The following is a 40,948-nucleotide window of genomic DNA, read 5'->3' as shown; positions in this document are numbered from 1 at the left end:
AGAGCCCACTCAACCACTGCGTCTTGCTCGACAATCCAAAAATAATTGAGAGGCTAGGACTTTTGTCCCAGCCTCCTTTATTTCCTCCGCTCTGCATAGTCGACAAAATGAAACTTGTCTAATTTGTGCCGGCTTTCGGTGAACTGGAATTGCCGTCCGTCTGCTAAGTGAACTTGGGAGCGGACCGTTACCACGTGTTGGTCTTTTCCAAGATCCAGTAAGATTTTGTCGCGATTATCGATTGGTGAAATCAAAATTTCTTTTTTGGCATAGCCAATCTGCAATTTCAAGTCTTCTTCTATATATTGGTAGATAGAGTGCTGGGCAATTTCCTTAGTTAGGCCTGGGATCAGCTCTCTGTCTAGGTAATCAATATCTAAGACAGAAGCGACGCCATCCACTACCCGTTGCCGGGTTACTTTCCAAACCAAACGGTGAAGGGGAAAACCTGTCTTTTTAGCTCCTTTTTCATCGATACTGATTTTTTCAAATCGAATGACACTGGTTTCTGAGCGAAGACCAGAAGCTTTGACGATTTCTTGGTAGCTGGTTAATTGGGAAACGGGGAAGTCAAAGTGCGCTTGTCTAGAAACTTGCGACCCCATTCCTTGAACAGTCTCGATAAAGCCTTCTTCCTGCAAGAGCTTGAGCGATTTACGAATGGTATCTCGACTGACCTGGTAGTGCTCTTTTAAGTCGTTCTCACTAGGCGCAATCCCAATGTCCGCAAGGAGTTGTTTAAGGTGGTCAATTTCTGGCGGGACAAGGGCGTCAAAGGCTTCCGTTTCGATGTGATCAATTTGATTGGGAAAGATGAAGTCTTGGTGGATTGCCCTGAAAATGAAGGGAAACCAGCTTATACGGATAAACCCATTGTCCATGACTATCTACACATGATGAATGAAGCGACTTTCGGCGCTGATGATAGCTTTATGACAGTTGGAGAGATGTCATCGACAACCATTGACAACTGTGTTCTCTATTCAGCACCGGAGCGCCACGAGTTATCTATGGCCTTTAACTTCCATCATCTGAAAGTCGACTATGAAGATTGTCAAAAATGGACCATTACTCCATTTGATTTTGAAGAGCTCAAACGTCTCTATCATACCTGGGGCAAGGAAATGAGTGAACGAGGTGGTTGGAGTGCCCTCTTCTGGAACAACCATGACCAACCTCGTGCTTTGAATCGCTTTGTAGATATCAAGAACTTCCGCAATGAAGGAGCGACCATGCTCGCAGCTAGCATTCACTTGTCACGTGGGACCCCTTATATCTATATGGGGGAAGAAATCGGCATGATTGACCCAGACTATGATTCGATGGTAGATTATATGGATGTCGAGTCCATCAATGCTTACCAAATGCTTTTGGATCAAGGCAAGTCTCCTGAGCAAGCCTTTAAGATTATCCAAGCTAAGTCCCGTGATAATTCTCGTACGCCCATGCAATGGGATGCTTCTGAAAATGCCGGTTTTTCAACAGGGACCCCATGGTTGAAAGTTGGGAAGTCCTATAAAGACATCAACGTTGAAAAGGAAATGGATGGCCCAATCTTTACTTTCTATCAAGAATTGATTCGCTTGCGCAAAGAAATGCCCATCATTTCAGAAGGAAGCTACCTGCCAGCACTGGAAGATAGTCAAGAAGTCTACGCCTTTGAACGCCACTTAGATGGTCAAAAACTCTTGGTACTCAATCATTTCTATGGAAGTGAAGTCGAAGTAGCGATTCCAAAAGACTACCAAGCAGGGCGCGTGCTTTTATCCAACTATGAGAACGTAGAGCTTTCTGAAAAAGTAATTCTGAAACCATATCAGACACTGGCGATTTTAGTTTAAGTATTTCACACTTCGATCTTTTTGGGTCGAAGTGTTTTTCTTTTTGAAAAATATTTTTGAAAGCGCTTGAAAATGCAAAGTCATTCCCTTATAATAAAAGAGGAAAACTTTTTAGGGATGGAGAAACGCATGAGAAAAAACGGTAAAAAGATTCGCCTACTGGGAGTAGCCACCTTATTGGCTAGTCAGTTGGGGGTCTTTAGCAGTGCCCTCACGGTAGTTGCAGACGAGACCACAGCTTCGACTTCAGAGTCAGCGCTTGTGACGAACACTAGCAGCGAGGAAAGCTCGACAAATCGTTCGACTTCCGCTACAACAACAACTACAGACGCTACGACGAGAGCTTCGAGTGATAAAGAAGAGACATCTAGCAGTTCCTCAGACGCTACTGAGGAGAAAACGGTTAAGATCGGGGACATTCAAGGGGAATCACAACGCTCTCCACTGGAAGGCCAAAAGGTAGCTATCAAAAATGCAGTGGTGACGAAAACAGACCGCTATGGTTTTTATGCCCAAGATATTGAGTCGGATGGGAATAGCCGTACTTCAGATGGGATTTATGTTGTTTCCAAATACAAGGTGAAAGTCGGTGACAAGGTGAAAATCACTGGTACCGTCAAGGAAGGCTATATGGAAGAGGTTACCTTGGGAGCTGGGAAAACCTTTAAGGAACCAACGAATAGTTTAACGGTGACCATGCTGGTCGATGCTTGGATCACAAAAGATGGGACAGCCCCTCTTCCAGAAGCTGTGAATATCACTGCGGGCATGCCAGCAGATGTGAAGCCTAATCCGACTGCTTATGCTCCAGAAACCGATGCCCTCGATTATTGGGAAAGTCTGGAAGGCATGTTCACTGTGGTAAAGAAACCGCATGTTCTAGGTCCCCAGTATAAAGGAGATATCTATGTATTGGGAGAAGATTTTACAGGCCTTCCTTTAAACAATATTGGAGGTCTGAATCTACGGCCACATGCGCAAAATACAGCGACGATCCCGATTTATGTTGGTAATCAGTTTGTCGCAAAAGCCAAAGATTACTTTGCAGAAGATGTGACAGGAGTGGTGACTTATCGGAATAGCTTTTATAAGGTAGAGCCCACTCAACAGTTGACAGTTCAAGATGGTGGCTTGCAGCGTCAAGCAGCTCAAACCCAACCAAGTGAGGACAAACTGACCATCGCTTCCTATAATATTGAAAATTTCTCGGCCAACAATGACAAAAATGAAACGCCAGAGGATAAGGTGACGCTGATTGCCAATTCCTTTATCCATGAAATTCACAATCCGGATATTATCACTTTGATCGAAGTGCAGGACAATAATGGTAGTGTGGATGACGGGACGACCAGTGGTCTTGAAAGTGGACGCAAACTAGCCAATCGGATCAAGGAATTGGGTGGCAAGAGCTATGAGTATACGGAGGTTGCTCCAGTAGATGGCGCTGACGGAGGAAAGCCTGGTTCTAATATTCGTTTGGGAATCCTCTACAATCCAGAACGTGTGACCTTAGCCAAGAAAGAGGCAGCGACTAGCAACGAAGCAGCACAATTTGACAAGGGACACCTGGTTAAAAATCCAGCTCGGATTGCCCCTAATGATCCATCGTTTAATCATACTCGCAAGTCTTTAGCTGTTGAGTTTGAATTCAAAGGCCAACCAGTTGTGGTGATTGCCAATCACTTGAAATCAAAAATCGGAGATGATGCTATTTATGGGGCAAGCCAACCAGCAGTGGAACATACCTTGCCAACTCGTGAAGCACAAGCTAGTGTCATCCATCAATTCGTCCAAGAAGGATTGAAGCAAAATCCGAAGACGACCTTCGTTTTGACGGGTGATTTTAATGATTACGATTTCTCAACCACAGCACAGATCATTGCGGGCAATGAACTAACCAACTTAATGTCTCAACATGATGCAGGTGATCGCTATTCTTATTTCTACCGTGGTAGCAATCAAGTATTGGATAACATTTTTATTTCAAACAACATGGCAGCCAAAGCAACGGTTGAACCAGTCCATATCAATGCTTCCTTTATGAAGGAACACGGTCGTGCATCAGACCATGATCCTGTCTTGGTCCAAATCGACTTTAGTGGAGCACAAATTCCAGGAACGCCGACGAATGATCAACAAGGGAATCCAGGACAACCAACTGATCAAACCAGCCCTTCTTCATCGAATACAGGAACTCAACTAGTCCCTCATCAAGACCAAGCTAATGAACAAAAGAGTTCAACAGCTGAAAGCAAAGAGAAGGGTAAGAACGAAGATGAGAAGCAAGAAGACAAGGAAGAGGTAGCAACAGAAACTAAGACACCAGGCAAACGGAAAATCCTTCCATCTACTGGACAAGAAACAAGCTATCTAGCTCTTTTTGGAGTGGTAGTAGTTACGATGAGTCTTGTCTGGTATGAGAAAAAAAGATGACTTACTAACGTGTTTCATAAGAAAGATCTAAAAAAGGAGTCGCTGGCTCCTTTTTATCTCCTGAAATACAGGACAGATAGTTCCATATTGGAAACTGTACTAGGACAATGAAACATACTGAAAAGAACAGTTTCTTTTCAAAAAGAGGCTTAAACTCTTTAAAATAGATGGAATCGTGTTATAATAAAATCATAAAACGTTTTCAAGAGAAGAGGTTCCTCAATGGAAAATGAAACAGTTGACTATGGAAAAGTAACAGGAATGGTACACTCAACAGAAAGTTTTGGTGCAGTAGACGGGCCTGGGATCCGCTTTATTGTCTTCCTTCAAGGCTGTCAAATGCGGTGTCAATACTGCCACAATCCAGATACTTGGGCAATGGAAACCAACAAGTCCCGTGAACGGACAGTGGATGATGTCCTAGAAGAAGCCCTCCGTTATCGTGGATTTTGGGGCGAAAAAGGGGGAATCACTGTCAGTGGTGGAGAAGCCCTCTTGCAGATTGACTTTTTGATTGCACTTTTTACTAAGGCTCAAGAGTTGGGCATTCATTGTACTTTGGATACCTGTGCTCTTCCTTTCCGCAATACGCCTCGTTATTTGGAAAAATTTGACCGCTTGATGGCAGTGACTGACTTGGTACTTCTGGATATCAAGGAAATCAATGATGAACGGCACAAAATTGTGACCAGCCATACCAATAAAACGATTTTAGCTTGTGCCAAGTACTTATCTGATATTGGAAAACCAGTCTGGATTCGTCACGTTTTGGTACCTGGGCTTACAGACCGAGATGACGACTTGATCGAGCTTGGAAAATTTGTTAAAACCCTTAAAAATGTTGATAAATTTGAGATCCTTCCATACCATACTATGGGGGAATTCAAATGGCGTGAATTGGGCATTCCCTACAAATTGGAGGGTGTGAAACCACCGACAAAAGAACGGGTCCAAAATGCAAAAGATTTGATGGAAACAGAAAGTTACCAAGATTACCTGAAACGGGTCAAAGGATAAAAAGTATAGACAGTTGGGCCTTCCAGCTGTCTTTTCTATTGAAATGCACAACTATTCCCTTTCTTTAAATGGCAAAACGTGCTAAAATAGAGTGAATCTATAAATGAAATAAAGAGGTAGAAACATGTCAAAAATTCTCGTTTTTGGTCACCAAAATCCTGACTCAGATGCTATCGGCTCATCTGTAGCTTTTGCTTATCTTGCAAAAGAAGCTTATGGTTTGGATACAGAAGCAGTGGCTCTTGGAACTCCAAATGAAGAAACAGCTTTCGTATTGGACTATTTTGGTGTGGAAGCACCACGCGTCATCACATCAGCTAAAGCAGAAGGTGCAGAACAAGTCATCTTGACGGACCACAATGAATTCCAACAATCTGTTTCAGATATTGCTGAAGTAGAAGTTTATGGTGTAGTGGATCACCACCGTGTGGCTAACTTCGAAACTGCCAGCCCACTTTACATGCGTTTGGAACCAGTTGGATCAGCATCTTCTATCGTGTACCGTATGTTCAAAGAACACGGTGTAGCAGTGCCAAAAGAATTGGCAGGTTTGATGCTTTCAGGTTTGATTTCAGATACCCTTCTTTTGAAATCTCCAACAACACACCCATCTGATAAGGTGATTGCGCCTGAATTGGCTGAATTGGCTGGTGTCAACTTAGAAGAATACGGTCTTGCCATGCTCAAGGCTGGTACTAACTTGGCAAGCAAATCAGCAGAAGAATTGATCGATATCGATGCTAAGACTTTTGAATTGAACGGAAACAACGTTCGTGTGGCTCAAGTGAACACAGTTGATATTGCGGAAGTTTTGGAACGCCAAGCTGAAATCGAAGCAGCTATCCAAGCTGCCAATGCAGCTAACGGATACTCTGACTTTGTTTTGATGATTACAGATATCGTCAACTCAAACTCAGAAATCTTGGCTCTTGGTGCCAACATGGACAAGGTAGAAGCAGCTTTCAACTTCAAACTTGAAAACAACCACGCTTTCCTTCCAGGTGCCGTTTCACGTAAGAAACAAGTGGTTCCTCAATTGACTGAAAGCTTTAATGCTTAATGATAAATGGGGAAACCCATCGTTAAAAGGAGTTTCGACTCCTTTTTTGCTAGGAGAAGACCATGTTAGCATCAGGTGATTTGATTTTTGTCAGTGAAAATACAGAAATGGGGCAGGCTATCCAGACATCTACTGGTCATTACAGCCATGTGGCTATCTTTCTAGACGGCTTTATTTATCATGCTAGGGTGGAAGGTGGTGTCCTTGCCCAGTCTCCCGAAGATTTCTTTGAAGATGGGAAAGTCTATGACCTTTATCGCTATGCGGAGATTGATTGTACAGATGTCAAAAAGCGAGCAGAGAACCTTTTGGGTTCTCCCTACAATGCTTCCTTTTATCCAGATGGAGATGGTTTCTATTGTTCCCAGTTTGTAGCAGAAATTCTTCCTATTTTTGAGACCATTCCCATGAAGTTTGGAGAGGAAGAAGAAGAGATTAGTTCCTTTTGGAAAGCCTACTACAGAGAACTCGGCCTAGCCGTTCCTCTAGATCAGCCCGGGACCAACCCAAGTCAGTTAGCCCAGTCTCCCCATCTACAGTTTAAAGAAAGGTATATGGATGATTACAATCATTAATCCCACACGTTTGACACGTCAGCCATTTTTCAAGGACTTGATCAACTATCTGGACCAGCAGGATGATGTGATTTTGCGGCAAATCAAGGCCCAATTTCCAGATCAACCAGTGGATAAACTGATGGAGGAGTATATCAAAGCGGGCTTGATCCTTCGAGAAAATAAACGCTACACCCTCAATTTGCCCTTCTTGGAGTCAGCTGATCTTGTTGACCTGGATCAAGAAGTCTTTGTCCGAGAAGATAGTGAATTTTATCAGGAACTGAAAGCCAAGGTCTTCCAAACGGAACTCCGCAATACGACCAATGAAGCGATTCTCATAGAGGAGACTGATTTCGAGCGAAATGCACAGACTCTTTCCAATTACTTCTACAAGGTGGCTCAGCAATATCCTTTGACAGAGGAGCAAGAGAAGCTCTATGCCATTTTGGGAGATGTCAATCCCGAGTATGCTCTCAAGTATATGACTAGCTTTTTGCTCAAGTTCCTCAAGAAAGAAGAAGTCCAGCAAAAGCGCAGAGACATCTTTGTTGATAGTTTAGTTTTATTGGGCTACATCATTCAAAATGAAGATGGAAAGTATGAGTTAGCTGTCGAATTTGATAAAGAACGATTCATTTTTATAAAAAAATAAAGGCTAGGAAAACTTCCTAGCCTTGTTTCGTTTGATTTTCGTTTGATTATAAATAACGTTCAGCGATGGTGGCGTCACCCGGATACTCTTCTTTTACGCCATTGACGATTTGGTAGCAGTCCGCTCCTTTTCCGGCGATAATGACGGCATCTTCAGGCTTGCTGGTTGTTGCCATGGCCAGTTGAATGGCTTGCTCGCGATCTGCGATTTTCTCGACAGGGCGCGTGATGAAGCTACTAATCTCTTCAGCGATAGCCAAAGGATCTTCATAGTTGGGGTCATCCGCTGTGAGGAAGACTTGGATTTCAGGATGGTCTTCTAAGAGTAAGCCAAAGTCCTTGCGACGGCTCTCTCCTTTGTTCCCAGTTGATCCAAGAACTAGTGAAATAGTCCCCGTTTGATGGGTTTCAACAACTGATAGCAGTTTTTTCAAGCTATCTCCATTATGGGCATAGTCGATGAAAACCTTGGCTCCATTTTGCTGAGTCAAGACTTCCATTCGGCCAGGAACGCGCGTCTTAGCAATCCCTTTTTGGATATCCTCGAGGCTCGCACCTAGGTGAAGACAGGCAAGACCTGCTGCTACAGCATTTTCTTGGTTAAAATGGCCAATCAGTTGGATATCGTAGTCGCCTGCTAGCTTACCAGTGGCTGAGAAGCTGAAGGCCTTAGAGTTTTCAATTTGATTCTCAGACTGGCTTCCATAAAAATCGTGGTCTTGGTTCGCGACTTGATCCGCTAAAACTTGGAAATGATCCATATCGCTATTGATGACAACGGCTTGGCTATTCTTCATGAGGAGACGTTTGTGGTAGAAATAATCCTCAAAAGTTGGGTGTTCAATCGGTCCAATATGGTCTGGACTGATGTTGAGAAAAACACCGACGTCAAAGGTCAGGCCGTAAACCCGCTTCACCAGATAAGCTTGACTGGAAACTTCCATAATAAGGTGGGTCCGATCATTGGCTACTGCCTGGGCCATCATAGCAAAAAGATCCAAACTCTCTGGAGTTGTCAGGGTCGATTTAAAGAAGTTTTTACCATCCAGTGTCGTATTCATGGTAGACAGCATAGCTGGTCGGTGACTTTGTTCCAAAATATGGTAAGCAAAGTAGGCCGCTGTTGTCTTTCCCTTAGTCCCTGTGAAGGCTAATAATTTTAATTGTTTTTCAGGGTGCCCATAAAACTCCATGGCAATTAAGCTCATGGCCTGTTTGATATCATTGACGAGGATGGCAGGAATACCAACTTCATAATCTTTTTCAGAGACATAAAAGCCGAGTCCATTAGAAATAGCCTGTTCCAGGTATTCTTTTTTGAAGTTGGCCCCTTTGACAAAAAAGAGGGTGCTAGCAGAAACCTTACGGCTATCATAGCTAATGGCATCAAAACGTGTTCCTTCTAAATGGTAGTAGTATTCACCATTTACTAGAACTTCTCGGAAATTTTGGTCTTGTTTTAAAATGTTGAGGGTTTGTTCAATTGTAATCATAAAACTATTGTAAACCTAAAGTCCCTATTTTACAAGTGTCATGGAAAAGTTTATAATGAAGAGAAGAAGAAACGAAAGAGGACACCAATGAGTCACGAACAAAATGACCAGCAAGCCCAGATGCTACGCGGGACTGCCTGGATGACAGCCAGCAACTTTATCAGCCGTTTGCTAGGAGCTGCTTATATTATTCCTTGGTATATTTGGATGGGGAAATATGGGCCACAAGCCAATGGTCTTTTTACAATGGGCTACAATATCTATGCTTGGTTTCTCTTGATTTCGACAGCCGGAGTACCCGTAGCTGTTGCCAAGCAAGTAGCCAAATACAATACCCGGGACCAAGCCGATCATAGTTTTGCTTTGATTCGGGGCTTCTTGAAATTCATGGGAATTCTAGGCCTTGGATTTGCCATTCTCATGTATCTTTTATCTCCTGTCTTTGCTAGCCTTTCAGGTGGGGGGAAAGAGTTGATTCCGATCATGCAGAGCCTTTCTTGGGCTGTCTTGATCTTTCCTTCGATGAGTGTCATTCGGGGATTTTTCCAAGGTTTTAACAACATGAAGCCTTACGCTATAAGCCAGATTGCAGAACAAGTCATTCGGGTCATCTGGATGTTGCTCACGACCTTCTTCATTATGAAGATTGGCTCTGGAGATTATGTGCAAGCTGTTACGCAGTCAACCTTTGCTGCCTTTATCGGAATGGTAGCAAGCTTGTTGGTTCTCTTTTACTACCTTGCAAAGACAGGCTTGCTCTCATCTATTTTTAAAAAACAAGAGGAAAGTGAAGAAATTGATACCCGGGCACTCTTGATCGATACTATACGGGAAGCCATTCCTTTTATCATTACTGGTTCCGCGATCCAGCTCTTCCAAATTGTCGACCAGATGACCTTTATTAATATTATGTCCTGGTTCACAGATTATAGTCAGAAACAGCTCTTGGTCATGTTTAGTTATTTCTCTGCTAATCCAAACAAAATTACTATGATCTTGATCGCAGTAGCGACTTCGATTGGGGGAGTGGGGATTCCTCTTTTGACAGAGAATTACGTGAAGGGTGACCTAAAAGCTGCTGGGAAGCTCGTACAGGATAACTTGACCATGTTATTGGCTTTCTTGCTTCCAGCGACCTTTGGTGCAGTTGCGGTCGCAAAACCACTTTATACGGTTTTCTATGGGCAACCAGATAGCTTAGCATTGGGACTCTTCATTGTAGCGATGTTGCAGACCATTATTTTAGGTCTTTATATGGTCTTGTCTCCAATGATTCAAGCCCTCTTTCAAAACCGCAAGGCTATTCGCTATTTCTTTTATGGTGTAGTGGTGAAATTGGTCCTACAAATTCCATTTATTTTGGTCTTTCGTTCTTATGGACCACTTTTGTCAACGACCATTGCGTTAATGGTGCCAATCGTTCTCATGTATCGAGAGATCCAAACCATCACTCAGTTTAATCGAACCATCGTCTTTAAGCGCACCTTGCTTGGTTCTATTCTGACCGTGGTGATGCTACTTGGAGTCTTGATTGCAGGCTTGATTTTGGGCTGGATTTTCCCACCAAATGGTCGTGTATCGAGCATGATTTATATCATCGTCATTGGCGGATTAGGAGTTGCTATTTATGGAGCCTTAGGATTATGGCTACGATATTTTGACCGCTTTATCGGAGGTCAAGCCACACGTCTCAGACAAAAATTCCGCATCAAATAAATCAGAGGTTGGGTAAAAAGTGCCCAGCCTTTTCTTATAGTTTGAAACTATAGCTAGGTCTTGGAAATGTGAAAACCGCTCTCCTCATAATAGTGATAAAATAGTAATCAGTTAGATTGAATATTTATCGGAGGGCAATATGAGTAAAAAACGCAATATCAATACTATTTTGGCACAGGCAGGAATCAAGTCGGATCAAGCAACGGGAGCTTTGACGACTCCTTTGCATTTCTCTACGACTTACCAACACCCAGAATTTGGTCAGTCTACAGGTTTTGACTATACCCGTACGAAAAATCCAACACGCGCAACAGCGGAGAAGACTTTGGCAGCTATCGAAAGTGCAGACTATGCTTTGGCGACAAGCTCTGGAATGTCAGCCATCGTACTTGCTTTTAGCATTTTCGCTGTTGGTTCAAAAGTCTTGGCCGTTCGTGACCTTTATGGAGGTTCTTTCCGCTGGTTTAACCAACAAGAGCAAGAAGGTCGTTTCTCTTTCACCTATGCCAATACAGAAGAAGAACTGATCCACCATCTAGATAATGATCCGGTAGATGTCCTCTATATTGAAACACCAACCAATCCATTGATGTTGGAATTTGATATTGCTCATTTAGCCAAATTGGCCCATGCAAAAGGTGCCAAAGTCGTGGTGGACAATACCTTCTATAGCCCGATCTATCAACGTCCGATTGAAGAGGGAGCGGATATTGTTCTTCATTCAGCAACCAAGTACCTAGCTGGTCACAACGATGTCTTGGCTGGTGTTGTCGTGACAAATGATGCAGACTTGTATGACAAACTCTTTTACAATTTGAACACGACAGGTGCTGTTCTTTCACCATTTGACAGCTATCTGTTGATCCGTGGTCTCAAGACGCTTTCTATTCGGATGGAGCGCTCCACAGAGAATGCTCGCAAGGTGGTCGAGTTTTTGAAAACCTCCCCTCAGGTCAAAGAAGTCCTCTACACCGGAAAAGGTGGAATGGTCTCCTTTAAAATTCAAGATGAGAAAAAAATTCCTAACTTGTTAAATTCCCTCCAAGTCTTTACCTTTGCAGAAAGTCTTGGCGGAGTTGAAAGCTTGATCACTTATCCTACCACTCAGACTCATGCGGACATTCCTGCAGAAGTTCGCCATTCATACGGTTTGACAGATGATCTTCTTCGTTTGTCCATCGGAATCGAAGATGCGGATGATTTGATTGAAGATTTGAAACAAGCATTGGAGGCTTAAGATGACCAAATATGATTTCACGACTTTACCGAATCGCTTGACCCACCATACCTACAAGTGGAAAGAAACAGAGACAGATCCAGAAATCATTCCGGCTTGGATCGCGGACATGGATTTTAATGTCATTCCAGAAGTACGAGAAGCGGTGATCGGTTATGCGGACCAAATGGTCTATGGCTACACCTACGCATCGGATACCCTCTACCAGTCTATCCTTGATTGGGAAAAAGAAGAGCACGGCTATTCCTTTGACAAGGAAGCTGTCGTCTTTATCGAAGGTGTTGTTCCAGCCATTTCAACAGCTATTCAAGCCTTTACTAAGGAAGGGGATGCTGTCTTAATCAATACGCCGGTCTATCCTCCATTTGCCAGAAGTGTCAAACTCAATCGTCGAAAATTGATCGAAAATTCATTAGTTGAAAAGGATGGTCTTTTCCAAATTGATTTTGATCAGCTCGAAAAAGACATTGTGGAGCAAGAAGTTAAACTCTATGTTTTGTGTAATCCGCACAATCCTGGAGGCCGTGTATGGGATCGTGAAGTCTTGGAAAAAATCGGCCACCTCTGTCAAAAACATGGTGTCCTTCTCGTTTCAGATGAGATCCACCAAGATTTGGCCTTGTTTGGCCACCGTCATACCAGCTTTAACACGGTTGATCCAATCTTTAAAGACTTCAGTTTGATCTTAACCAGTGCAACCAAGACTTTCAATATTGCAGGAACAAAAAATTCCTATGTGGTCATTGAAAATCCAAAGCTTCGTACGGCTTTTAAACAACGGCAATTGACTAATAATCAACATGAAATCTCAGGCTTAGGGTATATTGCTACAGAAGCGGCTTATCGTCATGGCAAGCCTTGGTTGACAGAGCTCAAGCAAGTTTTTGAAAAACACATCGACTATGTGGTAGATGAATTGCATGAAAAGACCAAAATCCGTGTCATGAAACCCCAAGGCACCTATCTTCTTTGGTTGGACTTTTCAGCCTATCCTTATACCGATGATGAGCTGCATGCTAAAATTCATGACCAAGCCAAATTGATTTTGAACCGTGGAACAGATTTTGGAAAAGAAGGAAACTTGCATGCTCGCCTCAATGTAGCAGCCCCTTTCACCCTCATTGAAGAAATCACCAAACGCTTGGTGGAAACTTTTCACAAATAAGTGTTGACTTTCTGTGAGTGAAGGAGTAAAATAAACTCGAAATACGGTAGGTGAGGCTACCACAAGGATACGGATGACTACCGCAAAGCAGTGGAGACACTACTCGTTGGTTAACAGTCCTGATCGCAAAGGTCAAGACTAAGCTCATTTCATTGCCTTGTGGAGCTAAAGCTTGGACGGTCAGTTTTTTGAGAGTTTTGATTGAAAAATAAATGACGAGTTTCATGAGTCCTACCGATCGAGGGTAGGACTCTTTTTTATGCCTTACCAAGAAAAGAGAAAGGAGAGAGCTATGATACAAATCGACGATCATCCCGAACCGCACCGAACCAGCCAATCGCTGATTTGTGTCGTAGGGACTCCAAAAGTGATTGGCTCCTGATTGAAAAAGGAGATACCAATGCAAACAAATAAAGAAAGACTCATTGCTGCTCTTCAAGAACCACTTGAAAGCACCTTTGCCAACTACAAAACCAGTGCCCTTGGTTTAGTTGACGATCAAGTAGAAGAAAACCGCGATGCCTATGGCGAAAATGTCATCACAAAAGGTCAAGAAGATTCCATGATCAAAAAGATCTACGAATCCATCATCAATCCTTTTACAGTGATTTTGTTAGTCATTGCGCTGGTTTCCTTCATTACTAATGTCTGGCTAGCAAAACCAGGTGAACAGGATCCAACGACCTCCATCATCATTGTGACCTTGGTCCTGATCTCTGGTGGTATCCGCTTCATTCAAGAATTGCGGAGCGACAAAGCAGCTAGCAACTTATCACGTATGATTGTCAATACAGCGACCGTTCTTCGTGATGGATCAGAACAAGAAATTCCGATCGATGAAATCGTCGTAGGAGATGTGATCAAACTGAGTGCCGGCGATATGATTCCAGCAGATGTGGTCTTGATCGATTCCCGTGACTTCTTTGTCCAACAATCTGGTCTTACAGGGGAAAGTGATGCTGTTGAAAAGATTTGTCTCAGCAAGGCTGAGAGTCAAAATTTAGATAGTCTCTTGGCGAGTGAAAGCTTGGCCTTCATGGGAACCAATGTCATCTCCGGACGGGCAACAGCCTTGGTCCTGGTCGTGGGGGATGAAACCATGATGGGCGCCATTGAGCAAACTATCAACACCTATGACGAACCAACCTCATTTGAGAGAGAAATGAATACCATTTCTTGGCTTTTGATTCGGCTCATGTTAGTCATGGTGCCCGTCGTCTTTGTGATCAATGGCCTAACAGACGGTGACTGGTTAGAAGCAGGTGTCTTTGCCCTCAGTGTTGGGGTTGGTTTGACTCCTGAAATGTTGCCGATGATTATTACAGCGAGTCTTGCTAAGGGCTCTATCATCATGGCTAAGGAAAAAGTCGTTATCAAAAAACTCAATGCCATCCAAGACCTTGGGGCTATCGATATTTTGTGTACAGATAAGACAGGTACATTGACCCAAGATGAAATCGTTTTGGAGTATCCGCTTGATATCCATGGCGAATTGGATCTATCAGTCCTTCGCCGAGCTTACTTGAATTCCTATTTCCAAACCGGGCTAAAAAATTTGATGGACCGAGCGATTATCAATCGGACCCAGAAAGAAGCCAAGAAACATGAGATTGTTCGCGATCTGGATCAAACCTTCCATAAGATTGATGAATTGCCCTTTGATTTTGAACGTCGTCGCATGAGTGTCATTGTCAAAGACGAAGACGGTGTGGTCAGCATGGTGACCAAGGGTGCCTTGGAAGAAATGCTTTCTGTATCGACTTATGTTGAGTACAAGGGGGAGATTAAACGCCTGACAGATGAAGTCCGTCAAGAGGTCCTCGCTGAAGTTGCTCAATTAAATGAACAAGGTCTTCGTGTTTTGGGCGTCAGCTACAAAACCGACTTGGACGAAAATGACATCTTTAGTGTTGAAGATGAACGAGACATGATCCTAACCGGTTACCTTGCCTTTCTTGATCCACCAAAACCTTCTGCAGCTCCAGCAATCAAAGCTCTTGCAGAATATGGGGTAACCACCAAGATCTTAACTGGGGACAATGAAAAGGTCACCCAAGCTGTCTGTGAAAAAGTAGGACTAGATGTCGAGCGGATTCTTTTGGGAAGCGAAATCGATACGATGACAGACCAAGAGTTAGCAGAAGTTGTGGAAACAACAACGGTCTTTGCCAAACTATCACCAGATCAAAAAGCGCGGATCATCCTCTGCCTCAAGAATAATGGCCACAAGGTTGGTTACATGGGAGATGGGATCAACGATGCTCCATCCATGAAGGTCTCAGACGTTGGGATCTCCGTGGATACCGCTGTGGATATCGCCAAGGAAACGGCAGATGTCATCCTTCTGGATAAGGATTTGATGGTCCTTGAAAAAGGTTTGGTTGAAGGCCGCAAGGTCTATGCCAATATGACCAAGTACATCAAGATGACGGTCTCTTCTAACTTCGGGAACATCTTCTCTCTGCTCTTCGCCAGCATCTTTTTGCCTTTCCTTCCAATGGCTCCTGTTCATTTGATTGTGCTCAATCTTATCTATGATCTTTCTTGTATCGCCCTTCCTTTTGACAATGTCGACAAGGAATTCCTCAAGAAACCTCGTATCTGGGAAGCAAACTCTATCATGCGCTTTATGGCCTGGATTGGTCCAATTTCATCTGTATTTGATATTATTACCTACATGCTTCTTTACTTCCTTGTTGTTCCTATGATTTTAGGTCATGGCTACAACCATGGAGCAACAGATGCAGCAGCCTTTATCATGGTGTTTCAAACCGGATGGTTTATCGAATCTATGTGGTCTCAAACCATGGTTATTCATATGTTGCGTTCACCAAAACTGCCATTTATCCAAAGTCGTCCAGCCTTCTCAGTCGTGGTGACGACCTTAGCAGCAGCCTTCTTTGTAACCTCCCTTCCATATAGTCCTTTGGCTTCTATCTTGAAGTTGAGCCAACTAAATGGATTGTACTTTGTTCTATTGTTTGCGATTATCGTCCTCTATATGCTGAGTGTGACGGTTGTCAAACGTATCTATATTAAGAAATACAAAGAATGGTTGTAATTGATTGATAGAAAGAGTGAGTCCGAACTTAAAAAATTAAGTGTAAGGGCTCTCTTTTTTTTGTAAAATTTGGTATAATAAGAAGAATGTAAAGTTGGAAATGAAGATTTCCATGTGCTGTGAGTATCAAAGAGGGACTGAAAGAAAGAGTAGAGCTTGACTCCACTTTTATCATAGCTCTTTTTTGAATAATAACAGCTTAGAAAGAAGGATCTCAAAATGGGAAAATTAGAAGTTATTACACATCCACTGATTCAACACAAATTGTCTATTCTTCGTCGTACAGATACCTCTACGAAGGCCTTTCGTGAATTGGTAGATGAGATTGCTATGTTGATGGGCTACGAAGTGTTGCGTGAATTGCCTCTTGAGGATGTTGAAATTGAAACTCCTATTACCAAAACCGTTCAAAAACAAATCGCAGGTAAGAAATTGGCTATTGTCCCAATTCTTCGTGCAGGGATTGGGATGGTTGATGGTCTCTTGAGTTTGGTACCAGCTGCTAAGGTTGGCCATATCGGGATGTACCGTGATGAAGAAACCTTGAAACCAGTTGAATACTTGGTGAAATTGCCAGAAGATATTGATCAACGTCGTATCTTTGTAGTAGACCCGATGCTTGCTACGGGTGGATCCGCTATTCTAGCGATTGATTCCTTGAAAAAACGTGGCGCTAGCCATATCAAATTTGTCTGCTTGGTATCAGCGCCAGAAGGGGTGAAAGCTCTTCAAGAAGCTCACCCAGATGTTGATATCTTTACAGCAGCCCTCGATGATCATTTGAATGAACATGGCTACATTGTTCCTGGTCTTGGAGATGCGGGTGACCGTTTATTCGGTACCAAATAAGAAACCATTCATGATTCGTCCGAAAGGTGCTTAAGATTTGACCTTTTTTGACCATTGGTTTATAATAGCACATATACTTTGAACCTCACGAATCGTGAGAATGAATGGATACTAAAGGAGAAGAATAGATGATTCCAGTAGTTATTGAACAAACCAGTCGTGGAGAACGTTCTTACGATATTTATTCCCGTCTGTTGAAAGATCGAATTATCATGGTAACAGGACCCGTTGAGGACCAAATGGCTAACTCCATTATCGCTCAATTGCTCTTCTTGGATGCCCAAGATAATACAAAAGATATCTATATGTATATCAATACACCAGGAGGCTCTGTCTCTGCAGGTCTTGCCATCGTAGATACCATGAACTTTATCAAGTCAGATGTCCAAACCATTGTCATGGGGATGGCAGCTTCTATGGGAACAATTATCGCTTCAAGCGGTGCGAAGGGCAAACGCTTCATGTTGCCAAACGCCGAGTACATGATTCACCAACCAATGGGTGGTACTGGTGGTGGTACCCAACAAACCGATATGGCGATTGCAGCAGAACACTTGCTCAAAACACGGAATAACTTGGAAAAAATCCTTGCGGAAAATTCAGGTCAATCCATTGAAAAAGTGCATGCTGATGCGGAACGTGATAATTGGATGAGCGCACAAGAAACACTTGAATATGGCTTTATTGATGAAATCATGGCCAATAATAAATTGGGCTAAACCATCCTGTGGGAAGGCCCGTCAAGAGGCTGGGACAAAAGTCCTAGCCTCTCAATTATTTTTGGATTGTCGAGCAAAACGCAGTGGTTGAGTGGGCTCTACTTCGCTGATTTCATCAGCTTTTACAGCCCTACTCAACTGTGCGGAGGTGGGACGACGAAATCGAATTCTAACGAATTACCGATTTCTGTCCCACTCTCTTTTTTGCTCTCATAAAAGAGTAGTTCTTTTTCTTGAAATTTGATATACTAGTAACAGAACGAGAAAGGGATTGACCATGTTTGAGAAACAAGAAAGAACAGGCTTAATTGTTAAATTGTATTACAATCGCGACGGGAAAAAATTACAATCAGTCGGAGATGTCTTGTACCATTCTAAGAAATGCCGTTATGTCCAATTGTATGTGGACAGTGACAAGGCGGATCAAGTCATGGAAGACTTAAAGAAAGAACGTTATGTCAAAAAAGTCTTGCCTTGCCATCTCAAAGATTTAGATACAGATTTTGTGGGGAGTTTGCAACGATTGGAGACCCCATCTGTGGTAACAGAAGTTTAGAAAACGCAATCATTTGATGGATTGCGTTTTTTTTATTGACAATTGTCAGATAATTCGGTATATTCTTAATGTATTTATTTTAAGATTCATTTAAGGAGATCATTACAAATGAAGAAAAAATTTGCTCTTTCATTTTTAACCATTGCAAGTGTCGCTCTTCTTGCTGCTTGTGGTGAAGTTTCTACTTCAGGTTCAAACACAACTGGTAACGAAATCGGCAAAGAACTAAAAGTCGGTTTTAACTTTGAAAAAACTGGTGAAGTAGCAGCCTACGGTAGCGCTGAACAAAAGGGTGCTCAATTGGCCGTTGATGAAATCAACGCTAAGGGTGGAGCTGACGGTAAGAAGATCGTTGTCACAGATAAAGATAACAAATCTGAAACAGCTGAAGCAGCTACAGTCACTACAAACCTTGTCACTCAATCAAAAGTGAACGCTCTTGTAGGACCTGCAACTTCAGGTGCTACTGCAGCAGCGGTTGCCAATGCTGGTAAAGCAGGTGTTCCATTGGTTACACCATCTGCAACTCAAGATGATTTGACAAAAGGTCAAGATTACCTTTTCCGTGCAACCTTCATCGATAGCTTCCAAGGAAAAATCATTGCCAAATACACAACGGATAACTTGAAAGCGAAGAAAGTCGTTCTTTACTACGATAACTCATCTGACTATGCGAAAGGGATTGCTGAAGCCTTCAAGAAATCTTACAAAGGTGAAATCGTAGCAACAGAAACCTTCCAATCTAAGGATACAGACTTCCAAGCTGCCCTTACAAAAATCAAAGATAAAGACTTCGATGCGATTGTTCTTCCAGGTTACTACACTGAAACTGGTAAGATCGTAAACCAAGCGCGTGGTATGGGAATCAAACAACCAATCATTGGTGGGGATGGATTTAGCGATGCTAAGTTCGTTGAACAAGCAACACCTGCTGCATCTACAGATATCTACTACGTAGCTGGATTCTCTACTGAAGGTGAAATGACTGATAAAGCCAAGAAATTCGTAGAAGCATACAAAGCGAAATACAATGAAGAACCTTCAATGTTCGCAGCTTTGGCTTATGATTCAGTTTACATGGTTGCAGAAGCATCTAAAGGTGCTAAGAACTCTGTCGAATTGAAAGATAACCTTGCGAAGTTGAAAGACTTGGAAGGTGTGACTGGTACAATGTCAATTGACAAGAACCACAACCCGGTTAAATCAGCTCTTATGATTGGCTTGAAAGATGGTAAAGTCAAATCAGTTGAGTCTGTAAAACCATAATTATCATTTGTTGTTTGTACAAGAGGCTGGGAGAATGAAAATTCCTGGCCTCGCTCTTTATTGTTAGAAAGGATGGTTCAAATGCTCCAGCAATTAGTGAACGGTCTAATCTTGGGAAGTGTCTATGCACTCTTGGCCCTTGGTTATACCATGGTGTATGGAATTATCAAATTGATCAACTTTGCCCATGGGGATATCTACATGGTAGGTGCCTTTATGGGATATTTCTTATTGAACTCATGGAAAGTGAACTTCTTTGTAGCCTTGCTCCTAGCAATGGTTGGGACAGCTATTTTAGGGGTTGTAATTGAATACCTGGCTTATCGTCCGCTTCGTCATTCGACTCGGATTGCTGCCTTGATCACAGCCATCGGGGTTTCCTTCTTGCTTGAATATGGGATGGTCTTCTTCGTAGGGGCCAATACCCGTTCCTTCCCGCAAGTGATTAAAACGGTTCGTTACAACTTCGGTCCTATTTCAATCTCCAATATTCAGTTGATGATCTTGGGAGTGTCTGTTTTCTTGATGGTCGCTCTTCAATTTATTATTCAAAAGACAAAGATGGGGAAAGCCATGCGGGCTGTATCTGTCGATAGTGATGCCGCTCAATTGATGGGGATTAACGTAAACCGTACGATCAGCTTTACCTTTGCTTTGGGATCAGCCTTGGCAGGTGCTGGTGGTGTCTTGATTGGTTTGTATTACAACTCGATCGAGCCTTTGATGGGGATGACACCAGGGATCAAAGCCTTTGTCGCAGCCGTTCTTGGAGGAATCGGAATCATTCCAGGTGCGGCCCTAGGTGGATTTGTTATCGGTTTGTTGGAAACCTTCGCTACAGCGATCGGTCTTTCAGACTTCCGTGATGCCATTGTGTATGCCATCTTGATTGTGATCTTGCTCATCCGTCCAGCAGGTATCCTCGGTAAAAATGTGAAAGAGAAGGTGTAAGCCATGAAACAAAATTTAAAAGTGAATTTAGTCTGGCTTGGTCTTTTGGTCGCAGGTTTTGCCTTGATCCAAGTCTTGGTTGCAGCGGGTGTGCTCAACCTCTTCTATATCCAAATTTTAGAACAAATCGGAATTAATATTATCCTTGCAGTTGGCTTGAACCTCATTGTTGGTTTCTCAGGTCAATTCTCACTTGGGCATGCCGGATTTATGGCGATTGGTGCCTATTCTGCAGCCATTCTCGGTTCTAAATCACCAACCTATGGGGCTTTCTTTGGCGCGATGGTTTTAGGTGCTTTGATTGCTGGTGTCGTTGCCTTGATCGTTGGGGTTCCAACCCTTCGTTTGAAAGGGGACTACCTCGCTATTGCGACACTTGGGGTTTCTGAAATCATTCGGATCTTGATCGTCAATGGTGGTACTCTAACAAATGGTGCTGCTGGGATCCTTGGTTTGCCAGCCTTTACAACTTGGCAATTGGTTTACCTCTTTGTTGTCATTACAACGATCTTTACGATTAACTTCTTACGCAGTCCAATTGGACGCTCTACCCTTTCTGTTCGTGAAGATGAAATCGCAGCAGAATCTGTTGGGATCAATACGACCAAAGTCAAAGTCATCGCCTTTGTATTTGGTGCGATCACAGCGGCGATTGCTGGATCTCTCCAAGCTGGCTTTATCGGCTCTGTTGTTCCTAAAGATTACTCTTTCACCAATACCATTAATGTCTTGATCATTGTCGTATTTGGTGGTTTGGGATCAATGTCAGGAACAGTTGTGGCAGCCATCGTCTTGGGTATCTTGAATATGGTGCTTCAAGACTTCTCAAGTGTACGTATGATCATTTACTCATTGGCTTTGATTCTCGTGATGATCTTCCGTCCAGGTGGTCTTCTTGGAACATGGGAATTCAGCTTGAAAAAACTACTCTCAAAAAAGGAGGCTAACTAATGGCACTTCTTGAAGTAAAAAATTTAACAAAAAACTTTGGTGGTTTGACAGCCGTTGGGGATGTGACCATGGAACTTAATGAAGGGGAATTGGTTGGTTTGATCGGACCCAACGGTGCCGGGAAAACAACCCTCTTCAACCTCCTAACAGGGGTATATGAACCAAGTGAAGGGACCATTACCTTAGATGGTCAGCTGCTAAATGGAAAAGCACCCTATAAAATCGCTGCTGGTGGTCTGGGACGAACTTTCCAAAATATTCGTCTCTTTAAAGATTTGAGCGTTTTGGACAATGTCTTGATTGCCTTTGCCAATCACCACAAACCACATGTCTTTGCGAGTCTTTTCCGCTTGCCAAGCTATTACAAGAATGAAGAAGCTTTGAAAGCGAAAGCCCTTGAATTGTTAGCGATTTTTGGTCTGGAAAAAGAAGCAGATACCTTGGCCAAAAACTTAGCTTACGGACAACAACGTCACTTGGAGATCGTTCGTGCCCTTGCTACAGAGCCAAAAATCCTCTTCTTGGATGAACCTGCTGCAGGGATGAACCCTCAAGAAACAGCAGAATTAACCCAATTGATCCGTCGCATTCAAAAAGAATTTAATATTACGATTATGCTGATCGAGCACGATATGAGCTTGGTCATGGAAGTAACAGAACGGATTTATGTATTGGAATATGGTCGCTTGATTGCCCATGGTACGCCAGATGAAATCAAGACCAACAAACGCGTAATCGAAGCCTATCTAGGAGGTGAAGCCTAATGTCTATGTTAAAAGTTGAAAATCTTTCTGTACACTATGGCATGATCCAGGCTGTCCGTGATGTCAGTTTCGAGGTAAATGAAGGGGAAGTTGTTTCCTTGATTGGTGCCAATGGTGCTGGGAAAACCTCTATTCTTCGTACCATTTCAGGTTTGGTGCGTCCAAGTGCTGGGAAAATCGAGTTTTTGGGGCAGGAGATTCAAAAGGTTCCGGCTCAAAAGATTGTAGCAGCAGGACTCTCTCAAGTTCCAGAAGGCCGCCACGTCTTTCCAGGCTTGACTGTTATGGAAAACTTGGAAATGGGAGCTTTCTTGAAGAAAGATCGAGAAGAAAATCAAGCTAACTTGAAGAAAGTCTTCTCACGTTTCCCACGTTTGGAAGAACGGAAGAACCAAGATGCAGCGACCCTATCTGGTGGGGAACAACAAATGCTCGCAATGGGTCGTGCCCTCATGTCGACGCCAAAACTCTTGCTTTTGGATGAACCTTCTATGGGATTGGCCCCAATCTTTATCCAAGAAATCTTTGATATCATCCAAGATATTCAAAAACAAGGAACAACCGTTCTCTTGATTGAGCAAAATGCCAACAAGGCCCTTGCCATCGCGGACCGCGGTTATGTTTTGGAAACAGGGAAAGTCGTTCTTTCCGGAACAGGAAAAGAACTCTTAGCCTCAGAAGAAGTCCGCAAGGCTTACCTTGGTGGATAAGATTTCTAAAGTTCACTAGAATGTCAAAAAGAAAGGTCCTGAAGACCTTTCTTTTTTCATCTCTCTTGTTTGATTTTTCTAAATTTTGAAAACAAGAGAAAACTGCTGAAAGCGTTTGAAATCATTCTTAAAATCAAGTATAATAAAACTAATAAAAGCATAGGAGAACTTGTTATGGCTGTTAAAGATTTTATGACACGTAAAGTGGTTTACATTAGTCCAGATACTACAATTGCCCACGCGGCAGATTTGATGCGCGAACAAGGTTTGCACCGTTTGCCAGTCATTGAAAATGATAAATTGGTTGGTTTGGTGACAGAAGGTACGATTGCAGAAGCAAGTCCATCTAAAGCAACAAGCTTGTCTATTTTCGAGATGAACTATCTCTTGAACAAGACCAAGGTTAAAGATGTCATGCTTCGCGATGTCATTACCGTCTCTAAATTTGCGAGCTTAGAAGATGCGACCTACCTCATGTATAAGAACAAGGTGGGAATTCTTCCAGTCGTGGACAATGACCAAGTATCCGGTGTCATCACAGACCGTGATATTTTCCGTGCTTTCCTTGAAGTATCCGGTTATGGAGAAGAAGGAGTTCGTGTTCGCTTTGTGACAGAAGATAAGGTTGGCGTTCTAGAACAAATCATTCACTTGATTGTAGAAGAAGGATATAACATCGCCAATACAGTCAATATCCCAACAAAAGACGATCGTGTGGTTATCGAAGTTCAAATTGATGGGGTGACAGATCTAGAAGGAATCCGTAGTAAATTTGAAGTCAACGGTTTGAAAGTCGATGAAATTACTCGAACAACCGCAAAAGCTATTTAATAGAAAAATCAGGCTGGATGGCAATCCAGTCTGATTTTTCTATTAACGGGTAATGGGTTGTTTTTCTTTATCTAAAGTAAAGCCTTCGCCGAGAATTTCATGGGCTTCAGAAATGGTGATAAAGGCGAATGGATCGATCTGATTGATGATGTCTTTCATTTGTTTCATCTCATTCCGTGAAACGACACAGTAGACGATATCCAGATCTTTACGGCTGTAATAGCCCATCCCGCGGATAAAGGTAATCCCGCGACCCAGATCATCAGATACCTTTTTGGCAATTTCTTCTGGTTTAGATGTGACGATAAGGAATCCTTTTCCAGCAAAACCACCTTCTCCAATCAAGTCGATCACAAGGGTGTCAATCAGGATAAAGAAGAGGGTGTACATAGCTGTGCGGACATCTTGGAAGACAATGACCACAGTTGTCAGAACAATGGCATCGACAATCAACATGAGTTTTCCCATGCTGAGGGAAGTGTATTTGTTAAAGATGCGAGCGAGGATGTCTGTTCCTCCCGTAGTTCCACCGGCATTGAAGATGATCCCTAGACCTAAACCAAGCACAACCCCTGATGCGATACAGGCAAGCAGAATATCTCCTTTAAAGGCTGTAAAAATAAAGTGATGGTAGTGGTGGCTGAGGGGCATGGCCTCAAAAATTGCCATCCATGCCGAAACCGAGAAAGTCCCAAGTAAGCTCAGGTAAAGAGATTTCTTGCCCAGCAGTTTCCAAGCCAGAACGAAGAGAGGTATATTGATCAGCAAGTTCATCAGGGATACGGGGACTTTTAAGAGGTAATAGGTGATCAAGGTAATCCCTGTCGCTCCTCCTTCATAGAAGTGAAAGGGAATGACCAAAAAATAGATCCCAAACGAAAAAATGCCGGCCCCCAAGATGATAGCCAGAATATCTTTAAATTTAAACATGATAGGTTGTCTCCTAAAACTTTATAAGATCATTGTAACAAAAAAGTGAAAAAATGAAAATGACTTTGAAAAATTTTCTCTCCTAAAATACAAGATTTTTACCCTTATTTTTGGTAAAATAAAAAGTAGAAAACTAGAAAGAGGATATTATGGTAAACGGTACATTAATTTCATTTGAAGGTCCAGAAGGAGCGGGGAAATCATCGGTCCTAGAAGCCGTTTTGCCTCTACTTGAAGAAAAAGGAATTCCTTTTATTACAACCCGCGAACCAGGTGGTGTAGACATTGCAGAAAAGATCCGCCAAGTCATTTTAGATCCAGACCATACTCGTATGGATGCCAAGACCGAGTTGTTGCTCTATATTGCTAGTCGCCGGCAGCATTTGGTGGAACGTGTCTTGCCAGCCCTTGTAGCTGGAAAGGTTGTCTTGATGGACCGCTTTGTTGATAGCTCGGTCGCTTATCAAGGGTATGGTCGCGGTCTGAGTGTGGAAGATATCGAGTGGCTCAATCAATTCGCGACAGATGGTCTTAAACCAGACCTCACCCTTTACTTTGATCTGGATGTCGAAGAAGGGCTCGCCCGGATTGCCAAAAACCAAGAGCGGGAAGTCAATCGTTTGGATTTGGAAGGTTTGGAGCTTCACCAAAAAGTCAGACAAGGTTATTTGGCCTTGTATGAAAAGGAACCAGAGCGCATTGTGAAAATCGATGCCAGTCAATCCTTTGAAGCAGTCTTTGCGGATGTCTTGGCTGTTTTAGAAAATCGCTTGGGGATATTGAAATGAAGCTAGAAGAGATCCAACAGCTCCAGCCAGAATTGGTGGAGCGCTTCACCCAGATCTTGGAACACAAACAGCTCAGTCATGCTTATCTCTTTACGGGTTCTTTTGCCAGTTTTGAGATGGCCCTCTTGCTAGCTCAAAGTCAATTTTGCGAAGATTTGCAGGGAGTCTGGCCTTGTGGCAACTGCCGGTCCTGCCGCTTGATTGCTGAAGAAGAATTCTCAGACGTGAAGATCGTGCGTCCGGTCAACCAGATCATTAAGACGGACCGTATTCGTTCGCTGGTTCAAGACTTTTCTCAATCAGGGTTTGAAGGAAGCCGGCAGGTCTTTATCGTCCAAGATGCGGATAAGATGCATACCAATGCGGCGAACTCTCTCTTAAAAGTCATGGAAGAGCCCCAGAGTGAGATCTATCTCTTCTTGTTGACATCCGATGAAAACTTGATCTTACCGACCATCAAGAGTCGGGCCCAGCAGGTCCATTTTCCTAAAAAGCAAGCCTACCTAACCGAACTGCTAGAAAAAGAAGGCTTGATCAAATCACAGGCAAATTTAGTAGCTCGTTTTAGTTTTAATCTCGAAGAGGCAGAGCAGCAAAAAAAGAATGCTACGTTTTTTGAACTGGCAAAAGTTTGTGATCAATTCATCGAACGTTGTCAATCCAATTTGAATCGTGCCTATTTGGAAGTGACCTGCTTAGTGAGCCTAGCAGATGATAAAGAAAAACAAAGCCAGGCCTTTCGTTTGATGGAGTTGGCTTTAGAAGAGCAGTTGCGCTTGAGTAGATCCCAGCAGTTGCTTGATAAATTGAGTCTTGCTCGCAGGATGTGGAAGGCCAATGTTTCTTTTCAAAATGCTCTAGAATATATGGTTTTGAGCTTAGAAAGTTAAGGAGTCAGAATGAATAAAAAAGAATTATTTGATGCTTTAGACGGCTTTTCTCAGAATTTGTTGGTCACCTTGGCTGAAGTCGAAGCCATCAAGAAAAATTTGAAACAAGTCATCGAAGAAAATACAGCTCTTCGCTTAGAAAATGATAAATTGAGAGAGCGTTTGGGGGAAGTTGAGAAGACTTCATCCGCAAAGTCGCAACACCATGGCCGTGAAAATTTGCAACGTATTTACAACGACGGTTTTCATATCTGCACTTATTCCTATGGTCAACGCCGTGAGAACGATGAAGAGTGTATGTTTTGTGACGAGTTGTTATTTAGGGAGTAAATATGCAGATCCAACGAAGTTTTAAAGGGGAAAAGAAAACTGGGGTGCTTTATCTGGTCCCAACACCGATCGGTAACCGGGAGGATATGAGTTACCGCATGGTCCAGACCTTAAAGGATGTGGACTTGATCGCAGCTGAGGATACTAGAAATACAGGCCTCTTGCTCAAGCATTTTGAGATTACGACACCCCAGACCAGCTTTCATGAGCACAATGCCATGGAGAAAATTCCTGATCTGATCGCCCATTTAGAATCCGGAAAGGATGTGGCACAAGTCTCAGATGCAGGACTTCCTAGTATCTCTGACCCCGGTCATGATTTGGTCAAGGCAGCGATTGAACGAGAGATTCCTGTCGTAGCTGTGCCTGGTCCTAGTGCGGGTATAACGGGTTTGATTGCCAGTGGCCTAGCCCCTCAACCTCATATTTTTTATGGATTTCTGCCTCGCAAAGAGGGGCAACAGAAGGCCTTTTTCCAAGAAAAAGTGGCCTATCCGGAGACCCAGATCTTTTATGAATCGCCTCATCGAGTAAAGGCAACCTTAGAGAATATGTTGGCTGTCTATGGGGATCGTCCTGTCGTCCTGGTTCGTGAATTAACCAAGATCTACGAGGAATATACTCGTGGCAGTATTTCTGAGTTAGTCGCATTTCTTGAAGAAAATCCCCTCAAAGGGGAGTGCCTCTTGATTGTCGAAGGAGCCAAGAAAGAAGAACTAGACCTAGAAGAGGTCGACTTGATCCAAGAGATCGATACCTTGGTCCAAGAGGGCATGAAGAAAAATCAAGCAATTAAACAGGTCGCTAAACAATACGGCCTGCAAAAGAGTGAGCTCTATGCTCGATACCATCAAGACTAGGAAAGGTTGGAAGCAGGATGGAAATTAGAATGGCTTATCCCAATGAGATTAAGCGAATTATGGAAATCATCCAAGATGCCAAGGAAAGCCTGGCTCAAAGACAGGTCGACCAGTGGCAGGATGGCTATCCAGATGAAGAGATCATTTTTGAGGATATTCTAGAAAGTCGAGGCTATGTGGCCGTTGAAGATCAGGAAGTTGTCGCCTATGCAGCTGTCTACAAGGGCAACGAAGCGGCCTATAATGAGATTTACGATGGCAAGTGGGAGCATGACAACTATATGTATGTCACTTTTCACCGCGTCGCTGTAGCCAAAGAAGCTGCTGGCAAAGGGGTGGCTCAGACCTTCCTTCAAGGTTTAATCGAAGGGGAAAAAGGGCCGGATTTCCGTTGCGATACGCACCCGGATAATGTGGTGATGCAGCATTTACTTGAAAAATTGGGCTACCATTATTGTGGAAAGGTCCCTATTGATGGAGTCCGTCTGGCTTATCAAAAGATCAAGCGAAAAGCAGAAACCAGTCTATTCCAAGTGGTCTCAGAAGAGGACCGCTGGGACCAAAGAGCAGAAGCGGCCTACAATGACTCTCTATCTTAAACAATTTTATGAAAGTCCTATGGGGCTTCTTTCGATCATTGTCAGTGAGGAAGGCCTTGTAGAGCTTGATTTTTATGATCCGAAAGAGGATGCGCCTGATCCCTATGGGGCGCTGGAGCAGGTCCATCCCTACCATGAGAAGGTGAAGGAGTGGTTGGACCATTATTTTGCGGGAGATCCAATCCCTATCAGCTTTCCACTAGCGCCACAAGGAACAGCCTTTCAAGAGCGAGTGTGGCAGTTATTGCGAGAGATCCCATATGGTGAGACCAAGACCTATGGCCAACTTGCCCAGGATCTTTCTTGTGGTTCAGCCCAGGCCGTGGGACAGGCTGTTGGACGCAATCCCTTAACGATCTTAGTCCCTTGTCACCGCGTGATGGGAAAAGATGGACAACTGACGGGCTATGCGTCTGGACTCGATCGCAAACGCTGGCTCTTACACCATGAAGGAATTATCTGGAAGGAGAAATAAAATCGATGTATACCTTTATTGAATACCCAAAATGTTCGACTTGTCGAAAGGCTAAATCAGAATTGGACGGTCTCCAATGTGAGTTTCAAAGCCAAAATATTGTCACAGAAACACCTACTAGCAAAGAATTGCAAGACTGGATGGCAGCGTCTGGCCTACCGATCAAGTCTTTCTTTAATACTAGCGGGATGAAATACCGGGAACTCGGTTTGAAAGATAAGGTGGATCAACTGACAGTGAAAGAAGCGGCGGATCTCCTTTCTTCAGACGGTATGCTAATCAAGCGGCCTCTGCTTGTCAAAGACGGAAAAGTGGTTCAAGTGGGCTACCGGAAACCATACGCAGACTTAGGTTTGTAAAAGAAAAGGGAGTTGGGCTCCCTTTTCTTTTTGTAGTGAAGATGATATAATCATACGAGTGAAATCAATGAAAGAGAGTCAAGCATGAGTATTTTAGAAGTGAAAAATTTGAGTCACGGTTTTGGGGATCGTGCGATTTTTGAGGATGTGTCCTTCCGTTTGCTAAAGGGAGAGCATATCGGTTTTGTCGGGGCCAATGGTGAGGGGAAATCGACCTTCATGAGCATTGTGACGGGTAAAATGCAACCTGACGAAGGGAAGGTGGAGTGGTCTAAGTACGTGACGGCAGGTTACCTGGATCAGCATTCGGTCTTAGAAGAAGGACAAACGGTTCGCGATGTCTTACGGACCGCTTTTGATGAGTTGTTCACAGCTGAAGCTCGCATCAATGACCTCTATATGGCCATGGCGGAAGAGGGAGCCGATGTCGATGCTTTGATGGAAGAGGTTGGAGAACTCCAAGAGCGTCTAGAAAGTCGTGATTTTTATACCTTGGATGCCAAGATCGATGAAGTGGCGCGTGCTCTTGGGGTCATGGACTTTGGCATGGACACGGATGTGACCTCCTTGTCAGGAGGGCAACGGACCAAGGTCCTCTTGGCCAAACTCTTACTTGAGAAACCAGATATCCTTCTCTTGGACGAGCCAACCAACTATTTAGATGCAGAGCACATCGATTGGCTCAAACGCTATTTGCAGAATTATGAAAATGCCTTTGTCCTCATTTCTCACGATATTCCTTTCTTGAACGATGTGATCAACATCGTCTACCATGTGGAAAATCAGCAGTTGACCCGTTATTCTGGGGACTACTACCAATTCCTCGAAGTTTACGAAATGAAGAAATCGCAATTGGAAGCGGCTTATGAGCGTCAGCAAAAAGAGATTGCTGATTTGAAAGATTTCGTAGCCCGCAATAAGGCGCGTGTGGCTACACGGAACATGGCCATGTCTCGTCAGAAGAAGCTGGACAAGATGGAACTCATTGAGTTGCAAAGTGAGAAACCAAAGCCATCCTTTGAGTTTAAAAATGCCCGCACTCCGGGACGCTTTATCTTCCAAGCTAAGGATCTCCAGATTGGCTATGACCGTCCTTTGACCAAGCCTTTGAACTTAACGTTTGAACGCAATCAAAAAGTTGCCATCATCGGGGCCAATGGGATCGGGAAAACCACTCTCTTGAAGAGCTTGCTAGGAATCATCCCACCGATTGCTGGAGAAGTAGAGCGGGGAGATTACCTAGAACTTGGCTACTTCGAGCAAGAGGTCGAAGGTGGCAATCGCCAGACACCGCTTGAAGCAGTCTGGAATGCCTTTCCAGCTCTCAACCAAGCGGAAGTCCGTGCCGCCCTTGCCCGCTGTGGCTTGACCACCAAACATATCGAGAGCCAAATCCAGGTGTTATCCGGTGGAGAGCAAGCCAAGGTACGCTTCTGTCTCTTGATGAATCGTGAAAACAATGTCTTGGTACTAGACGAGCCAACCAACCACTTGGATGTAGATGCCAAAGAAGAATTGAAACGGGCTCTGAAAGAGTACAAAGGATCGATTCTCATGGTTTGCCACGAACCAGACTTCTATGAAGGCTGGATGGACCAAATCTGGGACTTTAATGAATTGACGTAAAGACAAAAAGAGAACCGCATGGTTCTCTTTTCAGATTCTTTTTAGAAACTTTCCTTAGGTGAGTACGGAGGTTAGGTGAAATTATCCAGTGGATGATTTCAGCAATCCAGGAAGTTCCATGACTAATTATTGAGCCTAAGGTCTCAATAATTCCGTGTGCCTGAAACAAATCTGTTTCAGGCACTTTTCTCACGGTGGAAAGTTTCAGTAGATGAATGACTTAAATAATTAGAATTCATTTTTTTACCAATGAATCTATTAGCTAATTTTATGTAAAATGTTTATCAATATCTTAAAAAGAGAACCTCTCGGTTCTCTTTTCATTATTTCTTGAAATTGTAGTCTTTTAAGATCTCGATTTTTTCAATCTTGATGTCTGTTTTTGGTTTGTCCTTATCATCAGTTTCGGCAGAGGCGATTTTATCCACCACATCCATGCCATCGATCACTTGGCCAAAGACAGTGTAGTTACCACCATCGAGGGTTGGATTTCCACCATTTTTATAAGCATCGATGATCTTAGCTGGGAAGCGATCAGTTGGGAGTTTACTTGAAATATCATCCTTATTTTGGTTGATATAGAATTGACTGCCATTGGTATTTGGACCAGAATTGGCCATGGCAAGGGCTCCACGAAGGTTGTAAAGGTATGGAGAATACTCATTCTCAAAACCAGTACCTGAATCTTTGGATTTGTCTTTGCCCTTCCAGATGGATTCGCCACCAGTACCATCTCCCTTAGGATCTCCAGTTTGGATCATAAAGTTGTTAATGACACGGTGGAAAAGTAAGCCATTGTAGTAGCCTTCTTTTGCATGGGTCAAGAAGTTTTCAACTGCAAGGGGCGCATATTTAGGGAAGAGCTTCACAGTGATATCGCCTTCAGTTGTTGTGATTTTAACCTCTGCTTCGTCTTCAGCCACATCAGTTGAGAGTTGTGGGAAGACGGCATTTTCATTGGTCATGGCATCGTTAAAATCTTTGCGCAGTTGTTCTAATTTCTTTTGTTCTTCTTCAATTTTCTTTTGATCTTTTTCACTAGAGCTAGAAGTTGCTGTCTGCTCTGTCTTTTCTTTGCTTGAGCTTGAAGAGTTAGCGTCAGTCTTATTAGACGAACAAGCTGTCAAAGCCAAGCCGGAAAATAATAGTAGTGCGATTAATTTTTTCATATTCTTCCTTTCCAACATAGTTGTCTTTCTCTATTGTACCTTAATTTTGCGATACTTTCAAATCTGGATGAAAATCTCTATTCACTAGAGTTGTTTAAAGATCGACAAGGCTTGATAAATCACTAATTAAGAAGGAAGTTGCGTAGAGATAGAAAATTCGGTATGATGGGAGTTGAACTTTTTTGTTGGGAACCGAGCTGATTCCTTAAAAAACAAATCATGAATGGTGAGGTTACAAATTGGATTATAAAACTCTACGAAAAAACTATAGACTCTATATTCGATCTGCTGGCTTTTTGGCAATGCTTCTCATTATTTGCATTGGGTTCGTGGTCAGAGATACTCTTCTTCAGACTGCTTCGCTCTTATTGGTCCTTGCAGGCTTGTTTTTATTCATCAAATGGCTTAAGAAGAGCTACGCCAACAAGTGCAATACCTTGCTACATGTAGACTTAGATTTAGCTTTTTGGCAACAATACCTTCAGTTGAACAAGAATGTAAAAAAAAGCTATTTCACAGATAGATATTAAGCTGACATCGGTCGCATATTCGTTTATGATGGGAGATTTCGATGCTGTCATAAAGGAAGCTAGAGAAGCAATAAGTCAGACGGATTGTCCGCAGAAATATAAGAACTTTTTTGAAAGTTACCTTATTCGTTCGATCGTGCTGACAGATCCTGATTTGTCTAGAGAAGAGCTAGAGGCTCAGTTAAATGGATTGACCATTACAGACCCTATACTGGCTGAGAAAACAAAAGAGGTCTGTCTCGCTCTTTATGATTTAACCATTGCGCACCAAAGCAATGATTATTTTGAAGACTTAAGCAATGACTTCAAGTATCAGCAGTTGGAAATCATCTACTACCAAGCCTTGAATGCTGCTCTCAAAGGAGATAAGCATAGAGCGAAGGAGCTCTTTCGCAAGTTGATTTTAGAAGATGAGTCGCTCTATATCGTTCGAAAGGCTCAACAATACTTGAAGGATGAAGGCAATCATCTGTAAATTCTACAATCGAAATAGAGATTAAATGAAAGAACCGGAGAAAACACAAGGAGTTATTAAAAAATGGATAAGAATTTTAAGGAGATGTCGTTTGATGAATTGAAATGTTACCGCAGAGAAGGTCTATGGAGATCTTTGGGACTATTGCTGGTCATTATTTTAGTGATTGTGGGAATGGTCTTGATGGAAGTGAATCATGTTTCTCCGTCCAATCAGAATCGTTTTCGGGTTATTGGTTTGACAACGGTCATTGCGCTCTTTGGCTACCTGAAGCCTCTGATGGCAGCAAATCGCGTGATGCTAGACCATCCGGATTGGATTAAGAAATCGGGTTTTCGAGCGAAAATTCCCTTGCCGATGGATTGGCATGTCAAAAGACTTTGCGTCCTTGGAGCGAGTCTCTTGGTGATTGGAGTAGGCTTTGTCTCGTCATTCAAACCACAAGTCCAACAGACAAATTTACAAGATCAAATCGATATGATTCAAACGGATCATGACTTGGAAAGAGAACAAAAAGTCGATCAAGTTCTAGATACCATCACACCGGATGATAAAAAATCTGAGTAAGATCTATTTCGGAACCTCGTCATCAGGAAGCTTTCTTGATCGACAGGTTCTTTTTATTTTGTTATGATACAATCAATGATAGATAGGAGAGATCTTATGACGACTATTTCAGATGTACTAGAAAAATTTTATGCAGATCATGAAGTGAAACCCTATATTTCACCTGAGAGGGATTTGGAAGCTTGGTTTTTGGATCCAAAGCCTGTTTCCAAACGAAATATGGAGCTCCTTCGAGATGGCTTGCTTGCTGGGGATATCATTCTCTTGTGGCGGATCCATTTTGGAACGTTTACGACAGAGACTTGGTTTCCTAAGTACTTCGAATATACTTATGGGATTCATGCTTCGGAACACTTGAAGGTTTTGGTGGAGAAGGGCTATGCTTTTATCGAATCCGCTTTTGATTCACTGGACCATATCAATGCGACCATGAAAAAAGCCATTCTCAAAAAGAAGGGGGTCACTGGCTTGTCCAAGATGAAAGCGGCTGATTTGAACCAAGCTTTGGCTGACCATTTTACGGAAGAAGAGTTGGAGCAACAGTTCGCGATTCGAGGCTATCAGTTAACGGACAAAGGAAAGCAAGCGCTGAAAGACTATCAAGCCACCATTGACCGCCACCCCAAGAAAAACATCTAAAACAGTGCCTACTCGGTGCTGTTTTTTACTTTATACTGCAAAATTGAGGAAATGATTTTACTAGAGAACTGGCTTGGAATTGTGATATAATAAAAGTTATGGCAAACAATAATCAATCAAAAAAAACACGGTCGACGAGACGACTGTCCAAAGCAGAATTAGAAAGAAAAAAAGCAATTCATCGCATGATTGTGACCATTCTGATTAGTCTGGTTTTAGTCTTTGCGGCTTTGAAATTGGGAGCAGTAGGGGTCTTGGCCTACAACTTAGTCCGACTCTTTGTTGGGAGTTTGGCTTACTTGGCTATTTTAGCGACCTTTTTCTACCTCTATGCCTTTAAATGGCTGGATAAACACGAAGGGGTGATTTCAGGATTCCTAAGCTTCTTTGCTGGGCTTCTCTTGATGTTTCAGGCCTTCTTTGTATCCTCCCTTCATTTAGACAATAATGGGATCAAGGTCACCTTTTCAAGAATCATGGCGGACCTGATTCATCTGCGAGTGGAGAGCTTTGCCGGTGGTGGTATGATCGGTGCCCTTCTTTATGCTCCGATTTCCTTCCTGTTTTCAAATATTGGCTCTTATTTTATTGGCCTTCTCTTTATTGGATTGGGGATTCTCTTGATGAGTCCTTACTCCATCTATGATTTATTTGAAAAGGGTTCAGAAGCCTTCCACGCTTCTATGGAAAAACGCAAAGAACGTCGCGAGCAGAAATTCCTTGAAAATGAAGCGAGAGCTGCTGAGGAAGCTGCTGCAGCTGAAAGAGAGCAAGAAGAAGCAAGTGCAGTTCTTCCAACTCCCCTTTCAATGGAAGGGCATCCTGTAGACCCTGAAACGGGAGAGGTGTTGGCGGAAGAGCCGTTCACAGAGTCCTTCCCAGAAGCTGAAATTGTCGCACCAGCAACACCAGAGATCTACCTGCCAGATGAAGAATGGCCTGAAGATCCTGAAGCATACGAAGAGCTTCCAGTAGCCGAAGAATTCGAAGACGATGGGGAAGAAGTTCAAGTGGATTTCACACCTAAGGAACTCCTCCAGTACAAGCTTCCAACCATTGATCTCTTCGCACCTGATAAGCCGAAAAACCAATCCAAAGAGAAAAACATCGTTCGCCAGAACATTCGTATTTTGGAAGAAACCTTTGCAAGCTTCAATATCAAGGCGACAGTGGAGCGGGCAGAAATCGGTCCTTCTGTCACTAAGTATGAGGTCAAGCCAGCTGTCGGTGTGCGGGTCAACCGCATCTCCAATCTAGCAGATGATTTGGCCTTGGCACTAGCAGCCAAGGATGTGCGGATTGAAGCACCGATTCCAGGGAAGTCTCTGGTCGGGATTGAAGTGCCCAACTCAGAGATTGCGACTGTTTCCTTCCGTGAATTGTGGGAGCAGTCCAAAACAGACCCAGCTAAACTCCTTGAGATTCCTCTTGGGAAGGCTGTAGATGGCTCGGCACGAACCTTTGATTTGGCTCGGATGCCCCACCTCTTGGTAGCGGGTTCTACTGGATCTGGTAAGTCAGTAGCGGTCAATGGGATTATTTCGAGTATCTTGATGAAGGCCCGTCCGGACGAAGTCAAGTTTATGATGGTCGATCCTAAGATGGTGGAGCTTTCTGTCTACAATGATATTCCTCACCTTTTGATCCCAGTGGTGACCAACCCACGCAAGGCCAGTCGAGCCCTGCAGAAGGTCGTTGATGAGATGGAAAATCGCTATGAGCTCTTCTCGAAAGTGGGTGCTCGTAATATTGCTGGCTTTAATGCCAAGGTGGCTGAGTACAATGCCCAGTCTGAGATGAAGCAAGTGCCCCTTCCATTGATCGTGGTCATTGTCGATGAGCTGGCAGACTTGATGATGGTCGCAAGTAAAGAAGTGGAAGATGCCATTATCCGCCTTGGACAAAAGGCGCGTGCGGCGGGGATCCACATGATCCTTGCAACTCAACGGCCATCGGTTGACGTTATCTCAGGTTTGATCAAGGCCAATGTGCCTTCCCGTGTCGCTTTTGCGGTATCATCTGGAACCGACTCACGGACCATCTTGGATGAAAATGGCGCAGAGAAATTGCTCGGTCGTGGGGACATGCTCTTTAAACCGATCGATGAAAATCATCCAATCCGTCTACAAGGATCCTTTATCTCAGATGACGATGTGGAGCAGATTGTCAACTTTGTCAAAGAGCAGGCAGAAGCTGATTATGATGATGCCTTTGATCCAGGCGAAGTATCGGAGTCGGACTTTGACGGAGGCATGGGTGGCTTAGACGAAGGTGATCCTCTCTTTGAAGAGGCCAAAACGCTCGTCATCGAGACCCAAAAAGCCAGTGCTTCAATGATCCAGCGCCGCTTATCGGTTGGTTTTAACCGGGCGACTCGCCTCATGGAAGAGTTGGAAGCAGCGGGTGTGATTGGACCAGCTGAAGGGACCAAGCCTCGAAAAGTATTGCAACAATCATAAGGATAGGGAAAAAGGGCATATGCCCCACTCCCTTTTCTTTTTATAGAAAATAGAAAGTAGGACCAGATGAAGTTAGACACGATTCATCATATTGCCATCATTGGACGGGATCGCGACGCCATGTTGCATTTTTATGTGGACCAGTTGGGCTTTGCGATTGTCAGTGAGTATGACCGTCCCGAACGCAGAGATATCTTGATCAATCTCCGCCAAGGGGAGTTGACTTTAGAACTCTTTATCAAACCGACGGCCCCAGAACGGCCTAAGCTCCCCTTGCCCGAGCATGCGGGACTGCGTCATCTGGCCTTTAAAGTGGACGATGTAGAGACCTATCTAGCTAGATTGGATCAGCTAGGTATTGAGAATACAGGCCTTCGCTATGATGATTTTGATGGCAAGAAGATGGCATTTTTCTTCGATCCAGAAGGATTGCCCTTGGAAATACATGAGTGAGGAAAGCAATGGTTAGATTAGAAGGACTCAGTCAGGAAGAAGTAGCGAAAAAGATCCAAGAGGGCAAGCAAAATAAGGTCACGATTAAGACAGAAAAAAGTATTGGGCAGATCATTCGAGACAATGTCTTTACTTACTTTAATCTGATTTTCCTGGTCTTGGCGGTCTTGCTGGTAGCAGTGAAGTCTTGGAACAATCTCTTGTTTGTCCCGGTCGTCGTGGTCAACTCCTTGGTTGGAATTGTGCAGGAAGTCCGTTCTCGACGGATCTTGCGTCAGATGCAATTTTTACACATGAGTGAGGCGGTCGCTCTTCGCGAAGGAAAAGAAGTCACTCTACCTATCGACCAGCTGGTGGAGGGCGATCTGGTTCGCTTTCAAGCTGGAGACCAGATCTATGCGGATGGGGTCTTGCTGGAGGGCGAGCTAAAAGTCGATGAGTCGCAATTGACAGGTGAAGCTGATGAGGTCAAAAAAGGAGCGCAAGACGCGCTCATGTCAGGTAGCTTTGTGATCGCTGGTCAGGGTTTAGCGCGATTGGAAAAAGTTGGGAACGACTCCTACATCAACCAATTGAGCTTGGAAGCCAAGCAAGTCAAGTCTCATGAGGAGTCCGATATGGTCCATGCGGTCAATCGTATTGTGGGGATCATTGGTCTTCTTATCATTCCGCTAGGCTCGCTCCTTTTTCTTCGTAGCTATATCAGCCTAGGCGATAGCCTCAAGCTCAGTGTGACTTCAACAGTCGGGGCCTTGATCGGGATGATTCCAGAAGGCTTGTATCTATTGATGACCTTGGCTCTGGCTCTAGGTGCTGTCAGATTGGCTAAGGAAAAGGTTCTGCTCAATAGCATGAAGGGGATTGAGACCTTATCGCGCGTGGATGTCCTTTGTGTCGATAAGACAGGGACCATTACAGAGCCAGGTATGGAAGTAACAGAGATTCGTCCAGTTAAAGACGCTCAAGACTTGGAAGCTCTAGCTCAGTATGTAGGAGCTAGTATGGATCAAAACGATACCATGGATGCCATCCGAAAATTTCACAAGACTCCGGTCAGCCAGCCTTGGAAAGCTGTCGACGTTCAGCCCTTCACGTCTAAGAAAAAGTATGGGGCCATTACCTTTGAATCTGGGATCTATGTATTGGGGGCTCCAGAATTTGTCTTACGAGAGGGCTTCTCTGAGCTTGAACAAGAGATAGCTCCTGCTACTCAGGCAGGGAATCGGGTCTTGGCCTTTGGGAAATATAAGGGAGAACACCTGGGAGAGACTTTAGAAGCTCCTGTAGACTTGGTAGCCTGGATTATTCTCTCCAATCCTTTGAGAAAAAATGCCAAAGAAACCTTCGCCTACTTTAAACAACAAGGAGTGACCATTAAGGTTATCTCAGGGGACAACCCTGCTACAGTCTCAGCTATTGCACAAAAAGCAGGCATTAAAGGAGCAGAAGATATAATCGATGCCAGAACCTTACTGACGGAAGAAGATTTGCACCAAGCGGCGAGCCAATATACGGTCTTTGGTCGGGTGACACCAGAGCAAAAGAAAAGCTTTGTAGAAGGCTTGCAGGCAAAGGGGCATAAAGTCGCCATGACCGGAGATGGCGTCAACGATATTCTGGCCCTCAAAACAGCGGATTGTAGTATTGCGATGGAATCTGGAAATGATGCGACCAAAAAGATGGCGCAAGTGGTCTTACTGGATTCTGACTTTGGGAAGATGCCGTCCATCGTGGCAGAAGGGCGGCGGGTGGTCAATAATATTCAACGATCAGCCAGTCTCTTTTTGATCAAGAATATCTTTTCCATTTTGTTGGCTATCTCAGTGACGCTCTTAGCCTTTACCTATCCCATCATGCCGTCGCAGATGTCTTTGATCAGTGGTTTTACGATTGGGATTCCAGGATTCTTCCTAGCGCTTGAGCCCAATAGCGAGCGCATCAAAGGGCGCTTTATCGAAACGGTCTTTAAAAATGCGCTACCTGCTGCCTTGACGGATTTTATACTGATCTTCAGTCTGGTATTGCTCTCTTCAACATTTGGCATGAGGTCGGAAGAACTCTCGAGTGCAGCCATCTGCTTGATGGCCTTCGTTGGCTTTACGATCATCTATCAAGAATCCCAGCCTCTCAATCACTACAAGAGACTGGTTCTTCTAGGAAATATCCTAGCCTTCCTGGTTTCAAGTAGTATCTTAGGGAGATTCTTTAACATGAGCCCCTTGAGGCTTCAAACGCTGGTTATCTGCGCTATCATGGCAGTTCTTGCTCTCTTCTTGATTCAAGTATTCAAGAAACTAGTGGGCTGGTTCTTTCATCGAAAGAAATAAAAAAAAGACAACTCTTAAAGATAGAGTTGTCTCAGATTGAAGAAAAAGATAATTTTGAAACTTTCCTTAGGTGAGTACGGACGTCAGCGAACTTCCACGAAGTTCCATGACTTAGTTTTGAGCCTAAAGTCTCAAAACTCCCGAGTGCTTGAAACATTGTTGTTTCAAGCACTTTTCTCACGGCGGAAAGTTTCAGTAAATATTTGGAGAATATAAAATTAAAATGATTTTAGGCAATGCAGTATCATCTAGGTTATTTATAAAAAAAACAACTCCAAAGATAGAGTTGTCTTTTGGTATTAGATAAACAAACTAGCGGTTAAGATCAGATAGAGCAAGAAGGTAACCAGAAATCCAGCGCGCCAGAAGTATTTGATAAATTTCGGATAATAAAAACTCTTTTTCTTTTTTAAGAAATAAACCGTTAGCCCCAAGGCCAAAAGCGAAAGGCTCAAGGCCAGCAGTGGTAAGAGGCTGTGGTAAAAGGCACTGTCTGAAATCAGGTAGTACTCCAAGGCAAATAAAGGAAAGGCAATATCGGTAGATCGCCATCCTCTTTTTTGGAGTTTAAAGAGGTGAACAATGATGCCGCTCAGAATCAGCGTTAAAAAAATAAATAATACAGAAGCAACTTTGATTAACATAGCTTCATTCTATCATAAAACGAAAAAAAAGTTTACTATATTTTAATTTTTTCTTGCAAAAAAAGAGAAATCGTGTATAATAGAAAGGTATGCACAAAGCATACTTGTGGGAGGTAAAAATCTGTAATTACCGCCAAAACCACAAAGGAGGATTTAAGAAATGGCTAAAAAAGTCGAAAAACTTGTAAAATTGCAAATCCCTGCTGGTAAAGCTACTCCAGCTCCACCGGTTGGTCCAGCGCTTGGTCAAGCAGGTATCAACATCATGGGATTCACTAAAGAGTTTAACGCTCGTACAGCTGATCAAGCTGGTATGATCATCCCAGTTGTTATCACTGTTTATGAAGACAAATCATTCGATTTCGTTACAAAAACACCACCAGCTGCTGTTCTTTTGAAAAAAGCTGCAGGTGTTGAAAAAGGTTCAGGTACACCGAACAAAACGAAAGTTGCAACTGTAACTCGTGCACAAGTACAACAAATCGCTGAAACTAAGATGCCAGATTTGAACGCTGCAAACATTGAGTCTGCAATGCGTATGATCGAAGGTACTGCTCGTTCTATGGGATTCACTGTTACTGACTAATTGTAACAATCCTATTTGCCCGCAATACACTTGATCAAATGACGAGTGACGTGGGAGATGAAAATCGATATGACCACATTACAAGGAGAAAGATAAAATGGCTAAAAAAAGCAAACAACTTCGTGCTGCTCTTGAAAAAATCGACAGCACAAAAGTATACAGCGTAGAAGAAGCTGTAGCTCTTGCAAAAGAAACTAACTTTGCAAAATTTGACGCAACTGTAGAAGTTGCTTACAACTTGAACATCGACGTGAAAAAAGCTGACCAACAAATCCGTGGTGCAATGGTATTGCCAAACGGAACTGGTAAAACAGCTCGCGTACTTGTATTTGCACGTGGTGCAAAAGCTGAAGAAGCAAAAGCTGCTGGTGCAGACTTCGTAGGTGAAGATGACCTTGTTGCGAAAATCAACGA

The 40,948-nt window shown here is 43.3% G+C and carries 39 protein-coding genes, 1 pseudogene and 1 riboswitch (1 of these 41 running past the window's edge); of the genes and pseudogenes, 35 read left to right on the top strand and 5 right to left on the bottom strand.

The genetic code is table 11. From position 1 onward, the window contains the following. Nucleotides 1-77: 77 nt before the first annotated feature. Nucleotides 78-752, bottom strand: a complete 675-nt coding sequence (treR, locus tag ACESR9_RS05840; RefSeq protein WP_368077070.1) for a trehalose operon repressor — start codon at nucleotides 750-752, stop codon at nucleotides 78-80. Here treR and ACESR9_RS05835 point away from each other — a divergent pair. From ACESR9_RS05835 to ACESR9_RS05810, 6 genes and pseudogenes are all read left to right on the top strand, one after another. Next, nucleotides 702-1,841: pseudogene (locus ACESR9_RS05835) on the top strand (alpha-amylase family glycosyl hydrolase); the annotation flags it as partial. The gene treR and the pseudogene ACESR9_RS05835 sit on opposite strands and share 51 nt — an antisense overlap. Before the next feature lie 129 nt (nucleotides 1,842-1,970). Then, nucleotides 1,971-4,274, top strand: a complete 2,304-nt coding sequence (locus tag ACESR9_RS05830) for a DUF8508 domain-containing protein (RefSeq protein ID WP_373105988.1) — start codon at nucleotides 1,971-1,973, stop codon at nucleotides 4,272-4,274. A 222-nt stretch (nucleotides 4,275-4,496) separates the two neighbouring features. Further along, nucleotides 4,497-5,291: a pyruvate formate-lyase-activating protein gene (gene pflA, locus ACESR9_RS05825; protein WP_003005017.1), complete on the top strand. Its 795-nt coding sequence runs from the start codon at nucleotides 4,497-4,499 to the stop codon at nucleotides 5,289-5,291. Between the two features lie 124 nt (nucleotides 5,292-5,415). Continuing rightward, the gene (locus ACESR9_RS05820) at nucleotides 5,416-6,351 is read left to right on the top strand and encodes a manganese-dependent inorganic pyrophosphatase (RefSeq protein ID WP_003005572.1); all 936 of its coding nucleotides are present in this window, start codon (nucleotides 5,416-5,418) and stop codon (nucleotides 6,349-6,351) included. A gap of 62 nt (nucleotides 6,352-6,413) precedes the next feature. Beyond that, the gene (locus ACESR9_RS05815; protein WP_373105986.1) at nucleotides 6,414-6,926 is read left to right on the top strand and encodes a YiiX/YebB-like N1pC/P60 family cysteine hydrolase; all 513 of its coding nucleotides are present in this window, start codon (nucleotides 6,414-6,416) and stop codon (nucleotides 6,924-6,926) included. Continuing rightward, a complete protein-coding gene (locus ACESR9_RS05810; protein ID WP_373105984.1) occupies nucleotides 6,910-7,560 on the top strand; it encodes a DUF1803 domain-containing protein in 651 nt (216 codons plus the stop codon). Before ACESR9_RS05815 ends, ACESR9_RS05810 begins: the two co-directional genes overlap by 17 nt. Before the next feature lie 46 nt (nucleotides 7,561-7,606). Here ACESR9_RS05810 and ACESR9_RS05805 read toward each other — a convergent pair whose 3' ends face one another. Beyond that, the gene (locus ACESR9_RS05805) at nucleotides 7,607-9,052 is read right to left on the bottom strand and encodes a UDP-N-acetylmuramoyl-L-alanyl-D-glutamate--L-lysine ligase (protein ID WP_049488506.1); all 1,446 of its coding nucleotides are present in this window, start codon (nucleotides 9,050-9,052) and stop codon (nucleotides 7,607-7,609) included. A gap of 87 nt (nucleotides 9,053-9,139) precedes the next feature. On the opposite strand from ACESR9_RS05805, the gene ACESR9_RS05800 reads away from it, so the two are divergent. From ACESR9_RS05800 to ACESR9_RS05740, 13 genes are all read left to right on the top strand, one after another. After that, nucleotides 9,140-10,768 carry a putative polysaccharide biosynthesis protein gene (locus ACESR9_RS05800; RefSeq protein WP_301355636.1) on the top strand — a complete coding sequence of 543 codons (1,629 nt, stop codon included), beginning with the start codon at nucleotides 9,140-9,142 and terminating at the stop codon, nucleotides 10,766-10,768. Between the two features lie 139 nt (nucleotides 10,769-10,907). Next, a complete protein-coding gene (locus ACESR9_RS05795; RefSeq protein ID WP_014713707.1) occupies nucleotides 10,908-12,005 on the top strand; it encodes a cystathionine gamma-synthase in 1,098 nt (365 codons plus the stop codon). A gap of 1 nt (nucleotide 12,006) precedes the next feature. Beyond that, nucleotides 12,007-13,170, top strand: coding sequence for a MalY/PatB family protein (locus ACESR9_RS05790; RefSeq protein ID WP_023918813.1), 1,164 nt, complete (start codon nucleotides 12,007-12,009; stop codon nucleotides 13,168-13,170). Between the two features lie 35 nt (nucleotides 13,171-13,205). Next, nucleotides 13,206-13,363: riboswitch (M-box (ykoK) riboswitch) on the top strand. A gap of 207 nt (nucleotides 13,364-13,570) precedes the next feature. Next, nucleotides 13,571-16,231, top strand: coding sequence for a magnesium-translocating P-type ATPase (gene mgtA / locus ACESR9_RS05785; RefSeq protein WP_023918811.1), 2,661 nt, complete (start codon nucleotides 13,571-13,573; stop codon nucleotides 16,229-16,231). A 219-nt stretch (nucleotides 16,232-16,450) separates the two neighbouring features. After that, the gene (gene upp, locus ACESR9_RS05780) at nucleotides 16,451-17,080 is read left to right on the top strand and encodes a uracil phosphoribosyltransferase (protein ID WP_003005574.1); all 630 of its coding nucleotides are present in this window, start codon (nucleotides 16,451-16,453) and stop codon (nucleotides 17,078-17,080) included. Nucleotides 17,081-17,208: 128 nt separating this feature from the next. Continuing rightward, nucleotides 17,209-17,799 (top strand): ATP-dependent Clp protease proteolytic subunit ClpP, encoded by a 591-nt coding sequence (clpP, locus tag ACESR9_RS05775; protein ID WP_021153673.1) that lies wholly within the window; start codon nucleotides 17,209-17,211, stop codon nucleotides 17,797-17,799. Between the two features lie 277 nt (nucleotides 17,800-18,076). Beyond that, nucleotides 18,077-18,355 carry a DUF2129 domain-containing protein gene (locus tag ACESR9_RS05770; protein ID WP_023918810.1) on the top strand — a complete coding sequence of 93 codons (279 nt, stop codon included), beginning with the start codon at nucleotides 18,077-18,079 and terminating at the stop codon, nucleotides 18,353-18,355. Nucleotides 18,356-18,463: 108 nt separating this feature from the next. Further along, on the top strand, nucleotides 18,464-19,621 hold the full coding sequence (locus ACESR9_RS05765; protein WP_373105979.1) for an ABC transporter substrate-binding protein: 1,158 nt from the start codon (nucleotides 18,464-18,466) through the stop codon (nucleotides 19,619-19,621). 81 nt (nucleotides 19,622-19,702) lie between these two features. Then, nucleotides 19,703-20,572, top strand: coding sequence for a branched-chain amino acid ABC transporter permease (locus ACESR9_RS05760; protein WP_021153669.1), 870 nt, complete (start codon nucleotides 19,703-19,705; stop codon nucleotides 20,570-20,572). A 3-nt stretch (nucleotides 20,573-20,575) separates the two neighbouring features. After that, nucleotides 20,576-21,523 carry a branched-chain amino acid ABC transporter permease gene (locus tag ACESR9_RS05755; RefSeq protein ID WP_003008278.1) on the top strand — a complete coding sequence of 316 codons (948 nt, stop codon included), beginning with the start codon at nucleotides 20,576-20,578 and terminating at the stop codon, nucleotides 21,521-21,523. Continuing rightward, complete coding sequence (locus ACESR9_RS05750) at nucleotides 21,523-22,287, top strand: ABC transporter ATP-binding protein (RefSeq protein WP_003005595.1); 765 nt, start codon at nucleotides 21,523-21,525, stop codon at nucleotides 22,285-22,287. Before ACESR9_RS05755 ends, ACESR9_RS05750 begins: the two co-directional genes overlap by 1 nt. Next, nucleotides 22,287-22,997 carry an ABC transporter ATP-binding protein gene (locus ACESR9_RS05745; protein WP_003008277.1) on the top strand — a complete coding sequence of 237 codons (711 nt, stop codon included), beginning with the start codon at nucleotides 22,287-22,289 and terminating at the stop codon, nucleotides 22,995-22,997. Before ACESR9_RS05750 ends, ACESR9_RS05745 begins: the two co-directional genes overlap by 1 nt. Before the next feature lie 174 nt (nucleotides 22,998-23,171). After that, complete coding sequence (locus ACESR9_RS05740; protein WP_155124705.1) at nucleotides 23,172-23,828, top strand: CBS domain-containing protein; 657 nt, start codon at nucleotides 23,172-23,174, stop codon at nucleotides 23,826-23,828. Between the two features lie 42 nt (nucleotides 23,829-23,870). On the opposite strand, the gene ACESR9_RS05735 is transcribed toward ACESR9_RS05740, so the two are convergent. Next, entirely contained in the window at nucleotides 23,871-24,758 is an 888-nt protein-coding gene (locus tag ACESR9_RS05735; RefSeq protein WP_373105974.1) for a YitT family protein, read from the bottom strand. Between the two features lie 149 nt (nucleotides 24,759-24,907). On the opposite strand from ACESR9_RS05735, the gene tmk reads away from it, so the two are divergent. From tmk to ACESR9_RS05695, 8 genes are all read left to right on the top strand, one after another. Continuing rightward, the gene (tmk, locus tag ACESR9_RS05730) at nucleotides 24,908-25,546 is read left to right on the top strand and encodes a dTMP kinase (protein ID WP_049488516.1); all 639 of its coding nucleotides are present in this window, start codon (nucleotides 24,908-24,910) and stop codon (nucleotides 25,544-25,546) included. Beyond that, complete coding sequence (locus tag ACESR9_RS05725) at nucleotides 25,543-26,436, top strand: DNA polymerase III subunit delta' (RefSeq protein WP_373105970.1); 894 nt, start codon at nucleotides 25,543-25,545, stop codon at nucleotides 26,434-26,436. Before tmk ends, ACESR9_RS05725 begins: the two co-directional genes overlap by 4 nt. A 9-nt stretch (nucleotides 26,437-26,445) precedes the next feature. Continuing rightward, nucleotides 26,446-26,766 carry a DNA replication initiation control protein YabA gene (gene yabA / locus ACESR9_RS05720; protein WP_003005416.1) on the top strand — a complete coding sequence of 107 codons (321 nt, stop codon included), beginning with the start codon at nucleotides 26,446-26,448 and terminating at the stop codon, nucleotides 26,764-26,766. A 2-nt stretch (nucleotides 26,767-26,768) separates the two neighbouring features. Then, nucleotides 26,769-27,626, top strand: coding sequence for a 16S rRNA (cytidine(1402)-2'-O)-methyltransferase (gene rsmI / locus ACESR9_RS05715; RefSeq protein WP_049488520.1), 858 nt, complete (start codon nucleotides 26,769-26,771; stop codon nucleotides 27,624-27,626). 17 nt (nucleotides 27,627-27,643) lie between these two features. After that, nucleotides 27,644-28,225, top strand: a complete 582-nt coding sequence (locus ACESR9_RS05710; protein ID WP_003017544.1) for a GNAT family N-acetyltransferase — start codon at nucleotides 27,644-27,646, stop codon at nucleotides 28,223-28,225. Beyond that, a complete protein-coding gene (locus tag ACESR9_RS05705; protein ID WP_223325162.1) occupies nucleotides 28,209-28,700 on the top strand; it encodes a methylated-DNA--[protein]-cysteine S-methyltransferase in 492 nt (163 codons plus the stop codon). The genes ACESR9_RS05710 and ACESR9_RS05705 overlap by 17 nt, the downstream gene beginning before the upstream one ends. Before the next feature lie 5 nt (nucleotides 28,701-28,705). Then, nucleotides 28,706-29,059 carry an arsenate reductase family protein gene (locus tag ACESR9_RS05700; protein ID WP_223325160.1) on the top strand — a complete coding sequence of 118 codons (354 nt, stop codon included), beginning with the start codon at nucleotides 28,706-28,708 and terminating at the stop codon, nucleotides 29,057-29,059. A gap of 84 nt (nucleotides 29,060-29,143) precedes the next feature. Continuing rightward, nucleotides 29,144-30,685, top strand: a complete 1,542-nt coding sequence (locus ACESR9_RS05695) for an ABC-F family ATP-binding cassette domain-containing protein (RefSeq protein ID WP_373105964.1) — start codon at nucleotides 29,144-29,146, stop codon at nucleotides 30,683-30,685. A 323-nt stretch (nucleotides 30,686-31,008) separates the two neighbouring features. Here ACESR9_RS05695 and ACESR9_RS05690 read toward each other — a convergent pair whose 3' ends face one another. Further along, nucleotides 31,009-31,854 (bottom strand): peptidylprolyl isomerase, encoded by an 846-nt coding sequence (locus tag ACESR9_RS05690; protein WP_024054832.1) that lies wholly within the window; start codon nucleotides 31,852-31,854, stop codon nucleotides 31,009-31,011. 555 nt (nucleotides 31,855-32,409) lie between these two features. Here ACESR9_RS05690 and ACESR9_RS05685 point away from each other — a divergent pair. From ACESR9_RS05685 to ACESR9_RS05660, 6 genes are all read left to right on the top strand, one after another. After that, nucleotides 32,410-32,859: a hypothetical protein gene (locus tag ACESR9_RS05685; protein WP_257738976.1), complete on the top strand. Its 450-nt coding sequence runs from the start codon at nucleotides 32,410-32,412 to the stop codon at nucleotides 32,857-32,859. A 63-nt stretch (nucleotides 32,860-32,922) separates the two neighbouring features. After that, nucleotides 32,923-33,426 carry a hypothetical protein gene (locus tag ACESR9_RS05680; protein ID WP_257738977.1) on the top strand — a complete coding sequence of 168 codons (504 nt, stop codon included), beginning with the start codon at nucleotides 32,923-32,925 and terminating at the stop codon, nucleotides 33,424-33,426. Nucleotides 33,427-33,522: 96 nt separating this feature from the next. After that, entirely contained in the window at nucleotides 33,523-34,065 is a 543-nt protein-coding gene (locus tag ACESR9_RS05675) for a hypothetical protein (RefSeq protein ID WP_257738978.1), read from the top strand. Between the two features lie 98 nt (nucleotides 34,066-34,163). Continuing rightward, the gene (locus ACESR9_RS05670) at nucleotides 34,164-36,524 is read left to right on the top strand and encodes a DNA translocase FtsK (RefSeq protein ID WP_373105961.1); all 2,361 of its coding nucleotides are present in this window, start codon (nucleotides 34,164-34,166) and stop codon (nucleotides 36,522-36,524) included. A 66-nt stretch (nucleotides 36,525-36,590) separates the two neighbouring features. Next, nucleotides 36,591-36,977, top strand: coding sequence for an SMU1112c/YaeR family gloxylase I-like metalloprotein (gene gloA2 / locus ACESR9_RS05665; RefSeq protein WP_155167469.1), 387 nt, complete (start codon nucleotides 36,591-36,593; stop codon nucleotides 36,975-36,977). Nucleotides 36,978-36,985: 8 nt separating this feature from the next. Beyond that, the gene (locus tag ACESR9_RS05660; RefSeq protein WP_373105957.1) at nucleotides 36,986-39,304 is read left to right on the top strand and encodes an HAD-IC family P-type ATPase; all 2,319 of its coding nucleotides are present in this window, start codon (nucleotides 36,986-36,988) and stop codon (nucleotides 39,302-39,304) included. Nucleotides 39,305-39,603: 299 nt separating this feature from the next. On the opposite strand, the gene ACESR9_RS05655 is transcribed toward ACESR9_RS05660, so the two are convergent. Next, nucleotides 39,604-39,948, bottom strand: coding sequence for a DUF3397 family protein (locus tag ACESR9_RS05655; RefSeq protein WP_049472904.1), 345 nt, complete (start codon nucleotides 39,946-39,948; stop codon nucleotides 39,604-39,606). A 160-nt stretch (nucleotides 39,949-40,108) separates the two neighbouring features. Between ACESR9_RS05655 and rplK the strand changes: the two genes are divergently transcribed. Together rplK and rplA are read left to right on the top strand one after the other, a co-directional pair. Further along, nucleotides 40,109-40,534, top strand: a complete 426-nt coding sequence (gene rplK, locus ACESR9_RS05650; protein ID WP_003005369.1) for a 50S ribosomal protein L11 — start codon at nucleotides 40,109-40,111, stop codon at nucleotides 40,532-40,534. Nucleotides 40,535-40,631: 97 nt separating this feature from the next. Further along, nucleotides 40,632-40,948, top strand: partial view of a 50S ribosomal protein L1 gene (rplA, locus tag ACESR9_RS05645; RefSeq protein WP_003005355.1) — the start only. It continues 373 nt past the right edge of the window; the window shows 317 of its 690 coding nt (coding positions 1-317); its start codon is at nucleotides 40,632-40,634; the stop codon falls past the right edge of the window.

Origin of the sequence: Streptococcus parasanguinis (assembly GCF_964238605.1) — a bacterium.
In the GTDB taxonomy this organism is placed as follows: domain Bacteria; phylum Bacillota; class Bacilli; order Lactobacillales; family Streptococcaceae; genus Streptococcus; species Streptococcus parasanguinis_AJ.
This window is presented reverse-complemented; position numbering and strand designations above follow the sequence as displayed.

Coding starts and splice junctions, on each gene's coding strand:
- ACESR9_RS05830 (WP_373105988.1), top strand. CDS start 1,971: ATGAGAAAAAACGGTAAAAAGATTCGCCTACTGGGAGTAGCCACCTTA.
- pflA (WP_003005017.1), top strand. CDS start 4,497: ATGGAAAATGAAACAGTTGACTATGGAAAAGTAACAGGAATGGTACAC.
- ACESR9_RS05820 (WP_003005572.1), top strand. CDS start 5,416: ATGTCAAAAATTCTCGTTTTTGGTCACCAAAATCCTGACTCAGATGCT.
- ACESR9_RS05815 (WP_373105986.1), top strand. CDS start 6,414: ATGTTAGCATCAGGTGATTTGATTTTTGTCAGTGAAAATACAGAAATG.
- ACESR9_RS05810 (WP_373105984.1), top strand. CDS start 6,910: ATGATTACAATCATTAATCCCACACGTTTGACACGTCAGCCATTTTTC.
- ACESR9_RS05805 (WP_049488506.1), bottom strand. CDS start 9,052: ATGATTACAATTGAACAAACCCTCAACATTTTAAAACAAGACCAAAAT.
- ACESR9_RS05800 (WP_301355636.1), top strand. CDS start 9,140: ATGAGTCACGAACAAAATGACCAGCAAGCCCAGATGCTACGCGGGACT.
- ACESR9_RS05795 (WP_014713707.1), top strand. CDS start 10,908: ATGAGTAAAAAACGCAATATCAATACTATTTTGGCACAGGCAGGAATC.
- ACESR9_RS05790 (WP_023918813.1), top strand. CDS start 12,007: ATGACCAAATATGATTTCACGACTTTACCGAATCGCTTGACCCACCAT.
- mgtA (WP_023918811.1), top strand. CDS start 13,571: ATGCAAACAAATAAAGAAAGACTCATTGCTGCTCTTCAAGAACCACTT.
- upp (WP_003005574.1), top strand. CDS start 16,451: ATGGGAAAATTAGAAGTTATTACACATCCACTGATTCAACACAAATTG.
- clpP (WP_021153673.1), top strand. CDS start 17,209: ATGATTCCAGTAGTTATTGAACAAACCAGTCGTGGAGAACGTTCTTAC.
- ACESR9_RS05770 (WP_023918810.1), top strand. CDS start 18,077: ATGTTTGAGAAACAAGAAAGAACAGGCTTAATTGTTAAATTGTATTAC.
- ACESR9_RS05765 (WP_373105979.1), top strand. CDS start 18,464: ATGAAGAAAAAATTTGCTCTTTCATTTTTAACCATTGCAAGTGTCGCT.
- ACESR9_RS05760 (WP_021153669.1), top strand. CDS start 19,703: ATGCTCCAGCAATTAGTGAACGGTCTAATCTTGGGAAGTGTCTATGCA.
- ACESR9_RS05755 (WP_003008278.1), top strand. CDS start 20,576: ATGAAACAAAATTTAAAAGTGAATTTAGTCTGGCTTGGTCTTTTGGTC.
- ACESR9_RS05750 (WP_003005595.1), top strand. CDS start 21,523: ATGGCACTTCTTGAAGTAAAAAATTTAACAAAAAACTTTGGTGGTTTG.
- ACESR9_RS05745 (WP_003008277.1), top strand. CDS start 22,287: ATGTCTATGTTAAAAGTTGAAAATCTTTCTGTACACTATGGCATGATC.
- ACESR9_RS05740 (WP_155124705.1), top strand. CDS start 23,172: ATGGCTGTTAAAGATTTTATGACACGTAAAGTGGTTTACATTAGTCCA.
- ACESR9_RS05735 (WP_373105974.1), bottom strand. CDS start 24,758: ATGTTTAAATTTAAAGATATTCTGGCTATCATCTTGGGGGCCGGCATT.
- tmk (WP_049488516.1), top strand. CDS start 24,908: ATGGTAAACGGTACATTAATTTCATTTGAAGGTCCAGAAGGAGCGGGG.
- ACESR9_RS05725 (WP_373105970.1), top strand. CDS start 25,543: ATGAAGCTAGAAGAGATCCAACAGCTCCAGCCAGAATTGGTGGAGCGC.
- yabA (WP_003005416.1), top strand. CDS start 26,446: ATGAATAAAAAAGAATTATTTGATGCTTTAGACGGCTTTTCTCAGAAT.
- rsmI (WP_049488520.1), top strand. CDS start 26,769: ATGCAGATCCAACGAAGTTTTAAAGGGGAAAAGAAAACTGGGGTGCTT.
- ACESR9_RS05710 (WP_003017544.1), top strand. CDS start 27,644: ATGGAAATTAGAATGGCTTATCCCAATGAGATTAAGCGAATTATGGAA.
- ACESR9_RS05705 (WP_223325162.1), top strand. CDS start 28,209: ATGACTCTCTATCTTAAACAATTTTATGAAAGTCCTATGGGGCTTCTT.
- ACESR9_RS05700 (WP_223325160.1), top strand. CDS start 28,706: ATGTATACCTTTATTGAATACCCAAAATGTTCGACTTGTCGAAAGGCT.
- ACESR9_RS05695 (WP_373105964.1), top strand. CDS start 29,144: ATGAGTATTTTAGAAGTGAAAAATTTGAGTCACGGTTTTGGGGATCGT.
- ACESR9_RS05690 (WP_024054832.1), bottom strand. CDS start 31,854: ATGAAAAAATTAATCGCACTACTATTATTTTCCGGCTTGGCTTTGACA.
- ACESR9_RS05685 (WP_257738976.1), top strand. CDS start 32,410: ATGATGGGAGATTTCGATGCTGTCATAAAGGAAGCTAGAGAAGCAATA.
- ACESR9_RS05680 (WP_257738977.1), top strand. CDS start 32,923: ATGGATAAGAATTTTAAGGAGATGTCGTTTGATGAATTGAAATGTTAC.
- ACESR9_RS05675 (WP_257738978.1), top strand. CDS start 33,523: ATGACGACTATTTCAGATGTACTAGAAAAATTTTATGCAGATCATGAA.
- ACESR9_RS05670 (WP_373105961.1), top strand. CDS start 34,164: ATGGCAAACAATAATCAATCAAAAAAAACACGGTCGACGAGACGACTG.
- gloA2 (WP_155167469.1), top strand. CDS start 36,591: ATGAAGTTAGACACGATTCATCATATTGCCATCATTGGACGGGATCGC.
- ACESR9_RS05660 (WP_373105957.1), top strand. CDS start 36,986: ATGGTTAGATTAGAAGGACTCAGTCAGGAAGAAGTAGCGAAAAAGATC.
- ACESR9_RS05655 (WP_049472904.1), bottom strand. CDS start 39,948: ATGTTAATCAAAGTTGCTTCTGTATTATTTATTTTTTTAACGCTGATT.
- rplK (WP_003005369.1), top strand. CDS start 40,109: ATGGCTAAAAAAGTCGAAAAACTTGTAAAATTGCAAATCCCTGCTGGT.